This is a genomic window from Facklamia sp. P13055 (assembly GCF_050409445.1).
Lineage (GTDB): Bacteria > Bacillota > Bacilli > Lactobacillales > Aerococcaceae > Facklamia.
Genome location: NZ_JBNUPL010000009.1, coordinates 1 through 57671, shown reverse-complemented (window position 1 = coordinate 57671; position 57671 = coordinate 1). Strand labels below are relative to the sequence as shown.

The 57671-nt window shown below is 36.4% G+C and carries 53 protein-coding genes and 1 tRNA gene; 11 read left to right on the top strand and 43 right to left on the bottom strand.

Annotated elements, in window-relative coordinates; genetic code table 11:
- The first annotated feature begins 158 nt into the window (after positions 1-158).
- The 3 genes from ACQV2O_RS05070 to ACQV2O_RS05060 all read left to right on the top strand — a co-directional run bounded on the left by ACQV2O_RS05070 (position 159) and on the right by ACQV2O_RS05060 (position 2679).
- Positions 159-689 (top strand): 3H domain-containing protein, encoded by a 531-nt coding sequence (locus ACQV2O_RS05070; protein WP_428874017.1) that lies wholly within the window; start codon positions 159-161, stop codon positions 687-689.
- Between the two features lie 68 nt (positions 690-757).
- Complete coding sequence (locus ACQV2O_RS05065) at positions 758-1321, top strand: hypothetical protein (protein ID WP_428875142.1); 564 nt, start codon at positions 758-760, stop codon at positions 1319-1321.
- A gap of 95 nt (positions 1322-1416) precedes the next feature.
- The gene (locus ACQV2O_RS05060; protein ID WP_428875141.1) at positions 1417-2679 is read left to right on the top strand and encodes an NAD(P)/FAD-dependent oxidoreductase; all 1263 of its coding nucleotides are present in this window, start codon (positions 1417-1419) and stop codon (positions 2677-2679) included.
- 72 nt (positions 2680-2751) lie between these two features.
- Here ACQV2O_RS05060 and ACQV2O_RS05055 read toward each other — a convergent pair whose 3' ends face one another.
- On the bottom strand, positions 2752-4698 hold the full coding sequence (locus ACQV2O_RS05055) for a LysM peptidoglycan-binding domain-containing protein (protein ID WP_428875140.1): 1947 nt from the start codon (positions 4696-4698) through the stop codon (positions 2752-2754).
- A 288-nt stretch (positions 4699-4986) separates the two neighbouring features.
- On the opposite strand from ACQV2O_RS05055, the gene ACQV2O_RS05050 reads away from it, so the two are divergent.
- Complete coding sequence (locus ACQV2O_RS05050; protein WP_428875139.1) at positions 4987-5502, top strand: hypothetical protein; 516 nt, start codon at positions 4987-4989, stop codon at positions 5500-5502.
- 69 nt (positions 5503-5571) lie between these two features.
- On the opposite strand, the gene ACQV2O_RS05045 is transcribed toward ACQV2O_RS05050, so the two are convergent.
- The 7 genes from ACQV2O_RS05045 to ACQV2O_RS05015 form a co-directional block, all read right to left on the bottom strand.
- Positions 5572-6357 carry a tyrosine-protein phosphatase gene (locus tag ACQV2O_RS05045; protein ID WP_428875138.1) on the bottom strand — a complete coding sequence of 262 codons (786 nt, stop codon included), beginning with the start codon at positions 6355-6357 and terminating at the stop codon, positions 5572-5574.
- Between the two features lie 5 nt (positions 6358-6362).
- Positions 6363-7121 carry a CpsD/CapB family tyrosine-protein kinase gene (locus ACQV2O_RS05040; RefSeq protein ID WP_428875137.1) on the bottom strand — a complete coding sequence of 253 codons (759 nt, stop codon included), beginning with the start codon at positions 7119-7121 and terminating at the stop codon, positions 6363-6365.
- 1 nt (position 7122) lies between these two features.
- Positions 7123-7869: a YveK family protein gene (locus ACQV2O_RS05035; protein WP_428875136.1), complete on the bottom strand. Its 747-nt coding sequence runs from the start codon at positions 7867-7869 to the stop codon at positions 7123-7125.
- Position 7870: 1 nt separating this feature from the next.
- Positions 7871-9751 carry a polysaccharide biosynthesis protein gene (locus tag ACQV2O_RS05030; RefSeq protein ID WP_428875135.1) on the bottom strand — a complete coding sequence of 627 codons (1881 nt, stop codon included), beginning with the start codon at positions 9749-9751 and terminating at the stop codon, positions 7871-7873.
- Positions 9752-9988: 237 nt separating this feature from the next.
- The gene (gene groL / locus ACQV2O_RS05025) at positions 9989-11605 is read right to left on the bottom strand and encodes a chaperonin GroEL (RefSeq protein ID WP_428875134.1); all 1617 of its coding nucleotides are present in this window, start codon (positions 11603-11605) and stop codon (positions 9989-9991) included.
- 51 nt (positions 11606-11656) lie between these two features.
- The gene (locus tag ACQV2O_RS05020; protein ID WP_428874005.1) at positions 11657-11923 is read right to left on the bottom strand and encodes a co-chaperone GroES; all 267 of its coding nucleotides are present in this window, start codon (positions 11921-11923) and stop codon (positions 11657-11659) included.
- A 175-nt stretch (positions 11924-12098) separates the two neighbouring features.
- Entirely contained in the window at positions 12099-12749 is a 651-nt protein-coding gene (locus ACQV2O_RS05015) for a redox-sensing transcriptional repressor Rex (RefSeq protein ID WP_428874003.1), read from the bottom strand.
- A gap of 214 nt (positions 12750-12963) precedes the next feature.
- On the opposite strand from ACQV2O_RS05015, the gene ACQV2O_RS05010 reads away from it, so the two are divergent.
- Complete coding sequence (locus tag ACQV2O_RS05010) at positions 12964-14934, top strand: ABC-F family ATP-binding cassette domain-containing protein (protein ID WP_428874002.1); 1971 nt, start codon at positions 12964-12966, stop codon at positions 14932-14934.
- A 40-nt stretch (positions 14935-14974) separates the two neighbouring features.
- Here ACQV2O_RS05010 and tsaD read toward each other — a convergent pair whose 3' ends face one another.
- The 6 genes from tsaD to lepB form a co-directional block, all read right to left on the bottom strand.
- The gene (gene tsaD / locus ACQV2O_RS05005) at positions 14975-15997 is read right to left on the bottom strand and encodes a tRNA (adenosine(37)-N6)-threonylcarbamoyltransferase complex transferase subunit TsaD (protein ID WP_428875133.1); all 1023 of its coding nucleotides are present in this window, start codon (positions 15995-15997) and stop codon (positions 14975-14977) included.
- A 12-nt stretch (positions 15998-16009) separates the two neighbouring features.
- Complete coding sequence (rimI, locus tag ACQV2O_RS05000; protein ID WP_428875132.1) at positions 16010-16453, bottom strand: ribosomal protein S18-alanine N-acetyltransferase; 444 nt, start codon at positions 16451-16453, stop codon at positions 16010-16012.
- Positions 16454-16465: 12 nt separating this feature from the next.
- Positions 16466-17050 carry a GNAT family N-acetyltransferase gene (locus ACQV2O_RS04995; protein WP_428875131.1) on the bottom strand — a complete coding sequence of 195 codons (585 nt, stop codon included), beginning with the start codon at positions 17048-17050 and terminating at the stop codon, positions 16466-16468.
- On the bottom strand, positions 17034-17810 hold the full coding sequence (gene tsaB, locus ACQV2O_RS04990) for a tRNA (adenosine(37)-N6)-threonylcarbamoyltransferase complex dimerization subunit type 1 TsaB (protein ID WP_428875130.1): 777 nt from the start codon (positions 17808-17810) through the stop codon (positions 17034-17036). Before tsaB ends, ACQV2O_RS04995 begins: the two co-directional genes overlap by 17 nt.
- A 31-nt stretch (positions 17811-17841) precedes the next feature.
- Positions 17842-19299 carry a proline--tRNA ligase gene (gene proS, locus ACQV2O_RS04985; protein WP_428875129.1) on the bottom strand — a complete coding sequence of 486 codons (1458 nt, stop codon included), beginning with the start codon at positions 19297-19299 and terminating at the stop codon, positions 17842-17844.
- Positions 19300-19564: 265 nt separating this feature from the next.
- Positions 19565-20182, bottom strand: coding sequence for a signal peptidase I (lepB, locus tag ACQV2O_RS04980; RefSeq protein WP_428875128.1), 618 nt, complete (start codon positions 20180-20182; stop codon positions 19565-19567).
- A gap of 211 nt (positions 20183-20393) precedes the next feature.
- Between lepB and ACQV2O_RS04975 the strand changes: the two genes are divergently transcribed.
- The gene (locus ACQV2O_RS04975) at positions 20394-21149 is read left to right on the top strand and encodes a class A sortase (RefSeq protein ID WP_428875127.1); all 756 of its coding nucleotides are present in this window, start codon (positions 20394-20396) and stop codon (positions 21147-21149) included.
- A gap of 54 nt (positions 21150-21203) precedes the next feature.
- Here ACQV2O_RS04975 and ACQV2O_RS04970 read toward each other — a convergent pair whose 3' ends face one another.
- The 3 genes from ACQV2O_RS04970 to ACQV2O_RS04960 form a co-directional block, all read right to left on the bottom strand.
- Complete coding sequence (locus ACQV2O_RS04970; RefSeq protein ID WP_428875126.1) at positions 21204-21686, bottom strand: LURP-one-related/scramblase family protein; 483 nt, start codon at positions 21684-21686, stop codon at positions 21204-21206.
- A 124-nt stretch (positions 21687-21810) separates the two neighbouring features.
- Entirely contained in the window at positions 21811-22467 is a 657-nt protein-coding gene (phoU, locus tag ACQV2O_RS04965) for a phosphate signaling complex protein PhoU (protein ID WP_428873991.1), read from the bottom strand.
- A gap of 136 nt (positions 22468-22603) precedes the next feature.
- Complete coding sequence (locus ACQV2O_RS04960; protein ID WP_428875125.1) at positions 22604-23812, bottom strand: LysM peptidoglycan-binding domain-containing protein; 1209 nt, start codon at positions 23810-23812, stop codon at positions 22604-22606.
- A 217-nt stretch (positions 23813-24029) separates the two neighbouring features.
- Between ACQV2O_RS04960 and ACQV2O_RS04955 the strand changes: the two genes are divergently transcribed.
- Positions 24030-26042, top strand: a complete 2013-nt coding sequence (locus ACQV2O_RS04955; protein WP_428873989.1) for an acyltransferase family protein — start codon at positions 24030-24032, stop codon at positions 26040-26042.
- A gap of 46 nt (positions 26043-26088) precedes the next feature.
- Here ACQV2O_RS04955 and rlmH read toward each other — a convergent pair whose 3' ends face one another.
- The 11 genes from rlmH to ACQV2O_RS04900 all read right to left on the bottom strand — a co-directional run bounded on the left by rlmH (position 26089) and on the right by ACQV2O_RS04900 (position 40078).
- On the bottom strand, positions 26089-26568 hold the full coding sequence (gene rlmH, locus ACQV2O_RS04950; protein WP_428874024.1) for a 23S rRNA (pseudouridine(1915)-N(3))-methyltransferase RlmH: 480 nt from the start codon (positions 26566-26568) through the stop codon (positions 26089-26091).
- Between the two features lie 103 nt (positions 26569-26671).
- Positions 26672-27964, bottom strand: coding sequence for a S1C family serine protease (locus ACQV2O_RS04945; protein ID WP_428873988.1), 1293 nt, complete (start codon positions 27962-27964; stop codon positions 26672-26674).
- A gap of 115 nt (positions 27965-28079) precedes the next feature.
- Entirely contained in the window at positions 28080-28970 is an 891-nt protein-coding gene (locus ACQV2O_RS04940; protein WP_428875124.1) for an MBL fold metallo-hydrolase, read from the bottom strand.
- Positions 28971-29004: 34 nt separating this feature from the next.
- The gene (locus ACQV2O_RS04935; protein WP_428875123.1) at positions 29005-30924 is read right to left on the bottom strand and encodes a DUF2207 family protein; all 1920 of its coding nucleotides are present in this window, start codon (positions 30922-30924) and stop codon (positions 29005-29007) included.
- A 19-nt stretch (positions 30925-30943) separates the two neighbouring features.
- A complete protein-coding gene (locus ACQV2O_RS04930) occupies positions 30944-32740 on the bottom strand; it encodes a DUF2207 family protein (RefSeq protein ID WP_428875122.1) in 1797 nt (598 codons plus the stop codon).
- A gap of 131 nt (positions 32741-32871) precedes the next feature.
- A complete protein-coding gene (gene yycI, locus ACQV2O_RS04925; protein ID WP_428873984.1) occupies positions 32872-33759 on the bottom strand; it encodes a two-component system regulatory protein YycI in 888 nt (295 codons plus the stop codon).
- Between the two features lie 26 nt (positions 33760-33785).
- Positions 33786-35210 carry a two-component system activity regulator YycH gene (locus ACQV2O_RS04920; protein ID WP_428873982.1) on the bottom strand — a complete coding sequence of 475 codons (1425 nt, stop codon included), beginning with the start codon at positions 35208-35210 and terminating at the stop codon, positions 33786-33788.
- The gene (locus tag ACQV2O_RS04915) at positions 35210-37060 is read right to left on the bottom strand and encodes an ATP-binding protein (RefSeq protein ID WP_428873981.1); all 1851 of its coding nucleotides are present in this window, start codon (positions 37058-37060) and stop codon (positions 35210-35212) included. The genes ACQV2O_RS04920 and ACQV2O_RS04915 overlap by 1 nt, the downstream gene beginning before the upstream one ends.
- A gap of 11 nt (positions 37061-37071) precedes the next feature.
- Positions 37072-37776, bottom strand: a complete 705-nt coding sequence (yycF, locus tag ACQV2O_RS04910) for a response regulator YycF (RefSeq protein ID WP_428873980.1) — start codon at positions 37774-37776, stop codon at positions 37072-37074.
- Positions 37777-37926: 150 nt separating this feature from the next.
- Positions 37927-38610, bottom strand: a complete 684-nt coding sequence (locus ACQV2O_RS04905) for an O-methyltransferase (protein WP_428873979.1) — start codon at positions 38608-38610, stop codon at positions 37927-37929.
- A 70-nt stretch (positions 38611-38680) separates the two neighbouring features.
- On the bottom strand, positions 38681-40078 hold the full coding sequence (locus tag ACQV2O_RS04900; RefSeq protein WP_428874023.1) for a hemolysin family protein: 1398 nt from the start codon (positions 40076-40078) through the stop codon (positions 38681-38683).
- Between the two features lie 212 nt (positions 40079-40290).
- Here ACQV2O_RS04900 and cbpA point away from each other — a divergent pair, with 212 nt between their 5' ends.
- Positions 40291-40923, top strand: coding sequence for a cyclic di-AMP binding protein CbpA (cbpA, locus tag ACQV2O_RS04895; RefSeq protein ID WP_428875121.1), 633 nt, complete (start codon positions 40291-40293; stop codon positions 40921-40923).
- 54 nt (positions 40924-40977) lie between these two features.
- Here the strand turns inward: cbpA and ACQV2O_RS04890 are convergent, their stop codons facing one another.
- The 9 genes from ACQV2O_RS04890 to ACQV2O_RS04850 all read right to left on the bottom strand — a co-directional run bounded on the left by ACQV2O_RS04890 (position 40978) and on the right by ACQV2O_RS04850 (position 49593).
- Positions 40978-41607 carry an MBL fold metallo-hydrolase gene (locus ACQV2O_RS04890; RefSeq protein ID WP_428875120.1) on the bottom strand — a complete coding sequence of 210 codons (630 nt, stop codon included), beginning with the start codon at positions 41605-41607 and terminating at the stop codon, positions 40978-40980.
- Positions 41608-41616: 9 nt separating this feature from the next.
- Entirely contained in the window at positions 41617-42831 is a 1215-nt protein-coding gene (gene alr / locus ACQV2O_RS04885) for an alanine racemase (protein ID WP_428873976.1), read from the bottom strand.
- Between the two features lie 11 nt (positions 42832-42842).
- Positions 42843-43235, bottom strand: coding sequence for a holo-ACP synthase (gene acpS / locus ACQV2O_RS04880; protein WP_428873975.1), 393 nt, complete (start codon positions 43233-43235; stop codon positions 42843-42845).
- A 16-nt stretch (positions 43236-43251) separates the two neighbouring features.
- Entirely contained in the window at positions 43252-44718 is a 1467-nt protein-coding gene (locus tag ACQV2O_RS04875; RefSeq protein ID WP_428873974.1) for a DEAD/DEAH box helicase, read from the bottom strand.
- Positions 44719-44823: 105 nt separating this feature from the next.
- Positions 44824-46230: a UDP-N-acetylmuramoyl-tripeptide--D-alanyl-D-alanine ligase gene (locus ACQV2O_RS04870; RefSeq protein WP_428873972.1), complete on the bottom strand. Its 1407-nt coding sequence runs from the start codon at positions 46228-46230 to the stop codon at positions 44824-44826.
- An 11-nt stretch (positions 46231-46241) separates the two neighbouring features.
- Positions 46242-47327 (bottom strand): D-alanine--D-alanine ligase, encoded by a 1086-nt coding sequence (locus tag ACQV2O_RS04865; protein ID WP_428875119.1) that lies wholly within the window; start codon positions 47325-47327, stop codon positions 46242-46244.
- On the bottom strand, positions 47324-48106 hold the full coding sequence (locus tag ACQV2O_RS04860; protein ID WP_428875118.1) for a hypothetical protein: 783 nt from the start codon (positions 48104-48106) through the stop codon (positions 47324-47326). The genes ACQV2O_RS04865 and ACQV2O_RS04860 overlap by 4 nt, the downstream gene beginning before the upstream one ends.
- 93 nt (positions 48107-48199) lie before the next feature.
- Positions 48200-48760 carry a LemA family protein gene (locus tag ACQV2O_RS04855; RefSeq protein ID WP_428875117.1) on the bottom strand — a complete coding sequence of 187 codons (561 nt, stop codon included), beginning with the start codon at positions 48758-48760 and terminating at the stop codon, positions 48200-48202.
- A gap of 125 nt (positions 48761-48885) precedes the next feature.
- The gene (locus tag ACQV2O_RS04850) at positions 48886-49593 is read right to left on the bottom strand and encodes a glucosamine-6-phosphate deaminase (RefSeq protein WP_428875116.1); all 708 of its coding nucleotides are present in this window, start codon (positions 49591-49593) and stop codon (positions 48886-48888) included.
- A 183-nt stretch (positions 49594-49776) separates the two neighbouring features.
- Between ACQV2O_RS04850 and ACQV2O_RS04845 the strand changes: the two genes are divergently transcribed.
- Both ACQV2O_RS04845 and ACQV2O_RS04840 read left to right on the top strand, forming a co-directional pair.
- Positions 49777-50481 (top strand): hypothetical protein, encoded by a 705-nt coding sequence (locus ACQV2O_RS04845; protein ID WP_428875115.1) that lies wholly within the window; start codon positions 49777-49779, stop codon positions 50479-50481.
- Positions 50482-50830: 349 nt separating this feature from the next.
- Complete coding sequence (locus tag ACQV2O_RS04840; protein ID WP_428875114.1) at positions 50831-51643, top strand: helix-turn-helix domain-containing protein; 813 nt, start codon at positions 50831-50833, stop codon at positions 51641-51643.
- A gap of 43 nt (positions 51644-51686) precedes the next feature.
- Here the strand turns inward: ACQV2O_RS04840 and glmM are convergent, their stop codons facing one another.
- From glmM to yidD, 4 genes are all read right to left on the bottom strand, one after another.
- Positions 51687-53042 carry a phosphoglucosamine mutase gene (gene glmM / locus ACQV2O_RS04835; protein WP_428875113.1) on the bottom strand — a complete coding sequence of 452 codons (1356 nt, stop codon included), beginning with the start codon at positions 53040-53042 and terminating at the stop codon, positions 51687-51689.
- Between the two features lie 57 nt (positions 53043-53099).
- Positions 53100-54071: a CdaR family protein gene (locus tag ACQV2O_RS04830; protein ID WP_428875112.1), complete on the bottom strand. Its 972-nt coding sequence runs from the start codon at positions 54069-54071 to the stop codon at positions 53100-53102.
- Complete coding sequence (gene cdaA / locus ACQV2O_RS04825) at positions 54064-54927, bottom strand: diadenylate cyclase CdaA (RefSeq protein WP_428873962.1); 864 nt, start codon at positions 54925-54927, stop codon at positions 54064-54066. Before cdaA ends, ACQV2O_RS04830 begins: the two co-directional genes overlap by 8 nt.
- Before the next feature lie 62 nt (positions 54928-54989).
- Entirely contained in the window at positions 54990-55235 is a 246-nt protein-coding gene (yidD, locus tag ACQV2O_RS04820) for a membrane protein insertion efficiency factor YidD (RefSeq protein WP_428873961.1), read from the bottom strand.
- A 79-nt stretch (positions 55236-55314) separates the two neighbouring features.
- Here yidD and ACQV2O_RS04815 point away from each other — a divergent pair, with 79 nt between their 5' ends.
- On the top strand, positions 55315-56397 hold the full coding sequence (locus ACQV2O_RS04815) for a M24 family metallopeptidase (RefSeq protein WP_428873960.1): 1083 nt from the start codon (positions 55315-55317) through the stop codon (positions 56395-56397).
- A 48-nt stretch (positions 56398-56445) separates the two neighbouring features.
- Here ACQV2O_RS04815 and ACQV2O_RS04810 read toward each other — a convergent pair whose 3' ends face one another.
- Positions 56446-57252, bottom strand: a complete 807-nt coding sequence (locus ACQV2O_RS04810; protein ID WP_428873959.1) for a formate/nitrite transporter family protein — start codon at positions 57250-57252, stop codon at positions 56446-56448.
- Positions 57253-57519: 267 nt separating this feature from the next.
- Positions 57520-57592 (bottom strand) — tRNA-Thr (locus ACQV2O_RS04805).
- Positions 57593-57671 lie beyond the last annotated feature (79 nt).

Below are 57671 nucleotides of genomic sequence, written 5' to 3'. Positions count from 1 at the left end.
CCGGGGCTCATGTGTGGGGTAAACAATACCGTCAACTATTATATTCCTTATTAACCCCTAATGTCAAGCGATTTTCTCACACTGCTTCAAATTTATTTTGCTTTCGATCAACAGTCATTTGCCTTCATGGTATAATCATTTCAAAGGAAGTGAAATTTATGAAAGCTCAAGAAAGACGCCAAGCCATTTTAGCATTCTTAAAAGAACAAAGCGAAGCGATAACGGCCAATGAGTTAGCTAGTCGTTATCAAGTCAGTCGTCAGGTAATTGTTGGAGATATTGCTTTATTACGTGCCCATCATAAAGTAGAAATTTTAGCCACTAATCAGGGATATTTAATTCCTTCTTCCCCGATTAACAATACTGCTACTAAGGGGTATACGGGGGTGATTGTTTGTCGTCATGATGATAGTCAAATGCGGCTAGAGTTAGAAACAATATTAGCCTATCAGGGTAAAGTGCTTGATGTGCAAATAGAGCATCCGGTTTATGGTTTATTGTCTGCTGCCCTTCATATTCATTCGCAAGCTGATCTTGAAGCCTTTCTAGAACGTATGGCAACTTATGAAGGTGAAATGTTAGCATCCTTAACGGATGGTATTCATTCACATACCATACAGGTGCCTAGTCTAAAAGAATTTAAGCTAATCGAAAATGCTTTGTCACAAGAAAAAATCCTCTATGTATAGACAGGTGTCTTGACACCATTATAGATTGTTGTTAAACTGCTTTTATAGTAAATTTTTTGGAGGTTCTTATGTCTCAAACTACTCGCTTATCTAAAACACGCCAATTGACGTTCGCTAGCTTACTCACAGCAATTGGTATTATCATACCAATGGTTATGCCACTTAAAATTGTGATTCCTCCTGCTTCTTATACTTTGGCTAGTCATGTGGCAATTTTTATGGCCATGTTTATTTCGCCTTTTACAGCTGTTTTAGTAAGTTTAGGTACTAGTCTGGGATTTCAATTAGCTGGCTTTCCTATGATTATTGTTGCAAGAGCTGCTTCGCACGTTGTATTTGCTTTTGTTGGCGCTAAAATGCTTCAACAAAAACCGCAATGGTTAGCAACAAGTCGCAATAAATGGACGTTTTCTTTCATCATCAACTTAATTCATGCGGTTGCTGAAGTATTCGTCGTCTATGTGATCACCCAAGCAGGTTTTAGCCAAGCCAGTGAAAACTTCTTATATGTTTTAATTGTTCTAGTGGGTGGAGGAACTCTTATCCACGGCATGGTTGATTATTTCTTAAGTGATTATTTCGCTAAACAATTAGCAACACGAGCTAAAATTCCTGTCTATCCAATGGTATAGTAAATTCTATATACTAAAAGGCAAGTGGAAACACTTTGCCTTTTATTTTTTTCCTATGATACAATCAAAACAAATGCCTAGCGAGGAGGAAAATGATGAATCACCCTGATGTTATTGTTATTGGTGGAGGCACTAGCGGAATGATGGCAGCAATCCACGCTGGCATGAATGGCGCGCGTGTGCTGTTACTTGAAAAAAATTATAAATTAGGACGCAAATTAATTCTTACCGGAGGAGGCCGCTGTAATGTCACCAATCGTTCACCTCGTGAAGTATTCATTGACCATATTCCAGGTAATGGTAAGTTTCTTTATTCTGTATTAGAACAATTTGATTCACAAGATATAATCGATTTTTTTCAAACACGAGGTGTTCGCTTAAAAGAAGAAGATCATGGGCGGATGTTTCCCATTTCGGACTCTGCGCGCACCATTCGCGACTGTTTAATTAATGAGATGAAACATTATGCCATTGAAGTAATTGCTGGTGAACCTGTTGAAGAAGTTCTGTATAATCAAGAAACAGCTTCTGTTAGAGGTGTTCAAACCAGCAAAGCGACATATACTGCCAAAGCTGTCATCTTAGCCTCAGGCGGCAAGGCCTATCCTCGCACCGGTTCGACAGGAGATGGCTATCGATGGGCCAAAGACGCTGGTCACAGTTTGACGGATTTTTATGCCACTGAAGTCCCCTTATTATCCAACGATTCCTTTGTTCAAGACAAGTCATTACAAGGTATTTCATTGAGGGACGTTAATGTCAAAGTACTAGATAAAAAAGGGAAAACAATTGTTTCCCATCAAATGGATATGATTTTTACCCACTTTGGTTATTCAGGACCAGCTATTTTAAGATGCTCCGGCCATGTCAATTTATACCTTAAAGAAAGCCAAGAAAAAATTGCGAATCTAACCATTGATCTTATCCCATATATTTCATATGAAGAGCTCAAGAAACTGGCAGAAGAACAAAGAGAAAAGCAAGTTGATAACATTCTGCGCCAATGGTTACCTGACAAACTAAATGGCTTGATTCAAAAACAAGTAGGAATCCAAGAAAAGTCAGCTTATAAGCAAGTCAACCATTCTATTCAAGAAGCGCTGTGGAAACGAGTCAAAGCTTTTCCACTCACTGTTTATGGCAGTCAACCACTTGAAAAAGGTTTTGTAACGGGTGGAGGGGTTAACTTAAAAGAAATCACCCCTCAAACCATGGCGTCTAAATTAATGAAAGGCCTCTATTTCTGTGGTGAAATCATTGACATTAATGGATATACAGGTGGCTATAACATTACAGCTGCTTTTGCAACAGGTGCTGTTTCTGGACAACACGCAGCTTGGTTCAGTCTTTCTTCGTAAAGAGTTTATATTTTTCATTGCAATAAAAAACATCGCAGCCAAGGCTTGCGATGTTTTTGTCTTTATCTATTTTTATTCAGCACTTGTTTCTTCAGTACTCTCAGCGTCGCTATCCTTATCTTCATCTTCTAATTCAAAAGCTTTCGGATTCGATACAATTAACACGCCATTTACAACCATTGATTCAGCTGGTAAATCGTTCCATTGTCTCAATTGGTCAATACTTACTTCATACTTGTCTGCTAAAACTTCGAGTGTCTCGCCAGGAGCTACTTGATGGTAGTCTACCCATGGATTAGTGACAGCAATTTCTTCACCAATATAGACCACGTTGTCAAGTAAACCGTTCCATTCACGAAGCGCTTCAACCGAAACTTCGAATTGATTCGCTATACTTTCTAAGGAATCTTCTTCAGTCACCTTATAAATACTCGGTGCCTTTTCAGGATGGGAAAGGGTTAATTCTGTTCCTTGCTCAATTTCTTTACCTTCTTCTAATTCGCTCCATTCAATAATTTGAGCTTCTGTTACTGGGTAAACCTCTAATAAGTCTTGAATTCTTTCGTCTTCCATTAAAGTATGCTTAATTGGATAAATTTCTTCTAATGGGCGAGCTTGTTTAAAGACTGTAATCGCTTGGCTTGGATCCTTCAAGTAAAGAATATCTCCTACTTCAATCGCATCATTTAAGAGGCCGTTCCATTGGCGTAAATCATTTTCATTAATGTCATTAGCCTTTGCAATATCAGCCAATTTTTCCCCTTCAGTCACTTCATGAGTCGGCAAGTCAATACTTTCAGGATCTAGCGCCTTGGTTCTCGGATCAGTGAGTTTATCTTCATCTTTTTGTAAAGTTTTAGGTTTGCGAATATTCACTTCGCGCGGCTCCTTTTTAAGAGTCTTTGGTTTTTCATTATTAATACCTAGCCCATCGCTTTGTGGTTGAGAATCACTGGATGTATCTGGCGTGGTGGTTAATTGATTACCTGTTGAGTTATTAGAAGTTGTGTTAGTTTGACTTGGTACATAATTGGAGCCTGAGCTTGGTAAATAAATCACTTCACCAGGGTAGATCATGGTATCTGTTCGACCATTAAAAGCCATCAGTTGACGGCCAGTCATACCATAGGCTTGAGCAATAGTATCAAAGTTGTCCCCCGCCACAACCGTGTAAGCATTGGATGAGTAAGACGGTTGACTTGGACGGTTGGGATTTGTAAGATCAGTTGATCCGTTAGATGTTACTGCTAGTTTATCTCCCGGATAGATTAAATCTGAAACTAAGCCGTTCCATGCCACTAACTGATTAACAGTCACACCATATCTTAAAGCAATGGTATAAAGGCTATCACCTTTATTAACAACATACGAACCTTGATTGTTGGATCCTTGATTAGCCCCCCCAGGTGTTACAGAAGTAGTTCCTCCATCAGCTACTGCTAATAAGTCCCCTACATCAATAAAGTCGGAGGACAGCCCGTTCATAGCCTTTAACTGACTAACCGTTAAGCCGTAGGCATTAGCAATTTTATAAAGACTGTCGCCTTTTTGAACCACATAAGTGGCTGGATTTTCTTTCACTACCGGTGGCTGACTTGGTTGATCTGATGTATTTGAACCATTTAAAGCTAAACGATCACCTACATCTATATAGTTACCTGTGAGACCATTAAAAGATCGTAATTGATCGACGGATAAACCGAATTTATTTGCAATGGAATAGAGGGTATCCCCTTTTTTTACGACATAATAACCTGCCTCCTCTTGATTACTACTTTTGTCTCCTCCATCCATACTCACAATCAATTGAGTACCTATATCGATAGTTGTTCTTGATAAGCCATTTAAAGCCATTAAGTCTTGTTCAGACAAACCATATTTACGAGCTATGCTATAAATCGTATCGCCTTTTTCGACCACATGGGTGGTATTGGCTGATGCTTGAGTCAAGCCCATTAAAGTGATAACAGACAAGCAAATAGCCGATTTATTGATCAGCTGTTGAATTGTTTTCTTCATCTATGAGAACCCCCTTTTTTAATAGTTTTGTTTAGTAACTATAGTATAACATGCCCCAATAAGCAGGCAAAGTTATTCTACCGGAAATCATTTTAGATTCATACTTTTGTCATTAATTATTAACACGACAGTAAGATTATCTATTCAATTTATTATTTTTTTATATGAATCCTTATGCTATATAAAATTTTATATAAGTGGCTATTTTGGTTCGCCTTTCTATTGAAATAAGAATTACTATATGGTATTTTCAACTTGTTTGATAAATATTTTTTGGTGGTGATATTCTTGTCGTTAAATTTTAAGATAAGTATTAAAGTTGCTCCGTGTCATCGTCATTATTTTGCATTTCTTCATCAAGCGCTAAGTAAAGCTCATTACCTCCCATCTCATTATTCAATTATCCCCATACTCTTATGCGACTTAAGTTCAGCCCATATCAATGTTAATACTCTAATCATTGATAGCAACGGAGATTTTTGGTACTCCAACCAATCCTTAGAACAAATTTCACACAATATACTCCAAGACCAACACCTCTTCATACCTTTTAATAGTTGTTTAGATAGCCTTCTTTGGCTCAATTTACGCTATTGCTCCTATTTTAATACACTCGAAGATCATACTAATCGACAAACGGTTATCAAATACGGCTTCTTCTACTATCAATTAAATACTGATCGTAACTTATCTTTTATCTATCCCTTATCCATTCGATACCAAGCTTTATCTTTTAATAGCAATCGCCCTTATAACCCTCCTTCTATCTACTCTTTTAATCACTTTGTAGATTTCAGCCTATAAATAGGCATAAACTTTTTAGTTAGAAAATAAAAAAACTTGATTGTCGCTACTAAACGACAATCAAGTTTTTTAAAAGAGTCCAAAGAATCTTTTTTTCTTTTTTCTTATTGATTTTGAGTGTTTAGCTTCTAACTTATGAATGGGATCTCCGTTAAAGATATCCCGAGCATTTTGTAAGAAGTAGTCGACCTTTGCCTGACCAAAATCTTGTTCTAGTTGATTAAATGCAGCCTTCATATTAAATGGTCGAAAATCCACATGGTGGACGTCAGAAGCAATAACATGTGCTAAATTAAGTTCAATCATTTCTCTTGCTGTTTTTTGAAATTTTTCACCATATAAGCCCACATAAGAAGAAGAAGTGATTTGTGATAAACATCCCATCTGAATTAAGTCATATAAATCCTCATAATTTTCAGCTAATTGATGATTTCTTTCTGGATGCGCAATTAAAGGTGTTATTCCCATATCAATTAACTGCAATAACATTTTAGGCGCAAATTCTGGGACTTTAGCAGTTGGAAATTCAATCAAATAATATTTATCCGATCCATCTAGAGATAATAAATCACCATTATAATAATCTTCCATAAATTGCTTGGTTAAGCGTATTTCTTGACCGGGATACACTTTAACTTGTAGGCCAGCTCTTTCGTAATCAGCAGATAATTTGTCCGTAAATTTTATAACATCCTCTTTATGATTAATAAATTGACCATTACGATGGTGGGGGGTTAAAACAATATGTTGGACCCCTTCTTCTTGACCCATTTTAGCTAGGTAAATAGAATCTTCTAGCGTTTGCGCCCCATCGTCTACTCCGGGTATAAGATGTGAATGTAAATCAACAATCATTTTTATTACTCACCCTTGCTATCTTTTTCGGAATCATGTCCATAACCATAACCATAATATGAATAATAGCCTGATCCTTCTTCACGCGGAACACCATTCATAACATATCCTAAAATATTCGCATTGACATTATCTAAGATTTCTTTCGCTTGGCGTACTTCCTCACGACGAACATAGCCATAACGTAATACCATCAAAATACCATCCACACGTGTTGCTAAAATTTGTGGATCAGCCACAGCAGTAATAGGTGGCGTATCATAGATTATCAAATCAAAATATTGATTCAACTCATGCATAATGGATGTCATACGAGCTGAACCGAGTAATTCTGAAGGGTTCGGCGGAATAGGTCCACACGGCAATAAGTAAAGACCTGTTTCGGGATTATGTTGAACTACCTGATTAAATTTGACCTCAGGATTGGCAATTAAGGTTGACAGTCCTTCTTTATTATCGATTCTAAAAGTTCGATGAAGGGTTGGCTTACGCATATCCGCATCAACAATCAAAACCTTTTTCTCTGTTTGAGCCATAACAACCGCTAAGTTTGCTGAAACGGTCGACTTGCCTTCAGCCGGAATACAAGAAGAAATTAGTAAACTCTTAAGCTTCCGATCGACTTGAGCAAATTCAATATTCGTACGGATGGCACGGAATTGCTCCGCATTAATAGATTGAGGAGATGTATAAGTAATTAAAGAGATTCCAAATTCTTGATCTTTTAATAATTTGCTTTCTTTTTTCTTTCGAGTATTAAACATGCTAAACCTTCTTTCTAGTCCGTTTTTGTGATTTACTACTTGCTATACGAGAACTTTTCACTTCTTTACTTGAAAGTTGATAAATATGTCCTAAATCATTCATTCCTAGACTTGCCATAAATTCATCATCTTTGACGGTTGTGTCAGAAATTTCGGATAATAAAATAATTAAGATGGCAATCGCCAGACCCATTAGGGCCCCAATAATTGAATAAATTGGCAAACTAGGAGAAACTCGGTTTGGGTTAAAGGAAGCTGGAGAAAGAATAAAAATGTTGGTATCTTCTCCCCCATAAATATCGCTGACTGTTTCTTCAAAAACTGTAATCACATTATAAAGAACATTTTGAGCAGCTTGAGGGGACTCAAGCTGAACGGAAACATAAAAAGCTTGTGAGTTTGGTGATTGTTCCACCGTAATAGCATCTTTTAAATCTCCTACCGAATAAGCCTTATTGGCATCATCGCTCACTCGATTAAGAACACTGTCACCCGTGATAATATCGCGGTAAGTATTAATCAACTGTGAGTTAGCTTGTAATTCACTGTATTGGATAGGCGATTGTCCCATTCGCTCTTCTGATTGATTCACTAAAAGCTGAGCCGTTGAGCGGTAATTAGGTGTTACAAATAAAATCATAAAAGCAATCGCCAAAATGATCCCTAAGAGAATTAAACTAAATATTTTAAAAGCATGCTTAGTAAATAATTTCCATAAATCTTTTAAGCTAATTTCTTCTTGTTGCATGTTAACCTCCGTATTGTGTGCTATCATTAGCAAATTTTATTATCTTTTCTTTCATAATTTTAGGCTGATGAACCGCCTCTTTCAAACTTTCGACAAATTCCAAAGTCTCTTGTAGTGGAATTGGTACAACTTTTCCAACAAATATTTGATCATTTAATTGATTTTCAACAAGTTCTGATCCGGTCAATAATTCTTCATAAAGCTTCTCACCTGGTCGAATACCTGACTCTCGAATACCGATTTCTTCAACTGTATGCCCGGAAAGGAGAATCATTTTCTTGGCTAAATCAAGAATTTTAACAGGTTCCCCCATGTCAAGGATAAAAACTTCACCATCTTGGGCAAAAGTTCCAGCAAAAACAACTAATTGGCTGGCTTCTGGAATAGTCATAAAATAGCGAATCATTCTAAAATCTGTAACTAACACAGGACCTCCAGCGGCTATTTGCTTTTTAAAAGCAGGAACAACACTGCCTCGACTGCCCAGTACATTTCCAAAACGAACTGCACAATAAAGGGATGCTGACTGCTTGTTCATGCCAGTGATAATTAACTCAGCTACTCGTTTAGTCGCTCCCATAATATTAGGGGGATTGACCGCTTTATCCGTAGATATCATTACCATTTTAGACACTCTAGCTTGATCGACAGCTCGTGCGACATTGTATGTGCCCAAAATATTATTTTTATAAGCTTCGACCGGGTTAGCTTCCATTAAAGGTACGTGTTTGTGAGCAGCCGCGTGATAGATAATATCAGGTTGATATTCTTTAAATATTTCTAATAGACGGTCATAGTCTTGGATATCCGCAATAACCGGAATATATTGAATCATACGTTCGTTATAAGTTTTAATCATCTCATGATAGATAAGATAGATAGAGTTCTCCCCATGCCCTAATAAAATAACTTTTGCTGGATTATGTTTAGAAATTTGACGGGTTATTTCAGATCCGATAGACCCTCCTGCTCCCGTTATTAGAATGGTTTTCCCTTCTAATTCCTTTCTCATAGCAGTTTCGTCTAGTTCGATTTCCTGACGGCCCAAAAGGTCTGAAATCTTAATTTCACGCATGGATTCTTTTGGTTGATGGATTCCTAATAAAACGTCTTCAACTTTTGGCATATTATAAACGCGCACACCTAATTCGTTACAATAACGAAGTATTTCTTCATATTTTTCTGGTTTCAGGGAAGGAATAGCAATGACAGCTTTTACGATATTGTACTGCTTAGTTAATTCCGTAAGTTGTTCTAAGCCCCCTACTACCTCGACGCCTCCTATATTCATACCAATTTTAGAGTGGTCTTCATCTAGGATAGCAACCACTTTTTCGTTTCTTGGATGACGTTGGTAAGCATTCATAAAAAGTGATCCACCGTCTCCTGCTCCAATTAATACAATATTTTCTCTATTTTTGTTATCGATATTAGTGACTCTGTTTTTAGTGTGATAAATATATTGCCATAATATTCGTAAAGCACTGATTGCAACTCCTGCTAGACCTGCTACTATAATTAAATAGCGAAAAGAGAGCCATTTAAGCACTATAGATAAAATCAACCCAGAAATTAAATTGGCAAAAATAACAATTAAAAATAAAAGCGAAAAGTCGACCATAGTCGCATAGCGCTTTATACGTGAATCGACTTTAAAATGTTTAGAGACTGCATAATATAAACCAAAGGACAATAATAAATGTCCCACATAAAACTGCATTGGGACTTTGAATATACCTAAAAAAATGACTAAAGCAACAATTGTTGCTAGACAAAAAGCTAAAAGGTCACTGACTGCCCATATCAATCGTTTGTGGGCAAAAGGTAGGTTTTCTACCCATTGAACGAAACGAAGTGATAACGTCTCTTGGTTTCTTAACATGCTTTCATTCCTCACTATAATCTATTAGCTATATAGAACATTATCTTTCTCTAGTACGTCCTAATTTTGATAGCCATATTATCTCTATCATTTTACCGATATTATTAGGCACTTTCAATGTGTTTAAGGACAAATTTCATTAAAACTATCTAATTATAGTCAGGAAAATAAAAAAAGCAAACGATTTAAGGTTAAAACCACCTTAAATCGTTTGCCTAATCAATTTATTTAATTGACTTACATCATACCCATACCTGGTTGGGCAGGCATTTCAGGTTCGTCTTTAGGAATTTCAGCTACGACAGCTTCAGTTGTTAATAATAAAGCGGCTACTGATGCAGCATTTTGTAAGGCTGAACGAGTTACCTTAGTTGGATCAACAATACCAGATTGAATCATATCTTCAAACTGATCCGTTGTTGCATTATAGCCTGTTCCTTCTTTTGAAGAAATAATTTTATTGACGATCACTGAGCCTTCACGACCTGCATTTTCAGCAATTTGACGAACAGGTTCTTCTAAAGCACGAACCACAATCTTCACCCCAGTTGCTTCATCATCAGTTTCTGTTTCTGTGGCAGCTACTTGATCTTTAATGATTAAGTAAGCTGCTCCTCCACCCGCTACGATTCCCTCTTCAACAGCAGCGCGAGTGGCATTTAATGCATCTTCAATACGTAATTTAACTTCTTTTTGTTCGGTTTCAGTTGCTGCTCCGACTTTAATGACTGCTACACCACCAGCTAATTTGGCTAAACGTTCTTGTAATTTTTCTTTGTCGTAGCTTGAAGTAGTTTCTTCTGCTTGGTGACGAATTAAAGCTACACGTTCTTTAATAGCTTCGGATGAACCAGCACCTTCAACAATCGTTGTGTCATCTTTAGTCACAGTCACTTTTCCAGCTGAACCTAAGTGGTCGATGGTTGCATCTTTTAATTCAAAGCCTAATTCTTCAGAAATTACAGTAGCTCCAGTAAGAATCGCAACATCTTCTAACATCGCTTTACGACGGTCTCCAAATCCTGGTGCTTTAACTGCAGCTACATTTAAAGTTCCGCGTAATTTATTTAAAACTAAAGTTGGTAAAGCTTCCCCTTCAACATCTTCAGCAATAATCAATAACGGACGGCCAGATTGCATTACTGCTTCTAATACTGGAAGCGCATCTTGAATGTTAGAAATCTTGCGGTCTGTAATTAAGATATATGGATTTTCTAAATCTGAAATCATTTTTTCATTATCGGTTACCATATATTGTGATAAGTAACCACGATCGAATTGCATACCTTCTACAACTGATAATTCAGTCTCAATGGTTTGAGAATCTTCAATAGTGATTACACCATCGTTGCCGACTTTTTCCATAGCATCAGCAATCAATTCGCCAACCTTTTGGTCTCCTGATGATACAGCTGCTACTTGTGCAATCGCTTCTTTAGAAGATACAGGTTGTGATAATTCTTCTAAAGCTGCTACAGCTGTCTTAGTTGCTTTATCAATTCCACGACGAATACCAACTGGGTTAGCACCTGCTGTAACGTTCTTCATTCCTTCACGTGCAATTGCTTGAGTTAAAACAGTGGCAGTCGTTGTTCCGTCTCCAGCTATATCATTGGTTTTTGAAGCTACTTCTTGCACTAATTGAGCACCCATATTTTCATAACGGTCTTCCAATTCTATTTCACGCGCAATGGTTACCCCGTCGTTTGTAATAAGTGGAGAACCGTAAGTCTTATCTAAGACAACGTTACGTCCCTTAGGGCCCATTGTTGTTTTAACCGTATCTGCTAATAAGTCTACCCCGCGCAATAAAGCTGCACGTGCGTCTTCTGAGAATTTCAATTCTTTTGCCATTTATACCGCTCCTTTATATCTTTTTCTATTGAGTTCTTTATTAAATATCTTTTATTCAATAATTGCTAAAGCTTCTTTTAATTCGATAATAATAAATTTTTCACCTTGGTCTTCAATCTCGGTCGCTGAATAAGATTTATAGATAACTTGATCGCCAACTTTAATTCCGTCTTCTGATTCTATTTCAGGACCAACCGATACTACTTCACCAATTTGTTGTTTTTCTTGAGCAGAGCTAGGTAACACAAAGCCGCTTGCTGTTGTTTCTTCGACTTCCTTTGGTTTTAGAACAATACGTTTTGCTAAAGGTTTCAACATGAAAATCCCTCCAAATTTTATTATTTAGCACTCTGTTGATATAAGTGCTAATCACAATTAATATATTAGACCATCTTTGATTAAAAAGCAAGAAATAGATATAAAAATCTCATTATTTTTTCCTAAAACCATAAAAAAACTTCTCACTATAAATAGTAAGAAGTCCAATCATTTTCTATTCTCTTGCTAACTGATCAGCAATTTCTTCTTGGTTAATGAAATAAATCAAGGTCTGCAGTTCATTGGTTAAATCAACATTTTGTACGCGAACACTTTCAGGTACTTCAAAACGTAATGGGGTAAAGTTCAAAACTCCCTTTATACCAGCAGCTATTAATCGTTCCATTATTTCGTCTGCATATTCTTGAGGAACAGTTAAGATAGCCACATCGATTGCTTGGATTTCTAATTGCTCTTCTAACTCATCAATCGAATAGATAGGAATGCCCGAATGGACAGTTCCAATCAAATCAGGATTGACATCAAAACCGGCACCAATTCTGACATTATTAGATTTTCTAAAGTTATAGTTTAATAAGGCATTCCCTAATGATCCAACTCCGATCAAGGCAGTGGTTGTTAGACGATCTTGATTGAGTGTCTTCCCAAAAAACTGAAGCAAATATTCCACATCATAACCATAGCCTCTTTTCCCAAGGGCTCCAAAATAAGAAAAATCACGCCGAATGGTCGCACTGTCAACTTTAACAGCATCACTGAGTTCGGTTGATGAAATGCGCGTCTTACCAGCATTGTATAAGTATCGCAAATAACGATGATAAATTGGCAAACGCTTGGCCGTCGCTCGTGGGATTTCTTTCACCATTCTACTTCCTCCGTTCATCCTAACTTTCACTTGTTTGTGTGTTTTCTCACAATTTGATAAGTCTAGTATATCATCAAACGAAGATAATGCCAATCAGTAGAGAGTCTTTTTTAAAAAAAATTCACAAACTTTTTAAAAAGCCAGTTGAATCGAAACTAGTGAGAGTTTAATAAGCGTGCTATAATGGGAGAGATTGAACAAAGGGGGATGGCCCGTGATTTTACTACAAGCAAACAATATCAGTCGTCGTTTTGCCGATGTGACTTTATACGAAGACGTTAACTTTTCGATTCAAGAACGTGACCGAATTGCATTGGTCGGACGTAATGGAACGGGTAAGTCGACTCTAATTAAACAAATCATTGGTGATGAACCCATCAATGATGGTCAATTTAGTCGTGCTAAAAAGCTAAACATCGGTTACTTAGAACAACATATAGCAGTAGATTCTCTTTTAACTGTTTGGGATGAAATGCTGTCTCTTTTTTCTAAAAAATTAGTTATGAGAGACCAAGCCCAAGAAATTGCTGACAAACTAGCGAATCTAGCTGATCAAGGTGATACTCAATCTATTTTATATCAAGAGACCTTGGCCCAATATGATCAAATTCAAATGGAATTACAAGCAAAAAATGTCTATCAAATCGAATCTACTATTCGAACTGTTCTTCATGGGTTTGGTTTTTATCCGGAGGATTATGATCAACCTATTCAAAGTCTATCTGGAGGCCAAAAGACTCGTATCGCCTTAGCCAGACTCTTATTACAAGACTATGACTTATTAATTCTGGATGAGCCTACCAACCATTTAGACATGCAGACTTTAAGCTGGTTAGAAAAGTTTTTAACCACCTATCAAGGCGCACTTTTAATCGTTTCTCACGATCGCTATTTTTTAGATAAAGTCGCAACTCAAATCTATGAAATTCGCGACCACCATCTACATCATTATCAAGGTAATTATTCTTTTTATGTCCAAGAAAAAGCAGCTCGCATGGAACACGCTCAAAAACAATATCTCAAACAGCAAGCTGAGATTAATCGTTTAGAAGAATTTGTCCAAAAAAACATTGCCCGTGCTTCCACTACTAAAAGAGCCCAAAGCCGACGCAAACAGTTAGAAAAGATGGACCGCATTGAAGCACCTAAACAAGATGCTAAGGCTCCTCGTATTCAATTTTCAATTGCCAAAGAATCGGGTGAAAAAGTTATTCAGGCAGAAAATTTGAGTATTGGTTATTCTCCTACAGATGTTCTTTGTCAAAACATCAACCTTGACCTGACCAAGCAAAATGCTATCGCTATTGTTGGTCCTAATGGAATTGGGAAAACGACTCTTCTAAAAACTCTTTTAGGCTATCTTCCAGTTATCGATGGTACAATTAAGAAGGGAACCAATGTCCAAATTGGCTACTACGACCAAAACGTCAACCATCTGTCTGGCGACGTTACCGTACTCGAGACCCTTTGGCGTGCTCATGATACAACAGATGAGTGGAAAATCCGTTCCATTTTAGGCTCTTTTCTTTTTAGTGGAGAAACGGTGGAAAAGAAAGTCAGTCTGCTCAGTGGTGGTGAAAAAGCTCGTTTAGCCTTAGCTCTTTTAGCGGCTGATCACGATAATACCCTATTGTTGGATGAGCCAACCAACCACTTAGATATTGATTCGAAAGAAGTCTTAGAAGAAGCACTCATTAACTTTAACGGAACGCTGCTATTTGTTTCTCATGATCGTTACTTTATTAATCGGATTGCTACTCATGTTTTAGAAATAGCTGCTGACAAGAGCCAGCTTTATCTTGGCGATTATGATTACTATTTAGCTAAAAAAGAAGAATTTGAAGCCTTTGAAGCAGCTGAGGAAAATAAGAATGGGCAAAAAGAAGAACTTATCTCTGCTGGTCAGCTGTCTTATGAAGAAAATAAAAAAATAAAAAGTGAACTAAGAAGACTACAGAAATTAGCAGACGAAGCTTGGACTGATAACGAAGCTCTTGAAGAAATGATCGAAAAAGATAAAGAAATGATGCTTGAAGCAGCAAATGCTAACGATCATCAAGCATTAATTGCTATTGATCAGAAAATAAAAGAAAAGCAAGAAACTAGTAATCAGTTAGTTACACAATGGGAAGAATACAGTCTGGCTATTGAAGACTATCTTGAAAAATACCCCGATTTAAAATAAATTTAAAAACACACACTGAAAATTTCAGTGTGTGTGTTCTTTATAGAGTCATAGCTGGTCTGGCATTGGCTGCTAAATCCGTATATTCTTCCTTTAATAACTTTGGATAGGCAGCTGCTCCAATCATGGCTGCATTATCTCCGCATAATGCTAAAGGTGGAATTAAAAGTTCTACATTAGGGTAGTGAGCTTCGAACAGGCTTTGTATGCTTGCTCTCAATTCACTATTGGCGGCTACTCCGCCGGCTAAAACAAATTGCTTAATCTCTGGACGATTTTCCAAAGCCTTGCTAACTTTTCCCGTTAAAACATCCACACAGGCACGTTGAAAACTCGCTGCTAAATCAACTGGCTGGATGCTTTCTCCTCTTTGGTTAGCGTTGTGAACCAGGTTCATCACCGCACTCTTCATACCTGAAAATGAAAAATCTAAGTTATTCTCATTTAACATGGCACGAGGGATTGAATAAATTTCTGGGTTTCCTTCTTTAGCCATTTGATCAAGATACTTACCTGCTGGATAAGGTAAGTCTAGCAAGCGGCCTACCTTATCATAAGCCTCTCCTACCGCATCATCTTGCGTTTCACCAATGACTTGATAATTATTCGCCGACTTCATAACCACCAACTCAGTATGTCCACCACTGACAATTAAAGCCATTAATGGAAACTCTAAGTTTTTAATAAAGCGGCTGGCATAAATATGTCCAGCTAAATGGTTGACAGCAATTAAAGGCTTTTTATATAAATAGGACAATGTCTTAGCTGCAGTAACTCCAATTAATAGAGGGCCAACTAGCCCAGGACCTTGGGTCACTGCGATCGCATCTACCTGATCAATCGATTCTAGTTGGGCTTCTTCTAATGCTAACTTCAAAACTTGACTGATTTGTTCGACATGGTGACGACTAGCTACCTCAGGGACAACACCGCCAAATCGCATATGACTCTTTACCTGGGAGGCAACAATATTCGCTTTAATATGACAGCCATTTTCTATCAAGGCTACACTCGTCTCATCACAAGACGATTCAATGGCTAATATTAAATTTTCTTCTTGCATTGGCTATTCCTCCTACTCAAATGTTAACTGCATAACCCAGCCATCTTCAACCGGATCATGATAATAGTTAGGCCGTTCATCAATTATCTTAAATCCCACTGCTTGATATACGGCAATAGCCACCTGATTACTGACTCGAACTTCCAAGTTAACTTTTTCTACTTTATTTTCTTGAAATTGATCTAGAAGAGCTCTTAAAAAAGCTTTTCCCTTCCCTTTGCCTCTGTATAGAGGACCAACCCAAAAATAATTTATGTTTGCTTCTTCAAAAAGGACTTGTCCGCCACAACAAGCCACTAACTCTTGGGCGTCGGTCCAAATCCATAATCTAGCATAAGGACTCTGCCATTCTTGAATGGTGGCATCCGCTGACCAATTAAAACTTTGAGCAATGGCTAAGATTTGCTGAAGTAAAGCAGGTTCTTTATCTGCTTTTGCGATTTCTTTAAGCATCATTTCTTTATCTCCTTACAAATGACAGCGGAGAAAGAGAGCCGTTTCGCCATTATCTTCATAGTAGAAAGGTTTTTTGTTCTCAAGGACAAAGCCTTGTTGATAATAGATTTTTTGGGCATGCGTATTGCTTTCTCTTACTTCTAAAGTTACCGACTTTCTATCCAATTCACGACTGATTTGAAGCCAAATCTTTAATAAATAGGAACCCAAACCGTGTGATTGCCACTCAGGATCAATGACTAATTGGCTAATATGGGTATTATTAATTAAACACCTACCCGTAATCATTCCAATAATTTTTGACTTATCAGTTGCTAAGTCTTTTGCTTCAATAACTAAGTATAAAATCTGTGGATTTCTATGCCAATCCCTTTCAAAATCAGATAAATCCCAAGCAATATAACCTGCGTAACCTTTTTGCTCTAACTGCACTAAAGCTTGTAAGTCAGTCTTTTTGGCTAATCTTACTCTGCATTGGATGTTTTTTTGTTTTTTTTGCCTTATTAGCGCTAAAGAATCAATATAAGGGCTAATTTGAATCATTGCTTTATGTCTTACTTTAGTTTCCTCTTTAAAAGGATTAAATACTCGTTTCATTAGTTTGCTCAACATAACTTTCATTCTTTTCTTGGATTTGATTAGTTTGTTTGGCTGCCCATTCTTGTTCTGCTAAAGTCAAATGTGCATAGAAAGGCTCAAAAATATCTACATCTTCAACATGCTTTCGTTCAATGTAAGGCACTTTACCAACCTTTGGCCAAGCATATTGACCTGTTACAAATCGATGCTGAATACTTTGCTGAGAAAGACTTTCTTTAACAAAATTAGTAAGATTATTTTCATGGGCACTCAGGAATATTAACTGCTTAAGGTCTGTCTCGTTAAATTGTGGCAAGAGTTTCTCTTGAATCCAATCTTGCCAGTCAACATGATCATCTTTAATTTTATTTTTCAATAAACCATCTTGCCAGTGATAGGCCGCTGTGTAGGCTGTCCCTCTTCGCGCATCCATAATAGGAATAATCCAAGATTTCCCACCATCATCGGCCACTTGACCTGCCATAATCGCTAGACTGGAAAAACTCTCTAAATGACTTTTTTTGATGGAAGTCCAAACCTTCGCCATTGTTGCTCCAATCCTCAAGCCTGTATATGAACCAGGACCTCTCCCTAACCAAATTTGGTCAATGGTTTCCCTCTCCCACTTAACAGCAAGTAATAGCTGTTCCACCAAGGGTAGAAGGAAGGCCCCGTGTTGCTTGGAGACATTCGAATTGACTTCGATGATCAATTGATCCTCTTCAAAAAGAGCTAGAGATAAAACATCGGATGAGGTATCTAATGCTAAACTTCTCATCATGGTCTCCTTTCAACCTATTGGTTATTTTTTAATACGCTCTTGCAATCCAAACTGTTTCTTTAGCTGGCTTCCCAGATACAAGGCATTTATCTTTCTTAACCAGAGCATTTTCACCTGCAAAATAATTTTCAAACGGTAAATTACGTGTTGTAAAGCCTGTTAATTCCTTAATCTTAGCTTCTGATTCCTCACTACCATCCCAGCCAACTAATACCCAACCTGGGGTTTCATTGGCTGCCTTTTTATTTTCAATATGGTCAATCAATTCATCTAGAGTATCAATATGAGTATACATATTGGCCTGATTGCGTTGGCGAGCTTTTTCTAAAAGACGATTTTGCATTAAGGCTAAAGCTTGATGAACTTGTTCAGCCAAGCCATCCATTGAGATGGCATTTTTTTCATCTTCATCTCTGGCTTTCATAATCACTTGATTATTTTCAATGTCTCTTGGACCCACTTCTATACGAATAGCCGCTCCACGCAACTCCCACTCATTAAACTTATAACCTGCTGAGTTATCTGAATCATCAATATAAGTTCTAACACCTGCTGCTTTTAATTGAGCGTCTAAGTCTTTTACTTTTTCAAGCACTTGGTCTAATTTTTTCTTAGGTCCAACGGGAATGAAAACAACCTGCTGAGGAGCTATGGCTGGTGGTAGAACCAATCCTTGATCATCTGAGTGGGTCATAATCATTGAACCGATTAAGCGGGTCGAAACACCCCAAGAAGTGGTATGGGCATAAACGTGCTCATTATCTTTATTTAAATAACGAATATTAAAAGCTTCTGCAAATTTAGTTCCCATATAATGAGAAGTTCCTGCTTGCACAGCTTTACCATCTTGCATCATGGCTTCAACTGAAAATGTTTGCACCGCTCCGGCAAAGCGCTCCGAAGGAGTCTTCTCACCTTTGAAGACCGGTACTGCTAATAATTCTTCTAATAATTCAGCATAGATTTCTAGCATACGCATGGTTCTATGACGAGCATCTTCCTCATCAGCATGAGCAGTATGTCCTTCCTGCCATAAAAACTCAGAAGTTCTTAAAAAAGGCAAAGTGCGTTTTTCCCAACGGAAAACATTGGCCCACTGATTAATTTCATAAGGTAAATCACGGTAGGAATTAATCCAATTAGAAAACGCATCGCCTATCATGGTTTCTGAAGTCGGTCTTAAGGCCAATCTTTCTTCCAAAACTTCACCAGCTGCTTCAGTTACCCATGGCAGTTCTGGACTAAATCCTTCAATATGATCTTTTTCACGAGTAAAGAAAGACTCAGGAATAAGCATTGGGAAGTAGGCATTGCGAATACCTTCTTCTTTTAAACGCTTATTAAAATATTCTTGAATATGTTCCCAGATTTCATAACCATTTGGTTTAAAGATTATACAGCCTCTGACTGGTGAATAATCCATTAAATCTGCTTGTTGAATTGTTTGTAAATACCATTTCGAAAAATCTTCTTTACGAGTAACCATTATTTTCCTCCTATAAATAAAAAATAACTGCCTTCATCCTATCAAGGACGAAGCACAGTCAGTCTCCGCGGTACCACCTTATTTGCATCTTAAAAATGCCCACTCAAGGCGATAAAGGAGCCACCTGATTTCAATAAGATAGTAGGTTCATTTGCTGAGTGGGGAGACACTTCCATCCTCTGCCTCTTGCTGGGGACCATCTACAAATTACTAGTCTATTTTCACTTCTTATTATAAAGAATCAAGGAATAAAAACAAGCCTAAGTTATTCTAAAACAATAGCATCACCTTGAGAATTGAGATCGTAATCAGGCAATTTACCAAAATTCTTTAGTGGCCAATAAATAAAAGTAGCTTTACCAATTACCGAATCAGAGTCTATCAAGCCAAAAGTTCGTCCATCAACAGAATTTTGCCGATTATCCCCCATTACAAAAAACTTGCCTTCAGGAACTACATCTTCACCTGTATATTTATACATTTCAAAATCTTCGGTAAAGTTTCCACCACCATTCGCTTGATACTCTTGCGCCTTTTCATCTAAGTAAAACTCATCCACCCTCTGTCCATTAATTATCAGCTGATCATCTTGATAAGCAATTTTATCGCCAGGAACTCCAATCACACGCTTCACATAAAGCTTGGGTTCTTTACCGGGTAGTGGATTAGGTTGAGGGAAAATCACAACATCAAAACGCTCGATATCTGATAGTTTCCACATCCAAACCTTTTCGCCATCTTCCAAAGTATGTTCCATTGAGGAACCATCTACCGAAAAGGGTTGTGCAACATAATGATAAAAGGTAAATAATACAGCTAACCAAATAGCCATATACATTAACCAAGAAAAAATCTCTTTAAAAAATCGTTTTGTCTTCTCCATAAGTCACCTCTAAACTTTCTGTTTCTTATTTTATAACTTTTCCACCAAAAATGCATCTTGTATTGGTATTCTTGTAAAAAAATATGCTATTATGATTTTAATTCGAAAATTATGAATTAAGTGTGTTATTTGAGCTGTTTTATTTTATTTGACATTCAAAAATGTTAAAATAAGTTTAATTACTTTGTTGATAGTATTGGAGGAATAAATAATGAATCGTAAACCTAACCCTGGCCCTTCGCGTAGCCGGATGCACCAAAAAAGAAAACGTCGTTTTTCTTTTTCAACTCTTATCGGTGTTCTATTAATTATTGTGGCACTAGGGCTTTTATTAGTGAACCCCTTAAAGAACTACCTCATTCAAAATAAAACCAATGATATTCAAATTTCTAATATGACTCGTGATCAAATTCTAGCTAACCAACAAAAAGATGTCACTTTTGACTTCGAGGATATTCAACAAGTAGATCCTTTTACCGTTATTTCTAGTAGTGTGAATCCTAAGGACCTACCCGTTATTGGCGGAATTTCAATCCCTGAATTAAAGATTAACTTACCAATTAATAAAGGAACATCTAATGAAGGCATGTTCTTCGGAGCAGGAACGCTCTCGGCTGATCAAAAAATGGGTGAATCCAATTATGCCCTAGCTAGCCATCACATGTATGATCAATCTTTACTTTTTTCTCCACTTAAAGACGCAAAAAAAGGACAGAAAATTTATATGACTGATTTAGATAATATCTATGTTTATGAAATTTCTTCCATTTTAGTAGTAGACCCTTCAGCCGTTGAAGTGCTAAACCCTTCAGCTGAACCAATTGTTACCTTGGTTACTTGTACTCAGGATTTTGTTAACCGAATCATCGTGCAAGGAAAACTAAAGGAAAAAGTTCCAATTGACGATGCAAGTAATGAAATGATGAACGCTTTTAAAATTGAAAGAAAAATAGCTAACAATACTTAAGCAATAATTAAACTGCCTATTCACTTTATAAATGGAGTGAGCAGGCAGTTTTTATTAATTAGAATCTAAGTCCATTGCTAAATCGATGGCTAAAATAGTTGCTAAAACCAAAACTGTATCTACACTTTCAGCTAGGATGTCCATTTCAAAGGTATCTGACCAAGAAAGAATCTTTTTCTTTATACGAGCTATTGGCTGTCTTTTAGAGTCTTTAATCATGTAATCATGTTGAAAAATACTGCCATCAACTACCCAATCTACCCCTTTTACCACATACTGAGGCTTAAAGAAGGTAAATTTTTTATGAATTCGACAAAAGAATTTACCCTCTTGGATGACATCGACTGTCGGTAAAAGTGATAAAACTTTTTGATTAACTTCACATAAAACTTTTCCTGATTGAACATCAAGAATTTTTGTTTTTCGACCGATTGAAATAAATTTACTATCTACTCGATATATTGGGCTTTTATTTTGATCATAAATATCAAAATCTTGTTTAAATGACCACATTTTTTGTTTCATATAGAGCTTCATAAAATCCCTCCTCCTATTCTTATTTTATCACACGGACCTAGTTCTGCTCACCTAATTAGACATAATCAAAAAAACAGTAGGTCTTTTGAGACCTACTGAATCTTTCTGCTCTAAGTAAAAATAATTAATTTAAGTATACAGTTGAACCGGTTTCTAAATATAAAACATGTTCACAGATATTGGTAATATAATCACCTATACGTTCTAAACTAGATACTAAATCAATCGTAAAGATTCCTGCTGGAATACAATCTTCGTTGGTAGCCATTCTTAAAGTAACTTCTTCAAAAACAAGATCATACTGTTTGTCAATTTGGCTATCCATAAGGGCAATCTGACTAGCCTCTTGAATATCACCATTTTCGATGATACCTGCTAATGGTTCAAACATTAACTGTAAACGTTCTACCATTTGATTCACAATAATCATCACGTCTTGATAATTTGAAAAATCAGGCTTATTTCGCTTGATACGTTTAGCAATTGTAGTAGTATGTTCTGCAATACGCTTGAGTTCAACACTAGTATTTAGCAATGCAAATATATAACGAAGATCTGCTGCAACGGGTTGCTGTAAAGCGACTATAAGATAGGCATCTTTTTCTAATTCAACAGATAATTCATTAATTTTCTCATTCATTTCAAGCGTTGAAACTGCAAGCTCATTATCTGAGGCAATAACTGCTTGATGGGTGTTATCAAAAATACTTTGCGTTAAATCAAACATTTGGTTAATTTTTTTAAACAAACCTTGTAATTCTTGTATATAAATTTTTCGCATATTTTGTCCTCCCTTCTAGAATTTATTTTATCATCTACTTATTATAACAACATTGTAAGCGCTTGTCAAACTACCTAGATTGTTTTTAAAATAAAAAGTTCTCACCATTAATTATAGCGAGAACTTTAATTATCAATTAGTTATTAAATGAGACATGTACATGGTCATAATGGTTTTGTGTCACACTACCACGATCTTCCATTTGTTGCCATTGGCCGCCTGTCCAATGGCCATAGATTTGTTGTTTCCAGATAACATAAGCGATATTACTATTACCCATATTAGCTACTGCATCTGCAGCGATTTGGTCGCCTAATGCTGAACCTACGGGCACCATAAAGTCAACAGCTAATCCTTTACCATGGTCTCCGCTATCTCCAGGTCTTAGCCCGTATGCAGCAACTCCATATTGATTAGCAATTCGACTACCATAATTAGCCGCTGATTGTGATACACCAGCTAAGGTCGATGGTGTCGTATAATCATTACTTACTTCTTCAATGACTTCCTCTACAACTTTCTCAGTAACAGGCACTTCTTCTACTATTACTACTTCTTCAGTAACCTCTTGAATAGCTGTTGTTGTTTTTGTCAACTCTTCTGACGCTAGTGGTTGTTCAACTTCCTCAATAACACTTTCTATTTCAACAGCACTAGATTGTGTTGTCTCAACTTCAAGCTCTTCAGCTTCAATAACTTCCTCTTCACTTACAGGGTTTACTGTAACTTCTCCAGTAGTTGAAACTTCCTCAATAGTCCTGTCCACGACTTCGTCAGTTAAGACTTCTTCTACTAGAGGGAGCTCGTTTAATAACTCTTCAGATGATTCAGCAACTTCTTCTAATTGGACTGTTTCTTCAGCTATTGCTAACTCTTCTTCCACATCAAAATCATCTGCTTCATTGACATTTAAAATGATCTCTTCAACTACAACTTCTTCTTCAAGAACAACTGCTTGATCTTCAGTTTCAACTTCTGGAGTTAGACTGACTGGAATGTCCATTTCAAATGTTTCCCCAGCGGATGTTTCAACGTTTAACTTTTCAGCTTTATGATTAACATCATATTGAGCGACTAGTTTTGTTTTTGGGTAAATAAGGTTAACATTTTCAATTTGGTTAGCTTCAGCAAGAAAAGCTAAATCAATATCCATCGCTTCAGCAATTGCTCCAAGGGTGTCTCCATATTTAACAATGTAAGTCATTTGATTATCTTCATCTACCATTAGTTCAGCACTTATTTCTTCAACCGTGCGCGCATTCCAATTCTGAGCAGATGTAATCGCCACAGGCGTAAGCATCAGCATTAGAGAAGCACCTAAACTCACTTTCTTATTAAATTTCATTTATATACACCTCAATAGTTTATTTTCTTAAGTAATTGTAGTTTAAATCAACTACTTTTCTTAAACAAGCTTTGAACAATCAAATCAAAGAATTGATTTGGATCTGTAACCTCTCAAACATATTAGGCCGTTTTATGTAATCTGTTTGTAAAATTTCACCTTTCTTTCAAATTTTTATGCTAGAATTATTTCAACAAATCAATAAAGGAGGGTTATTATGGCTAGAATTAAATCGTTTGATGGTATTAAAGGAATTGCAATTCTTTTTATTATTCTCTATCATTTATGGCCAACTATTTTCCCCGGTGGATTTTTGGCAGTCAATCTTTTTCTCGTTTTAGGAGGTTATTTTTTAACTATAAAACTTTACCAAGATAAAAGGGTAGAGTCTTGGCAATCATTATTCTTTCTTTTCAAAAAAACAGTCCAACGCTTGTTCTTTCCGATGATGTGGTTAATTATATTAATTTTATTTTTCCTTCAAATTTTTAACCCTCTCATACTTAAGTCTATGCGCAACGAACTGTTTGCTAGTCTCCTTTTTGCCAATAATTACTTTCAAATTCTAAACGGTCGCTCTTACTTTACGGATATGGCTGTAACTTCTTATTTAACACACTTATGGTATGTAGCCGTTTATCTCCAATCCTTTTTAATAACTGGACTCTTAGTCTTCTTAAGCAAAAAAATAAAAGTACCTGCTATCTATTTAGGCCTATTTTGGCTCTTTATCTTTAGTCTATGTACTTTCTTAACTGCAAATGGTTATTCCTATCAAAAGGATCCCTCAAACATTTATTATAGTTTTCAAACGCGGTATGCTTCTTTTGCGATAGGGATAGCGACTTATTACCTTATTCTAGTAATCCAAGAAACAGTTGAAGAACTTCAAAGACGACAATTAAGGATCCATTACTTCTTTATCGTGATAATAGCTCTAATTCTATTGCTTATTCAGTTTCTTTCTCAATCCGATCAAGAAGCAGCAGGCTATTTATTAGGACTTCCTTATTCTAATTTATTTACTGCCCTATTTATTTTAGGTGCTGGGCAGAAATTCATCGTTTTTGAAAAGTTATTAGGTAACAAAATTTTCACTTGGTTAGGTAGAAGATCTTATAGTATATATCTTTGCTATTATCCTTTATTAGTTGTCACTTTTAGTTTTCAACGTTTATTTGCTAATCACATGAATATTTTAAAATTAATCGGCCTATGCTCAATTATCCTTTTTTCTTCTATTTTTTATTATATTTTTGAGTCTAATCGTTTCCATATACTCTTCTCAAACAAAATCAGCCTAAGAAGGAAGCTCTACTGGGTTAAAAGATATTTACATTTCCCAAATAGCAACAAAAAAGATTTTGCCTTTGCAACAAGCTATCTTTTTTTAATAATTTCTAGTTTGATTGGCCTGCTTCGAAGTGATAATCATATACCACTAGCTTTATTTGATCTCCAATATGGAATCTACGCTACCAATCCCAATCCATTTAGTCCTTATTATAAAGTGGATCAGTCATTTAAAAAATCTCAAAAACGTTTAAATGATTTTGATCAACTAGCAGCTAGTAATTTTTCATATTCCATCAACCAAACAACACTAGCGGATAAAGTCATACAATCTATCCAAAAAGACTCTATCTTAAATCAGATTGCCAGTCTTTCTCAAGAAAAAAGACAAAGATTCGAAGAAATTCAACAGCAATTTCCTAAGCTGGCAACTATCCTCAGCCCGCAAGAAATACTCTATGCTAATGACCTTCCAGTCACATTATTCGGTGATTCAGTGGCTCAATTTATTGGAGCTAATATTAACACATTTTTTGATCAGGCTAATGCATTTGGTTATGTTAGTTTAAACATTTGGACATCTTACGATAAATTCCAAGCGCTTATAGACCAGGGTTTAGTGAAGGAAAACTTAGTCGTTAACTTAGGAACTAACGGGGGGTTGGATGTTCCGGCCGTTGAAAAATTGATAAAGATGGCTGGTGAGCGAGAAATATACTTAGTTAACTCAAACTCTGACATCGAATTTTTAGATCAAATTGATCAAGTGATTCAAACACTTACTCAAAAATACTCTAATGTTCATTTAGTTGATTGGCGAGCTATCTCAACAGGTCATCCGGAATATTTTCGAGAAGACGCTATTCACCCAAGTGTGGAAGGTGCGGAGTTTTATCTTTTAGAATTGGCTAAAACAGTCTATCAAAATCGTCTTTAATACATTCAACCTCAGATGGAAACTAGCCATCTGAGGTTTTTTGTACTTATTTATGATAGGCATGATTGTTTAAAATGCGGAAAGCTCGATAGATTTGTTCAATTAAAACTAGTCGTATCAACTGATGAGGAAGCGTTATTCTACCAAATGAGATAGCTTTATCACTTGTTTTTTTTAATCGTTCAGCCAATCCTAAAGACCCGCCAATAATAAAACTAATGTGCGAGTGTCCATAAGTAGCAAATTGATTGATTGATTCAGCTAAATCCTCTGATGATATTAAGTCTCCCTCAATAGCTAAAACAAAAACTTTACTTTGTTTATTTAATTTCTTCTCTATGCGCTCAGCCTCTTGTTCTAAAAGCTGTTCAACCTCCGTGTCAGTCATTTGCTCTTTAGTTGATTCATCGGCTACTTCATGAATTGAAACCTTTGCATAAGCTGACAATCTTTTGAGATATTCAGACATTCCTGCTTTAATGTATTTTTCTTTGACTTTGCCCACACAGATTATATCAACACGTATCATTCCTTACTCCTTTCATTAGGTGGATAACTGTTAATAAAACAAAGACTTATCCACAGTTTATTTTAAATGCTGTGGATAAGCCTGTATGTTTGTGGATAAACTAGTAAGGAACTGCACTATTCGATTCTTCAGACTCTTCTTCGGATGGGAAAGGCTGAATTTCTGTCGGGTTTTCAACCGCTGCTTCTAAAGTGATTTCTATCTCCATGTCTTCTTTAGCACGGCGGATAGATAATTTCACTTTATCGCCAACTTTATATTCATAAAGGAATTTTTTCAAGTCATTAATCGTCTCTATTTCCTTGCCATCAATAGCACGTATCAAGTCGTACTCTTTAAGACCAGCTTTAGCAGCAGACCCTTCAGGTTCTACTTCACGGATAAAGGCCCCCTTTACATCTTCATCATTCAAGCCCATTACTTGGGTGCGATAATCTGGATGGACTAATCTCAAGCTAGTATAACGGATGCCCAATACAGGTCTAACGACTTCGCCGTTTTTCTCAAGTTGGCCAATAATATCCACTACATCTGAAGATGGAATGGCAAAGCCCATTCCTTCGACATCGGTCGCTGATAGTTTGCTTGAATTAATTCCAATTAATTGGCCGGCAGAATTTAAGAGGGCTCCTCCTGAATTACCAGGGTTGATGGCCGCATCCGTTTGCAGTAAACTCATATCCCAGTCTGGTACACCATCGCCATTTAAATCCACTGGCACAGATCGATCTAAACCAGAAACAATCCCTTTAGTTACTGATGTTGCAAACTCACTACCTAAGGGTGAACCAATTGCAATAGCGACTTGTCCAACTTGAACATTATCAGAATCAGCAAATTCTAAGGATTTACTTGCTGCAGAAGCATCAATTGTTATTACAGCTAAATCACTTAAGGCATCACTTCCAATAATTTCTGCTTTGACAGTTTCACCATTTTTTAAACGAACTTCTAAAGCATCTGCTCCTTCAATTACATGATGATTGGTAACAATGTATGCTTTATCGCCATCTATGCGATAGACAACTCCTGACCCTTCTCCAATCACTTGCAAATCTTGATCTTCTTCATCTGGTATGAAGTATTGGTTATATTGATATTCCCAAAAAGGATCTAATCCTTGATAACTTTTTTGCATGTTTGCAATGGACACCACTGCCTCACTTGCCTGATCCACTGTGTCTACCATATTCTGTTCATTTTCTGGTAGTTGAACAGAGTCGGCAGTTTTAATGGTGCTTTCCACCTGAGAGGGTTCTTGTGAAAAGGCCGAAAAATCATTATTAAAACTCAAACTACCTGCCAATAATAATGATAGAGTCATGCCTGAAAGACCCACAAATATTTTACGCCAACGTTTTGTGCCATCATTTTGATTATATTCTTCTCTCATTTTACTATACGTCCTTTCTATTATACTTACAGAATGAACTATAACACTGTTTTTTTAAGAAAGTATGAATTATCATCGTTAATTTTAAAGTGAATTGTAGAAATTTGAGATCTGTTTATATTTTTTTAATAGGTGTGGCCTTAATTGGATCTGTCATATGAAGTTTTAAACCCCTTACAGTATCCACATCATAAGCTTGTAAAGTGTCTTCCATCGTTAACATAGCTAATTCTTTGGTATTATTATCCTGACTTAAATGTCCGAGGTAGATATCTTTGGTTTTGGATCCCATTAAGTCTCGGATAGCTAGTGCTCCATCTTGATTAGATAAATGACCTTTATCACTAAGAATACGTTGTTTTACAGACCAAGGATAAGGACCATATCTCAAAAGTTCAATTTCATGATTAGCCTCTATTAAATAGGCATCCGCATTCCTAAGTTGACTGCGCAATCGATCGGAAACATAACCTGTATCCGTCAACATTACAAATTGTTTATTGCCTTTTTGAAAGGCATAAAACTGTGGTTGGGCTGCATCGTGACTCACATTATAACTCACAATATCAATATCACCCAATTGTAACATGGTCTCCGGTTCAATATACTGTTTGTTTTCTGGAGCAATCTCACCAATCATTCGATCCATGGCCTTCCAAGTTTCTCTATTAGCATATATAGGAAGATTGTACCGTCGAGAAAGAACTCCCACCCCATGAATATGATCTTTGTGCTCATGAGTGACGAAGATAGCATCGATTAGATTAATGTCTCGATCGATTTGTTTAAATAAAGCCTCAATTTTTTTCCCACTTAAGCCTGCATCAACTAGAAATCTTTTTTGGCCCGATTCAATATAAGTGCAATTGCCAGTTGAGCCACTTGCTAAAATTGAGAAGCTTAAATCAGTCCGTTGAGCTGAAATATCTTCTATCTTTTCTTTAGCCGTTTGACTTTGATAGTTGGTATATAATTGTTGCTCAAATTTTAACTTTGCTTCTTTCATTTGCGTTCACTCCTGTTCCGTTCTACACACTTACCTAAAATCCTCCAGAGAAAGTTCCACCGCCGGAGCCACCCATCGATCCACCAGAGAAACCACCTCCGAATCCACCCTTATTATTCCCTGCAAAACCACCTTGAGCTGTTGTTTGAGGGGAAACAGAATGAATAGTTTGAGTCACTTGATTGCGGAATAAAGACCCATAGAGGTATGGGTGCGCCAATGTATAGGGCCTGTGCTCTTGGGCATGAATTTCACTCGGCTTAAACTCCATTTCAATCGCTTTAACAACCCTGTCCGCTACTCCTAAACTAGTTGCAAAGACCAAATATTCTTCCCAAAGAGGTAAAGAGGCAATTTCTCTAACATTAAAACGCCCAATATCTTTTAACATCTTGCTGAAAGCACGCCATTTATCCCTCATTTCTTGTTGTTCGGTGGTCATAAGTGGTCGTTTTTTCATGATTATTCGCATATAGATGTATAGTCCAACTGATAAGACTGTTCCAATTCCGATAATCACCCCGATAAGTTTCATTGGTAATAACCGAGCGATATCCAAACTATATAGAAAGAGTAAATTAATAATAATTCCAGCAATTATTAAAATAAGAGCTGTATTATTGGCCATTTCAATCTTTCGTGTTTCAGCTAAGGCTTGGCCTAAAAATTGTTCACCTTCTACTGCTAATTTATTTTTAAATCGTAACCAATAACGATATTGTTTCTTACGAAATGAAGGATTATCTTCAGCTAACTGGTCTAATTGTGCTAAAGTAACACCCGCTCCTTCATTTGCTTGAGTAAAGTAATCCCAAACAAATTTCTCATGCTCTAATATACCCTCAGGATAATCCGGACCCCAGTAAAGAGGAATAATCTTTACAGTCTCAGCAGACTGTTTCTTACCTGGTAGGGCCTCTATTTTCAACCAACCTTTTTGAACTAAGTGTAAAAGGGTCGCAACAAAGTCATCTTCATTTGGCCATTCACGAAGATATTTAGTTGCCATCTGACCAGGTGTGGTAGCTTCAGGTAGATCATAAAAATAATCTGGTACATAAACGGGGTGAGGATTTAACTGCTTCGATTGATGACGATATTTCATTAAACTAATTAAAAGCAATAAAGTCGGTCCGACTGACCCAAGTATAGCCATTATATAGGCAATCATTTTCATTTGATTTACATTTTGAGCATCTTTTTCGACTTGAGCTTGGGCAGCTGCTAAGAGTTGGTCTAATCGCTTTTCATCGATCTTATTCGAGTTAAGGGAGGTCCACTCCTTAGGAAACACAATCTGTCCTTCAACAAACTGACTGGCAGTGCGCTGAGGAACGTCTAGATAGACAACTGTTTTTTGGTCTTCTTCAACAATTTTCACTTCCCCTTGAGGAGCCCCATAACCCCATGCACGAACCTCTTCTTTAGTTTCAGCTTTTTGTGGCAGTTCAATGCGAATTTGAACATCTGTTGTAAAATCTGAGCGTCCAAATTTTCTAAGGAACTCTGCAGTGTCCTGATAATTGGTGACTAATTGTTCGAGGGTATATTGAAAAACAAAATACCTGCCTTCTTTTTCTAAGGGATAAAAGATCTTACTTGTAAGTCTACCGTTTTCTTCATGCATTTGATAGGTCCCTTTATTTTCATTGTCTGCTATGTCTAAAATCTCAATAGAGCTTTCTCTATCCTCACTAACGCCAACCGAAAAGTTTGAAAGTTGATAGCCCTCATGATCTAAATCAAATAAGACACCGTTCATAAAATTTGCATCATAATATTGATAATCTGTAAATTCAACGCTTCCATCTTCCATTACCTTGGCATTAATGAATTGCTCAGTAATTGAAAAATCAACTTCTTGTGCACTTATTATTGGGTTTAATGGACAAGCGAAAATACAAAACGGTGTGACTACAAAAACCAAGATTTTTTGAAGGAAATGCTTAAACATTAAAATACCTCCCCTTTTACTAGTCACCTTCTGAAAAGCGACGTAACCAGTTGCCTTTAGGATCAATTAATTCAATCCATTCTTTAATAGCTGGTTGTAATATATTCGCAACGGACCCTCGGACACGATAAAAATCAGCATTTTGACTTCTACTAACTTTCTCTAAGTCTGCCATATCAAAGTGATGGGTAAAGGCTTGTTGAATGGTTGTTGTTTCATCTAAACAGACAGCATAGATCACTATTTTCTCCCACTGATCAATAGTTGAAAATCGCCTTAAATCAATTTGATTGATGTTACGTAAGTCTTGCTTAAATAAATTCCAAACGAGTCTTTGTTGATTATTTGATTTTTGATGTTTTTTTTGCTTGCTTAATAAGAAAAGAAAGACCAATTGAATAATGAGCATACTTGCAAGCGCTAATAAAATCCAAACTAACCATTGACTTCTTTGCTGATTAAACATGTCGTAAGAAATTCCTATAGCAAAGAGGACTGTCAAAACATTACTGGCAATGGCTAAAAGAGGTGAAAAATTTTTGTGTTTATTTTTTAAATGATCCGCTGAAACACTTTTCACTTCAATGGCATCAGTATATTTTTTCCACAAATCTTGATATTTCTTCTTTATTTGTTTTTGTTGGCGAATTTTTACAATAATTTCTTCTAAAGTTATGACTGCTCCTTCCTTCATACTTAAGCTAATTAACTCTAATGCATAGCGTTCATGGCTCGGAAGGTGGGTGTATCTTGATCGGTCTTCTAACAATTGAAAAGCCAGAGTGTAACCGCTTCTTATTCGACTGTGACTCCTATTTTTCATTCTAACCGGAAGAATCTTCAAATACCCTTTTCTTCCTAATTCTAACAGACTAGCCGCTAACTCATTAGACCCAGGGGCTTGATCATAAACAACCGCATTAATCAAACAAACATCCATCGGTTCAGGTATCATTCCTAATCTAGTCTTCTCAACCATGGGAATTGTGTCGTTCTTTTTATTTAATTGGTAGCTACGATAAAGAAAGAGGGTCGCAATAAGAGGAATAAGAATGGCTAAGAAGGTTCTTAATAATAATTGATACTCCTTTTGTTTAACTTGATCAGCGATATCTTTTTGAATTTGAGCTTCTCTAATTTCAATCGATTGTTTCCCTTTAATATCGATTATATTGGTATTATTGGGAGTAACCGATTTAGGGAAAAACATATGAAGAGAAAGAAGGTCATTATTCTCTGTAGGGTGATTGATGAAAAGATTCAAAGTAAAAGTGGTTTGACCTTCTTGATTAAGCATTTCGCTGTTTTCTACTTTTCCTCCTTGTAACCAATAAGAAAGTGCTTCCTCCTCAATCAAGCCAGCAAAAGACATCATCAACTTCAGTTGGCTTTTTCTTTCTTTGGCTGTATCGACTAAAGGAATCCAGCTTCCTTCAAAATAAGCACCATCTTGGTAGTTAGTCACTGATTGCTCCAAATCATATTCAATAATATACTCCACTGTATCATTGACAACCGGATAGCTTATAATCAGCCTTGCTTCTTGTGGGGTTTGAGTCATTTGATAGCTTCCTGCTACTCCACTAGAAGTTTCAGCAAGATAATTAATGGATTGATCTTTTTCGATCATTCCCATTCGATAAGACGATAAATTCTGATTTTCAGTAGGAATACTTAATTCTAATTGATTCAGATACTCAGCCTGGATTTGATAATATAGACGTACTTGGGTCCTACCTTTAGCATCTATTGTCGCTTCAATGCTTTGTTCTTTGACTTCATAGGCATTTTCTTGAGCAATTACTGTATGATGCAAAACTCCTCCAATTAGAAAAACAGAAAGAATGATGCTATAAATTATGTGTTTTCGTAATGTCTGCAAACAAAAATAAGTCTTCATATCTCACACCTTTACTCTTTCACTACTAATTTTTAAAAAGTTATCTTTTAATTTTTGGGTTTTTTGTTAACAACATTACCCTTAATAGCATCCACTAATACTGAGATCGTCTGACCACTCTCTTTACGATAGTAGATTAATTCCCAAGCGGGTAAATATAAATTAAATTGCTTGGTTTCAACTGAACGAAAATAGCCTAAAGTCATTGAAACTATTTCAGCATCGTTGGGCAAGGTGGTATCAATTCGGTTTTCTACAACAGCAATTACCTCATTGGTTGAGATTAATTGTCTTTGATCTTCTAAACGTACAAAAGGCTCTTGATAGGTCTGCATATAAGAAATCATGTCATAATTTTCATCTAATAAAATACGAATCTCTGCTGTTCCATCAGAAATTGGTACTGCCGATTTCATGGAAGAATCTTCTAAACTTCCCCCTTTTTTAGTCACCATCCGAATGATAATCATTCGCTCTTGCGGAGAATACCAATGATTTAAATAAAATTCTCCATTAATAAAGTAAGTAGGGTCTTTTAAGATATTTTCATGAATCCATGCAAAATCTTCATTAGTTAAACTGTATGTTTCCTCTCCAAGAGAAATGTCTAATTCGACCGGACTTGAGAATTCACTAACCAAGACGCCATCTGGATCAAGTGAAACAATTTGATTTTGTAATTGTTGTCTTTTACTCCACAATTCATTGTTAGGGGTGTTTTTTAACACTGCCAATTCAGGAGCATTATCGTTCAATTCAACAGCATCCTTGAATTTAATTCCCCGATCTTTCATTTCCTGAACGGGATTAATTTGAGCTGTCGGGTCTTGAAAGTTGAGACCAAATGCTCCGCGCTCTACTAGGAGATAGGCTAAAAACATATCAAAAATTACAAAGAAAACAAGCAATATAATTTGTATCCTTTTGAAATCCATTTTTTCTCCCTTCTATCCTCAGTCAGCTAAGCATTGGTCCTGGCGTCTCTTTGCTGCAGCATAATGCGTAGACTGCCATCTTTTAATTGATCAATCGAATAGACTTGAGTCCCTACTACAAAAAACCACTTTGGTACCAAATTCACTTTCTTGAAGTTTTCCATATCTTTTTGCCATTCGAAGCCTAAAATAATTTGATTAAATTTTGAGAATTTGAGATTCTGTTCTTCTAAAAGCTCAGCAATTTCTGCTCCTGATTCAACAAGCTGAGGTGAAGATAAATCTGAAATGTTTACACCTAAAATCACTAAAGACATTTGTAACTTTTCTAATTTTAATTGACTGCGTTGCGAAGTGAATCTCAATTTGCTTGCTCCATAATCCGGTAAAGTAGGATCTGAAAAGATAGGCATCCCTGCTAAAAAGCGACGCAAAATCAACTGGTTATTTTGCTCAGAAAAGACTCTTACATCTTCCCCCCAATAATTAAACCGCTCAGCTAATTCTAAGCTTTTTTGCAATAAATCCTTTTGCGTTACTAAATCCTTTTGCGTTACTAAATCCTCTTCACTCCTTAAAAGACCGTTAATTTGATTATTATGATGGTTTACAGTCATAATATTGGTGTCATCATCAATCATCAAACTACTATTATAAGTATGATAAGAACGCACATTATTTAAGTCGGGTTGAGTAATATCAAAGTTAGCTCCTTCAAATACTGGATCAATAAAATAATTTTCAGGTACTTTTTCAAGAGAATACACTTGACTTGGAGAAGCTAAGGATTCTTTAGGCAGATACACTGTGTCTCGATTAATCTCATATTCAGCCATTTCAATTCGATCAGCAGATCCTGTAGCAATAGCGGCAAACAATTGCTCAATATCTATCGATCGTCTAATTCTCCCTTCCAAGAAGGATTTATTGACAGAATCTACAAAATAAACTTTTCCTGGCTTTTCAACGGGAAGGATGACACGGTTGACCTTGAATTGAGTAGATGCACCCTCAGGTATTTCGACCATATCTTCTAATAAAAGTAGCGAAATTTTTGTCAAATAGATAAATTGGATATGATCTTCGCCCATGATCTCATCCAATTGAATCGGATCAATTTGTGGTTGATTATCCACTAGCACAGTGATGGGCTCATCAGTTAATTTATGAACTTCTTGAAGAACTTGAGATTGATAAGCATGATAGTACTTACCTTCATTTTTAATAATAAGTTGGTAAGGGGCGACCAAGTCGGTAAGTTCTAACTGATGCGTTTGAAAATAGGGTTGATCAATCGTTACCTCACCTATCTGCATATCTGACTTAGGTAAATCAGCATATTTTTGATAAAGCATTTTAAAAGCTTGATTATTAATTAGAAAATAAGAAAAAACAATATTTATGAGAATAGCCACTATTAAAGAAACTGAAATCCAAATTCGTTTTTTCATTAGGCATCCTCCCAATCATCTTCGAACTCAAGCTCAGTATATGGAAGAGAGAAAAGGAATATTGAACCTTTATTCTCTTCACTTTTAACCCAAATTTTACCGCCATGAAGTTCAATTACTTCTTTAGAAATGGCTAACCCCAATCCAGTACCTCCCTGTTGGCGCGAACGTGCTTTGTCTACTCGGTAAAAACGATCAAACAGATAGGGAAGATCTTTTTGCGGAATTCCTAGGCCTGAGTCTTTCACACTAAATACAACATGGTCACGATAATCCGCCAAGGTTACAATTATCTTACTACCATCAGGGGAGTATTTCATCGCATTATTCATTAAGTTATCAATCACTTGAGTAATACGGTCTTGATCTATTTCTACATAAATTTCTTTTGAGGTTAAATGACGAACAATTTGGTACTTAGGTTTATCTTCACTTTCTAAGGTAAACTCTGCCCGGTCTAGGATATAGTTAACTAAACGCTTAAAATCAATATATTCAAAGTTTGGCTTCACTTGACCGCCATCTAGCTTAGACAAATCTAGCAAATTACCAATCATCCGAATCATGCGATTAGATTCTGATTGTATAACCTCAAGAAACTCCGGAGCAAGCATTTCATCTTTCCAAGCTCCATCCACTAGGGCTTCCGAATAAGACTTGATACTTGTCAGCGGGGTCCTTAATTCATGAGAAACATTGGAAACAAAGTCACGACGTTCTTGTTCATTTTTCTCTTGTTCAGTAACGTCTTGAATCACACAAACTAGGCCCGTTACAAAGCCTGTTTCTCGCCTGATCACTGAAAACTCACATTTTAAAACCGTCTTCATCCCATCGACGAAGCGATTAACTAAAACCTCATGATCCCCTTTTAAAAACTTAGCTAAGGTATAATTTTCATTAATGCCTAGAGTTTCTAAAATCGGCTGACCTACAGCTTCGTTTTGATACATGTCTAATAAGAGTAAGGCTCGATCATTTACTAAGAGAATATTTCCTCGACGATCGGTACCAATTACGCCATCAGTCATATGTCTTAAAACACCATCTAAGCGTTGCTTTTCCGATTCAGTCGATTCTTGCGCATCTCTAACTTTTACAGCCAGGTCATTAATGGTTACAGCAAGGTCTCCTATTTCATCATGTCCAAAGACTTCAGCCGGAAAATCATATATTCCTTCCGAAATGCGTAAAGCTTGTTGCCGCATATTTTCAATCGGGGTAGTAATCCCTTGCGAAAGCACAAAGGCTAAAATAAAACCAGCTAAAATGGCAATTAAAATGGCTCTTAAAAAGAGATCTGTTACCTTCTCTCTTTGTTCATTTATCCGGTCCATTTCTGTTTGCACAGCAATAGCCCCTAGCATGACGGTTCGATCTCCCTTGTTCGAAAGAATCGGCTTCACCACATGATAAGGTTGTTGAAAACGAATGAAATAATCATCCTCTAAGGGACGTTGGTTAATTAAAACATTACGGACTAATTCATCATTCGTGCGAGTTCCAATCGAAGAACGCTCAGCCAAGTCATTAGTAGCTAATAGATAGTCTTGTGAATTAACAATTTGAATTTTAGTGGAATAGGTTGAACTGAAAGAATCCAGCGCCTGTTCTAGGCGCTGGTTACGGTCTTCAGTCGTCAATTGTTGATCTTCTAAAATGGGGACAACATTATTGGTAAGAAAATCGATTTGCGTATTTATCTGTTCCTTCATTGCAGTAACGGTCTGTGTTTCCAACTGATCAATAAAATAGATACTGACAAACTGAAAAACGATTACTAAAATCACTACAAATAGCAAGGGAATTTTCACATAAATCGATTGTATCCATAAAAACGAACGATTCATTAAACTGCTCCCTACTCTTGATCTGGGTTCTTAAGAAAATAGCCAACCCCTCTTCTGGTGATAATATAGGTCGGATGACTTGGTAAATCTTCAATTTTTTCACGTAAACGTCTTACAGTAACATCCACTGTTCGAACATCACCAAAGTAATCATAGCCCCAAACAGTTTCTAATAAATGTTCACGCGTCATCACTTGGCCAATATGTAAAGAAAGGTAATGTAACAATTCAAATTCTCGGTGAGTTAGCTCGATTTCAACTCCATTTTTTGAAACAATATAGGCATCTTGATGAATAATCAAGTCTCCCACTTCGATGTCATTATTTTGAGCAGCTTCTAGTTCTTCTTCTCTTACAGTATTTCGACGTAAATTAGCTTTAACACGAGCAACCAACTCACGGTTTGAAAAAGGTTTTGTCACATAATCATCTGCACCTAACTCTAGGCCTAAAACCTTATCGATTTCAGAGTCTTTAGCGGTTAACATAATAATTGGCACAGAACTGGTTTTTCGAATCTCACGGCACACCTCGAGTCCCTCAATTTTAGGGAGCATTAGATCTAACAAAATGAGATCAGGTGATTTTTCAGCAAACTTTTCAAGAGCTTCTTCACCATCATAAGCTGTCTCTACTTCAAATCCTTCATTTTTTAAATTAAATGTAATGATGTCTGAGATTGGTTTCTCATCGTCCACAACAAGAATTAATTTCACGCTGTTTCACTCCTTATCTCCTTCTCATAAAAAAATTAACGAGGAAGGGTTTATTATTGAGCTTGCGACTCCTTTTTTCTTCTATGCATATTATACCTTTATCATGTAAATAGTCAAAATACGACACTTTTAATTGCTTTGTTTTTGGCTTTAAAAATCAATCTTATCTGATTCTTTACGAATCATTAGCAAACCATCTCCTAAAGGAATTAAACAAGAACGGTGTTCTTTGGAAGTTAAAACTACTTGATGCAACTCATTGAGTTTACGATGAATTTTACGAACCCGTTTGGGAATCTCTTTTTCGTCGTGTAAAATGGTTCCTCCTTGAAAAACATCGTCAATAATCAAGATCCCTCCAAGTCGCAAAAGACGCATACACTCAGGTAAAAATTCGATATATTTTGCCTTGGCGGAATCCATAAATATAAGATCATAAGCCTCATCTAGCTGGGGCAATAAGTCTGCTGCATCTCCTTCAAGAAGTTCAATACGATTATTTAGCCCTTGTTTAGCAAAATTTTCTTTTGCCCTTTCATACATATCAGGGTAGCGGTCAATGGTGGTTAAGTGTCCATCATTTCGTAAGTGCTGAGCCATTAAACTAGCAGAAAAACCAATAGCTGTTCCGATTTCTAAAATGCGCTGGGGTTGAAGACTTGCACATAAAAAATCAATAAACTTTGCTGTTTCATGAGGAATGACGGGTATTCCTCTCTCGTTAGCATAGGCTTCTATCTCTGCAACTTGTCCTTCAAAAGGCAATTGACCCTCTCGCATAAATTGAACGATGGATTCCATCACTACCGGTCGATGCATCATTTCATTTAACATACTTTCATCTCCTAATAAATAAAGAGTGAACGAGAAGGTCTTTTGACTCACTCGTTCACTGCGGTTTGTTTTATTTTTTTTCAGTATCTAAACCATAGTCATTATCCCGACGATCGCTATCGTGCTCAAATTCATAGAGACTATAATCTGTTTCTAAAGCATAGGCTGAATCATGAGTGACTTGAATACCACGGATTCTTCCATTTTCAACATTACTGGTCGTTAAGACATAGTCATTCATTCTGACTGATGTACGCTCGTCATCATCTGGTACATAGCCAATCACTTGAATCATCAAACCAGCGATAGTATCTACTTCCTCTGAGTCTAAGTGCTCATCAAAATAATGATTGAACTTTTCTAAGGTCATAACGCCATTAATGTAATAATTCATATCATCGATCTTGCGAACGACAGAAGCGGTAATATCGGACTCATCATTGATATCACCTACTATTTCTTCAATTAAATCTTCAAGAGTAACGATTCCCTCGACACCACCATACTCATCTCGTAAGATAGCCATATGGGTCTCTTCTCGACGGAATTCCAACAGCAAGTCATCAATATAGGCCGTAGAAGGGACAAATAGAGGATCGTTAGCAATTTCTAAAAAATCAATCTGATCAAAGCCTTGTTGACTGGCCGTTTTTAATAATTGCTTAACATGGAGCACACCAATGACATTATCTTTACTTTCTTCATAAATAGGCAAACGTGAAAAAGGACTATTTAAAATAGTTGTGAGAATTTCATCGTACTCATCTTCTATATCAACCATTTGTGTGTCGGTCCGTGGAACCATGACCTCTCTTGCAAGCTTAGAGTCAAGCGACAGGACTCCTTCAAGCATTGAATACTCCGCTAAATCGATTGTTCCTTCTTGTTGGCTTTGGGTTAGAATAGCCACCATTTCTTCACGGGTAAACTGGTCATTATCAGCATTGAAATCAATAGGTGTTAACCGTTTTAAAAAGCCAGTAGAAACCGATAATAAGGCAACAAATGGAGTGAATAGTTTTTGAACCCATTCAACAATGGCGCTAGTAGCCATAGCTACTTTGTCAGGCATTTGTAAAGCGATTTGTTTAGGGTAAAGCTCACCCAAGACCAAGGTCACATAAGAAAGCAAGACCGTTACTATCACTATTGAAAGTGACTTCGCACCCGGAAAAAATGGTATCCATCTTACTATATAATCTGCAAAACTTGTTGCAGCTGACGCAGATGAAAGGAAACCTGCCAAAGTAATTGCTACTTGGATGGTCGCTAAAAAATCATCTGCATTATCGATTAATCTCAGCACTCGTTGTGCTTTTTTGTTCTGCTCTTCTTCCGCTAACGTTCTCATTCTCGATTGGTTAATTGAAACAAAAGCAATTTCTGCTGCAGCGAAAAAAGCGTTAATTGCGGTTAAACATAAAATTAAGACTAATTGCGCTATCAGTGAATTCTCCGAAGAGTCCATAGTTAAGTTCATTTCTCCTTTATGCATCTAAAAATTTCGACTACTTTTATAATAGGTAATTTCAATATAAAAAGCAACACTTTATCTGGATAGAAACTAGCAAATTATTAAAAAACTATGAGAGAACGATTGCGCATTTTAATTACTATGATAAAATAGGAGAGTAGATGCCAACTTTTACCTAAATAATTAGTAAAGAATTGGAGAAACTAATGATTGAAGACTTAATGACACCCAAAAATGCCCTTCTCACTCTACCGGAAACATGCACTTGTCTAGAAGCTATTGAATTATTAGAAAAAAATAATCTTCGTTGCGCCCCGGTGGTAGATGATAGCCAATCCATTTTCCGTGGTAACATTTACCGCTTCCATATTTATCAATATAAATTTCATCATCCTGACGCTGATCTTAGTTCTTTACCCGTGACCCGCTTTTTAAAAAACACCACCAAAATTATCCGTATTCACCATTCAATTTTGGAATTGTTTTTTGCTATAAAAGACCTACCCTATGTTGCTGTCTTAAGTAAGGAACATACCTTTTTAGGGATTGTGGAACACACAAACTTTCTGAGCTTTTTAAATCAAGCTTGGGATATGCCGGTCGTAGGCTATATATTAAAAGTAGAAGCCCTCGGTAAAAAGGGCAATCTCACTAAGATTGCCCGTCTAGTTAACCGTTATTGCGATATTTCTTCCTCAATGACCATTGATAAGACCGATTTTAACAACCGTTCCTATATCCTCTTTCAAATCCACCAAGATACTAGCCGTCTTACCTTTCAAAACCTCGTTCAAGATTTGCAACGCCGTAAATACACGGTTGAATTCTGGTACATTTAAAATATTTATCCCCGCTAACCTCTAATCGAAGAAGAGTTAACGGGGATTTTATAATTATTTAGGAAAATAAGGATTGTTCTGGCGCTCTTGGGCTACAAACGTTGGGTTGCCATGTCCAGGGTACAACTGATAATTATCACTCAAAGGTAAAATTTCGCGTTGAATACTTTCCATTAATTGTTGATGACTAGCATTCGGTAAATCCGTACGTCCAACACTGCCTGCAAAAACAAGGTCACCAGATATCACAAATTCATCCTCATCAAATAGATAAATCACATGACCTGGACTGTGTCCGGGTGTATGCTTCACTTCAAACTTAAAAGAAGCGATTGAAACTTCCCCCATACTTTCCCAAAGATGATCAGCTTTACGCTGAATAATCGGTTGAGTAAGCATTGTAGACAAGTTTAAGGCTGGATCACCGAGGAAATCAGCTTCTAATGTATGTACATAGACTGGAACGTGATAATAATCTCTCAATTGGTCTAAACCACCAATATGATCAAAATGGCAATGGGTTTGAAGAATAGCTTTCGGTTTCCAGCCTTGACCATCAATCCATTCAATCAATTTATCCGCTTCTGCACCCGGATCAAAAAGGATGACCTCTTGATTGGGATGAATCACTACATAAGTATTTTCCTGCATAGGACCCACTGTTTTCATAGCTACTTCTAACATATTATCCTCCTATATATAAATTCGAGGAACTCTTTCACTAATACATGATAATATTTCATAGGAAATAGTTCCTGCCATATGTGCCAACAAAGAGGGGTGATTATAATATTTACCATCTTGACCGATTATTGTCACTTCCGTTCCCACAGGGAATTCCTTGGGTAAACGAATCATTAATTGATCCATATTAATCACACCTAAAACAGGGCATGCATATCCTTCTACCAAAATAGGAATTTTAGCATAAGCGCGAAGCCAACCATCGGCATAGCCAATCGGAATAGTACCAATCCATTCATCCTCTGGACTTTCATAGCTTGCTCCATAAGAAATACGCGTTCCTTTTTCAACTTTCTTCACATAGGACAATTCAGACAACAATTGAAATGCTGGCTTCAAATTAAGTTCATTTGTAGAATTTTTACTGCGTAAACCCTCTTTATCTAAATGATAATCAGTAATTTGCTGGTCCGTCACTAAATCTTCAGGGACACAGTCTCTACTATTGAGACCATACATGGAAATACCTAAGCGTATAATATCTGATCGGTCGCCAATTGCAGGATAAAGTCCCATGGCTGAATTATCAAAGTGTCTTAAAGACACAAAATCAGGAATATAAGAAATTAAAGCTTGCCAACGCTCCCATTGATAGTCAATATAACTTAAGGGGCCACCACCAGCCGTTGCAAAATGAGTGAAAACCCCTTGCCAATTTAGCCACGAATAAGCTTTAACGCCTTCAACAAAGGCTAGTACTTCTTCTTTGGTCCTTAACCCCACTCGTGACATCCCCGTATCCAGCTTCAAATGAAATTTTAATGGATTCTCTTTCAACAGATTCTCTTGCTGATTCTTTTTAAGCTGGTGGAAAGACTGGTCAAAAAAGCTTAAATCTGAAACAGTAATCGTTAAATCATAATATAAAATCTCGGCTATTCCATAGGGTAATGTTAAGCCCATTACTAAAATTGGTATTTTAGTCAGACCCAGCTTGCGGAGTTGGATGGCTTCATCTACTGTGGCAACGCACAATCCATTCACACCTGCTTCAATGGCTGCCTTAGCAATTGGAATTGCTCCATGTCCATAAGCGTTGGCTTTAACTACTGCATATATTTGTTGATGTGAAGCTTTCTTATCTTGGTATAGCTTGATATTATGTTTAATGTTTTCTAAACTAATGACTGCTTGCGTTGGGCGGTGCTCACTTGCTCGATACATTTTTTGACTCCTTACGACTTGTTTATAAATTTTTGATAGGCTTGGTCAATTGTTTGCTGATCACAGTCCATTACAACCATAGCCGTTGCGTAATCTTGACCATGACTAATCGATACTTTGGCATGTTTTATTATTGGACCTGCTGTAATCTTAGGTCGTCCTCTCTCGTCATTGATAATTGAAATATCAGAAAACTTCAAGTGTCCAATCCCTGTACCCATAGCTTTAACATAAGCCTCTTTAGCACAAAAGCGGCCAGCCAAATAAATGAGCTGCCGCTGAGAGGAATATTTATCAAATACTCGTAGTTCTTGATCTGATAATATTTTATTTGGAAAAGCTTTGTGTCTAGCTAGGGCCTTAGCAATCCGATCAATTTCTACAATATCAATTCCTATCTCCATTATAATACCTCAAATATTAACGCTCTTTTTTCTTCATCTTAAAATTTTTCTTGTTAGACTTTGAATAGTTGCCTTTATTACCACCGGAATATTTATTGCGGTTTGATTTGCCAGACTTTTTGCGATAGTTGTCACGATTATTCCGTTTTTTGCGGTCTGCATTTGGTAATGGTTTTTGCGGTGAAATCGAAACAGCAATTTCACGGCTTTCTGAAACAATTTGTCCTAAAAGGGCTGCTACTAAATCTTCCGCTTCATAGTTAGCTAAAAGTAGTTTAGCATTTTGCCGACTATGATTCACCTGGTCGCCTTCTAATTGCTCATTAATCTGTTCGATAATTTGGTGGATTTGTCCTTGTTGTGCTTCTTGAATGGTTGGTGGTTTCATCGGTTGCATTTGTTTACCGACTAATTTTTCGATGGTTCTTAAATAAGGCATTTCAGTCGGTAAGACAAAGGTTAATGACAAACCTTCATTGCCTGCACGCCCTGTACGCCCGATACGGTGAACATAAGACTCAGGATCTTGCGTAATATCATAGTTATAGACGTGAGTAACGCCTGTAATATCTAATCCTCTGGCGGCAACATCAGTTGCGACTAAGAGTTCTACATTGCCTTTTTTGAAGGCGTTAATCACGCTAGACCGTTTCTGTTGAGTAATATCACCATGGATCACTTCTGCATTGTAACCTCTTAGGTTTAGACCACGGCCGACTTCATCGACACGCTTTTTAGTCCGACAGAAGATAATCGCTTGCTTAGGCATTTGAACGTCAAGAAAACGTGATAAGGCATCAAATTTCTCATCGTCACGGCACTTAGCATAAAATTGCTCAATCAAGTCTGCTGTTACATGTTTTGTTTCAATATGTACATGAGCTGGTGATTTAAGAAATTGATCTGCTAAGTTTCGAATTGCTGGTGGCATAGTCGCTGAGAAGAGTAACGTTTGTCTTGCTTGAGGTGTTTTAGAAACAATCGACTTAATATCTTCAATAAAACCCATATTTAGCATTTCGTCGGCTTCATCTAAAACCAAAGTTTGTACATGCTCTAATTTCAAAACTTTTCGATTGATTAAGTCTAATAATCGTCCTGGAGTCCCCACAATAACTTGTGGTTTATTACGTTTAATACGCTCAATTTGCTTACCGATTGGTGAGCCACCATAGACCACATAAATACGCGAACGAACGCCTTTTCCTAAACGAAATAACTCTTCCTGAACTTGGATAGCGAGTTCTCTTGTTGGAGCTACCACTAAACTTTGAATATTATCATGGTTGGTTTCCAGTTTATTTAATAAAGGCAGACCAAAGGCTGCTGTTTTTCCTGTTCCTGTTTGCGCTTGACCGATTAAGTCACGGCCCTCCAGTGCTACAGGTATTGCTTTTTGCTGGATGGGAGTTGGCTCTTCAAAACCTAACTCATCAAGTGTTTTAACTAATCGTTCATCTAATTGTAAATCTTTAAATTTCAAATAATTCTTCCTTTTCTTCTATTGATAAGAATTTCAACAAGGGACTGGGTATTTACCCCAGCCCCACTATCATCTGTTTATAAAGTTTTTAAACCTTATGGTTGATCATTGTGTTTTGATTCCAGTTAACGCCGTCACAACGCTCAGTAAGTCAACACCGAAGCTAGACTTAACTAGGATGACATCTTCATTTGATGTCTCTATACTAAGAGCGTCTATCAAACGTTGATGATCTGCTTTTTCATAAAACAACTGTTCCTTTGCAAAAGTTTTTTGCAATTCATCGTATAAATAAGCCATCTGGTCGCCAAACAAGTATACCTTATCTAACACGCTTACGTCCAGTGAATCTTTTAAACTACGATGATATTCTTCACTTTTGGCTCCTAACTCCCTAATATCACCCAAAACAGCAATTTTACGGCCCGCACCTTCTACTTCAACATCAGCCAAAGTATTTAAAACAGCTCGCATGGAAGTTGGACTGGCATTGTAAGCATCATTTAAAAGTCTAGCGCCATTTTTAGTGGTTAACCATTGTACCCGATTGGCTGTCAGTTTAAATTGTGATAATTGGAAAATAGCTTGTTCGGTAGGAACTTCTAATAGTTTAGCAATGCTAAGAGCAATTAAAGCATTAGTAACATTATAGGCTCCAATGATTGGGATCGAACATAACACATTTTCATCAATATTCGTGCGGAAAAAAGTTTTATTATATTCTTGATTAATAGCGTAAGCATAAAAATCGTCACTTTTTTCAAAACCAAAGCAGTAACTTTTAATTTTAACCTGTTTTTTTTGCAACTCTGCTTCAATTAAAGGCTCATTGCCAGGGTATAAGAAAATACCATTGGAAGTGAGACCATCTAATATTTCTAATTTTGCTTGTGTAATGCCTTGCCGACTCCCTAAAAATTCTAAGTGGCTCTCTCCGATAATAGTCACTACAGCAATATCAGGCTCAGCGATTTTACTTAATCGACTAATTTCTCCAAAGTCACTCATCCCCATCTCTAAGACACATACCTGCGTATCTTCAGGCATTTGCAATAGTGTATAAGGCATACCAATTTCGTTATTATAATTCCCTTGGGTTTTATGGACACTATATTTTGAAGTTAAACTCATGGCTGTCATGTCTTTAGCAGTTGTTTTACCATTACTCCCTGTGATACCTATCACAATAGGCTGAATAAGATGACGATAATAATTTGCTAATTGATGAAAGGCCGCTAATGTATCTTCAACCTTGATAACAATTAATTGTTCAGAGGGTGCTTCTTCTATAGGACGTGACCAAAAACAAGCGATGGCACCATTATCTATTGCATTTTGAATATAGTCATGACCATCCGTAGTACCCCCTACTAATGGGACAAAAAGACTAGCCTTTTTGACCTTACGTGAGTCAAACTCTACACTGGTAATTTCTTGACCTAAGACTGGCTGATAATTAAACGGATTTAGTTTTAAAGTCTTGATGATTTCGTTAATTTGAATTGCTTTCAAAGACTCGCTCCCTAACTTTTATAACTTTTCATTTGAGACTTTGTTTTATGTCGGCTCAACCCTAATTGAATGAGTTCTTCAATTAAGTCCCGATATTCTAAGCCTGTTGCTTTCCAAAGACTTGGATACATCGAGTATTGGGTGAATCCTGGCATGGTATTTAGCTCATTAATGTAAATATCATGGTTAGCAGTGACAAAAAAGTCGGCCCTTGCTAATCCAGAACCATCAATCACCCGATAAGCTTTTTTCGCATAGTTTTGAATTTCTTCAGATAGACTCTCAGGTAAATCAGCTGGAATTTCCATTTCAACCGTATTATTAATATATTTTTCGGAATAATCGTAGAAATCTTGGGTTTTTATCAATCGTCCCACACAAGACACGTGAATATCTTCATTACCTAAAACGGCTACTTCACACTCATCAGCACTAATTCCTTGCTCAACCACAATGCGACGGTCATACTTCAAAGCTTCATTAACTGCTTCAATTAGCTGATATTTATCTTGAGCCTTAGAAATCCCAACACTCGATCCCATATTAGCTGGCTTGACAAACATTGGGTACAGTAATGTTCCTTCAGCTTTAATAATTAAGTTTTCTTGCTGATTTTTCCACTCTACATCATCAAAGGAAACATAAGGAACTTGAGGAATGCCTGCTTGGGTAAATAAAGATTTAGAAATGATTTTATCCATACCATTTGCTGAAGCGGTAATCCCTGCTCCAACATATGGCATATCTAAAACTTCTACAAAGCCTTGAATAGTGCCATCTTCACCATTAGGACCGTGTAAAACAGGAAAGACTATGGCATCCTCCTCTTGAATCTCTCCCGGTTTTATAACCACTCCTTTTGAAGGTGTGTTTGTGGTTGACCACTTTGCATGATCTGATTCATTAAATATTAATTGCTGATCACCTAAAGAAGGTTCATTCATTTCCGGCCCTTGAATCCATTGCCCATCTTTGGTGATATAAATCGGCTGCACTGTATATAAATTGTACATAATTGCTTGCGAAATATTATGAGCTGAAATAATAGAGATCTCATGCTCAGCACTTTGCCCACCATATAGTAATATTATTTTCATTGAGTTCCCTCCGTCTTGTCTTCCAACTGTTGGCTTAAGTCTTCGATGCGCCATTGACTGGTTGATTCTTGGTAAATTATCTGTCCAACAGCATCTTTACGATCGAAATTACGTGTTAAATAAGTTAATTCATCCTCAATTATATATAGAGGGATACTCCAAGTATCATTTTCTTTAATGGCTTGTTTTAAATCAATTTTTAACCCATTCATAAATAGGGGGCTTAATTCCTCTACTAGTCTAACGGGCATTGGTGCTATTGCTTTTTTCCGTCTTGTAAACCACCCAACATTTTCATTGATTATGTTAGACAGATGTTCACTTAGAGCCCGAGCAAAGCGCCCATAAAAGTGAGACATATGCCGATAATATGTTTTATTTAGGCCATTTGACATGGTTAAATAAACATAGTTATTTTGCAACTTATAAAAGAAAGGTGATCTCAAGGCTTTATTAGCGTGAAAAAGGTAGAGTAGTTCTGAAATTTCAACGGGGGTTAATTGGTGCATCAATTCCATACTATCGAAATCAATCCAATTAGACATTCGACGCCCTTCTTTTTGACAAAGTTCAAAATAGTCTAAAACTTCTGTCTGATTGCGTAGAATTTTAAAATCCGTTTGAACGTCAAAACGACCGAATTCTTCCGGTGCATTCGCTAAAATAATATTTTGTGGTAAATATTGACGATTGAAATCCATTATTTTTAGGCTTATTCCTCGCGTCATAAAATAATTAGTAACGGCATCATAATGCACATAAAGATTAATCCGATTCATTCTCTACCTCCTTTCTTTTAAAGATCGGTAACTCACATTCTACTCTCTTTGATTTCCAATGCAAAGCCTAATTTTAAAGAAGGCATAAAATTATTAGTCAAAAGAGACTTGAGGTGCTTGACGAGCAGATTCTGGAGCTTCTAAATAAGTTTTCTCGCCAAATCCATGGACTCCCGCTACCACATTGTTAGGAAAAACTTGAACCTTCTCATTATAGGTTTGTACACTTGAATTATAAAGTTGGCGAGAAACTGCAATCTTGTTTTCTGTATCTTCAAGTGATCTTTGTAATTCTTGAAAATTAGCGTTCGCTTTTAGATCAGGATATTGTTCCGCTACGACAAGCAAACGTGATAATGCTGAAGTTAAGCTGTTAGATTTGCTATTGATCATTTCTGGACTTGCATCAGCAGGTAGATTAACTAACTGCTGACGCGCTTTGGTCACATTTTCTAGTGTTTGGCGTTCGTGCTCAGCATATCCTTTAACTGTTTCAACCACATTCGGTATCAGATCGTTTCTTCTTTGAAGTTGAACGTCAATTTGACTAAAAGAACCTTCTACCCCGTTACGAGCTTTAATTAAATTGTTATAAACACCTACCCAAAAAAGAGCGATTATACCTATTACACCTAACAAAATATACATAAACATATCCTTAGCACTTCCTTTCATATAAATCTATTATAAGCGATTGCAATAAAAGAGTGAATATAAAGCTATTATCTTTAACACCTTAATATCAGCGAAGATGAAGCACCATTATTTATTCTTAGACTTTAACGAGTCAATGAGGATGCCGCTTCTCTATCTAAGAGTACGTAAACATTCCGATGCTTTTGTAAAACACTAGCCGGTAAGTCTGATGTAATAGGGCCTTCAATCATACCTCGTACAGCTTGAGCCTTTTGACTACCAAAGGCCATAATTATTATTTTTTTAGCTTTTATAATAGCTCCCACACCCATCGTAATTGCTTTGGTAGGCGTTTCTTCTTTAGAACCAAAAAAACGTTGATTATCATCAATTGTAGATTGCGTCAGACTCACTAGGGATGTGCCAGCTTCTAAATCGGACCCAGGTTCGTTAAACCCTATGTGGCCATTCGAACCCAAGCCTAATAGTTGCAAATCAACCGGATTGTCTTTAATTACTTGATCGTATCGAGCTAACTCAGCATCGATATCTTTAGCCTGTCCATTCGGAATAAAAGAGCCTTTAAAGGGTTTGTTTTTGAAGAGATGGTCATTCATATAGAAAGCATAACTTTGAGGATTCTCGTCATCTAATCCAACGTATTCATCCAAATTAATTGCAACAGCCTGACTGAAGTCCATATCCGACTGACTTAAAAGCTCATATAATCTTTCCGGGGTCGATCCAGTCGCCATACCATATACATCAGCCCCCTCTTGCTGACTAAGCTTGAATATTTCTAAAGCTCTTAATGATGCCTCTTCTGAACTGTTATAGATTTCAACTCTCATAATAAATCCTCCTTAAGTATTAGGCTTTTTTCTTTTAAATAGTTTATCATTAAATATATATTTAACAAAGCAACATTAAATGACATTCTTCTCAAGCTGGCAACATTCAGGTAACAAACCACATAAATTAAATAATTAATGATAAACTAGTATTAACAAATCATTAGGGAGGAGAGCATAAAAGTGTGTGAGAAAAACAAGCTAAAATTAAACCATTCAAAGACTATTCTATGCTTTATAATGTTGATGTGTTTTTTTATCATCAGCATCAAATCTCCCTATATTGAAACGCAAGCTTCAGGCTTCCACAGGCTATCCAGTCCAGTTGAGACTAATCCCGTTAAAAACCCAAGCAACAAACAAACCACCAGCGTTGAAAAACCCGAGGATGAATCAACAACTACCACCCAGGAAGTGATTGCTCCTACTCCACCGATTACTTTCGATCCGAATGAAAGTACTCAAACAAGTCGTCAAGCTAGTAAAGATGAGTCAACAATCACAAGCAATCAATTAACAACCGTCACTAACGATCAAGAAGATAATGATAATCATAATCAAGAAAAAATAACGACAACTCAGGAAAAATCCGAAACCTCTGAGCTGTCCGAGCAAACTACCACTTCTAAAGAAGTGGCCTTCGAAGCTGGTAAATTAACAGTTATTAAAAAAGATACCGTCCCATTGGCGTATATTCTCACTGAATTCGCCACCACTCTTTATGAAAATTCCGATTTTATTCAATCAATCTATTATCAAGGGGCCTTTCTAATTCGCCATCTATTAATTATTCCCGATGCAGACATCTTGACATTATTTGATCATAAAATTATTCGCTGGCTCAATCTTTATGCAGAGTATTTTATGCAAAATAAAACGACTCCATAATCCTTGAAGCGCTACTAAATAAAAGAATATTTTTTCTTTTAACAGTTGATTTTAAAGGATTTTATTAGTATCTTATTTCTATTTTAAATAACCCTTATTGTCCATCTATTCCATTTTTTTGATTATATAAGATTTTCTTATTGTTTTAATAAGTTTTTCAAATGATTTCTCATTAAGTTTAAAAAAATTTATATCACAAAGCTTAATCTTATATGGTTAAGCTTCTTTTTATTAATAAAATATCATATAAAATTTTTAATACTCTAACTATACCAATCGGAATAAAATTAGTGTATAATATTGTTAAAATGATATATTGTAGGGAAGATATAAAATAAGGAGGGTCGCTATGTATATTTCTAATATTAATTCAGCTTCTGTTAAACTAGACAGTATTCAATCCGAAAAAATCACATCCAGTCAAAGATTCACAGTCCAATCTTCAGATAAATTGGTTTTAATTTATGTTCATAAAGGGGCAGCTGATTTCATCTCTGAAGAGAAAATAGGTGGTTTTAAGAAACGTGATATCATCATCCTAAATCCTAACCATTCGATTGAAATCCAACCAATCCGTAAATTAGAATGGTTTCGTGTTGAAATTTCCGGAATTTTGTTTACTTCATCTGCTGAAATTGAATCAATGGATAATATTTTTATCGTTTGCGATCAATCGCAGACCATTAAAAATTACTTAGATCTTGCCCTTATCGAATATAAACAACCCTTTAGAGGGTCTGAACTTGTTTTAAGAAAACTAATTGAGTGTGTCATGGTTCATGTGCTGAGGCACCATGAACTGTCCATTAAAGACTCCTCTATTCAAGTGCGTCACCAAGAAATCGAAATAATCAAAAACTATATTCGTGAACATTTTTCTGAAAAAGTAACTCTTGAACAGCTTTCTGATATTGTTGATATCAATAAATACTATATGATTAGACTGTTTAAACAACAAACAGGACTTTCTCCCATTGATTATTTAATTCATGTGCGACTGTCTGAAGCAGAAAAACTGTTAGCTCAAACGTCTATTACGATTTCAAAAATTTCTGATATAGTTGGCTTTCATTCTCCTTCACACTTTTCAAAAACATTTAAGGAAAGTAATCATATGACCCCTTCAGCTTATCGACGAAAGTTTTCTAGTTTAGCTCAATAAAACAAAGCGCTCCATGAAAATTCTATTTCATGAAGCGCTTATTTTATTCAATCCCTCTAACTTGGCGAATAACATCTGCAATTTTATGCACATACTTATCCACTAATTCGTCGGTCGGAGCTTCGGCCATTACTCGCAGTAATGGTTCCGTTCCACTTGGGCGAACTAAAATTCTTCCTTCACCGGCCATTTCTTTTTCAACCGATTCAATGACTTGTTGAACTTTTGCTTCTTCTAAAACAGTATGTTTATCTCTAACTCGAACATTGACTAACTTTTGCGGATAGATGATGACCTCTTCTGCTAATTCCGATAGTTTCTTCCCCGTTTCACTCATAACAGCCATTAATTGTACGGCTGTTAATAGACCGTCTCCTGTTGTGTTTAAATTTAAGAAGACGATATGTCCAGATTGTTCACCACCTAAGGTATAACCACCTTCACGCATAGCTTCTACAACATAGCGATCTCCAACATTCGTTTTTATTGCAACCATTTCATTGGCTTCTAAAGCTTTATGGAAACCTATATTACTCATAACCGTTGAGACAATCGTATTATCATTTAATCGTCCTTTTTGCTTCAGATGATTTCCACAAATAAAGAGTATCTTATCTCCATCAACTAGATTTCCCTTTTCATCAACTGCAATTAAACGATCTCCATCACCGTCAAAGGCTAATCCTAGATCCACTTCTTTTTCCTTAACTAGCTCTTGCAAAGCTTTTGGATGAGTTGATCCAACCTGATCATTAATGTTTATCCCATTAGGTCGATCACCCATGGTGTAAAAATCAGTGTCTAAATCAGCAAATAATTGATTGATTAAGGGTGAAGTGGCTCCATTTGCCGCATCAATAGCGACACTCAATCCACTTAATTCAACTGAAATAGTTGATTGTAAAAAGTTCAGGTATTTTATAGTTCCTTCATGGAATTCGTCTATTAAGCCTAAGCCTTCAGCGGCTGGTCGAGGCAAATTATCTTCTTCTGAATCTAGTAGTTCTTCTATTTCTTCTTCTTGCTGATCAGATAATTTAAAACCATCGGTACCGAAAAATTTAATCCCATTATCTTCTGCAGGATTATGTGAAGCAGAAATCATGATCCCCGCTACAGCATTTTGCGTTTTAGTTAAATAGGCTACGGCTGGAGTGGGTACAATACCCAATTGCATCACTTCAATCCCAACTGACAAAAGACCTGCGGTTAAAGCAGCTTCTAGCATTTGTCCAGAAACACGTGTATCTCTTGCAACTAAGACTCTTGGTGTTTCAACAGATTCAGCGTGCTGTAAAAGAACATATCCTCCATATCGACCTAATTTGAATGCTAGTTCTGGACTTAATTCCTGATTAGCAACTCCTCTAACACCATCCGTTCCAAAAAATTTTCCCATTTTCTTCTCCTTTTTAAATCTTATAAGTGAGCTTTCTTAAATCTTTTCATTACGTTACTATTGACTTAATTTCACTGGCTCGATTATAACTTCTACTTTAGCCTCATTGATACTCGCGCTCGAAATACCACTCGGTAAATTCAGTAACCCTATAACTTGACCTGATTCTGTCTGTTCGGAAACATCTACAACAAGTTCTACTTCTTTAATCGGATTAAGGATTTTCTGACTACCAAATAATGTGACTTTATCTTGACCAACAATGGAATAACGATAATTATTTTTTGTATTATCTTCTCCTATAGCAGTAATTTTCAAAGGAAATTCTTTCGAGTTTTGGACAATGTTCACTTGTGCTTTAATATCCATTGTTTCTGAGTTCACATCGAGAGGCTTTCCATCTTTGTCTAAAATTTGTAAGCGATAATTACCTGCAAAGGATTCTGCAACCGGTTGGTTAGAGCGAATACTAATGCCCACAAAATCAATGGCATTAATGGCTCTTTGACTGCCTACTAATTTAACTTCTTTTGGATCAATATTAACAGACTCTACCTTAAAATCTGATTCTAATTGAAGATCATCAAGTGAAACTTCAACAGCAACCGTCACAACTTTACGCTGTTGGACCTCTACTTTTACTTTAGAAGGCGAGATGGTATAAGTGATTTCATCGGGTAAGCCGTCTATTAATAATAATAGTTCTCGATCACCAATTTGACCTTTAGAAATTTTCTCAGTTTGAACCATAATGTTTTCGCGTGTCACTTGGTTCAAAATATTTTTAGGGCCATCAAGACGAACGGTCACACTTTCTTTAAGATCACTAACGTAAATATCATCGGGATGATCGCCTAAATATAATGGCACATTATACAAAGTCTCCGATGTATTAAAACTAGAAGCTAATTGAGAATTCACGGCTGCATTACGGGCATTGTTTTCGTTAGTAACAAAAGTATAAATAAATAGAGCAAAAATTAATGAAATAATTCCCACAGCCCAGTTTTTTTCAAATATCTTATTCATTATTTTTGCCTCCTTTACTTGAGCGCATCCTGTTAAAGAGGGTTTTAAACATATTAGAATCTTGACTTTTTGAGTCTTTTTTTTCTATCTCTGTATAAAGATATTTGTTAAGCAAATCATGTAGTTCTTCTTTATCTAGATCACGATGTAAAAAATCATTCTTTACAATACTAATTGCGCCCGTTTCTTCGGATACTATTAATGTCAAAGCATCTGTTTTCTCTCCCAGTCCAATTGCCGCCCGGTGCCTTGTTCCTAATTCCTTAGGAATTAATTTACTTTCCGAAAGCGGTAAATAACAAGAGGCAGACGCAATTCTAAAGTCATTGATAATGACTGCTCCATCATGCAAAGGCGTGTTGGGAATAAAGATATTGATTAATAATTGACTAGAAATTTCAGAATCTAATGTTGTCCCAGTACTAATATATTCTTCTAAAGAATCTTCACCTTCAATAGAAATGAGCGCTCCAATTTTACGCTTTGACATATAGAGTAAGGATTTTTTTAAATCCTCAATTAACTCTTCACTCGGATTTCTTGAAGATTGTCTATTTCTAAAAAGGATTTTCCCTAAACTTTCTAACGCTTTTCGCAATTCAGCTTGGAATAAAATAATAAGGGCGACTACTCCCCATGAAATAACTTGCCCCAATAGCCAATCGATTGTTTGTAAACCAATTCCTTGACTTACAAATTTGGCAAAAATAATTAAGCCTATTCCTTGCAAAAGATTCATTGCCCGAGATTGTTTAGCATAGCCTATTAATCGATAAATAATGAACCAGACAATGAAAATATCCAGTAAACTCACAAATGGATGGTTGCCTAGGAACTGATTGAGCCACTCTAGCATCCTTTCACCTACTTTCAACTTAATTACTATTTTACCATAGTCTCATTAACCCATGGTAAAATTTATTTATTGACCCGCTGCCTTCTTAAAGTAAAATGATCCGGTATAGGATCTAATCCTCCTTCTCGGAAGGGGTGACATCTTAAAATACGTGCTAAACCCATTAAAGAACCTTTAAGTGCTCCAAACCGCTCAATCGCTTGAATGGTATAACTTGAACAAGTTGGTGAATAGCGACACGAAGGAGGCGTTAAGGGGGAGATGTATTTTTGGTAGAATCTTATCATTCTAATAAATATCTTTTGCATTTTTACCTCCAATCATTACAATAACCATTTTCTTCTATTATAATAGTTTATGTAGAAGTTACCAAGTAGGAGGAAAAATATGAACAAATTAGCTACAAAAAAACTACTAGACGCTATGCAGAAAAAAGATATCTCACAATTTTTAATATCTGACCCCTCTACAATTGATTATTTAGTAGGATACCATACAGATCCTGGTGAAAGACTTTTATTATTATCAATTAAGCGTAATGGACAAATGCAACTGATTCTTAACCAATTATTCCCTACTTTTAAGGAAAAAGATAATCTAGCTATTAAATATTATAATGATGGAGAACCCATTATTAGAGAATTAGCTGAAGGTTTAGAGGCTGGTAATATCGGTATTGATAAAAACTGGCCAAGTCATTTTTTAATTAACTTGATGAAACAACATCCTAATGCTGAATATATAAATGGAAGTCCCTTAGTGGATAAAATTCGTGCTATCAAATCAAAAGAAGAAATTGATATCATGCGGGAAGCATCACATCGGAACGATCAAGTCATGCAAGCACTGATTAAAAAGATAGATGCAACCACTAGTGAAAATGAAATAAAAGAACAACTAGCTTCATTATATAAAGAGTACGAATGCGACGGCTTTTCATTTGAACCGATTATTGCCTATGGACCCCATGGTGCTGACCCCCATCATAGTACCGATGATAGTTTACCTCAAGTGGGACAAAGTATCATCATTGATATTGGATCAAGTTATAAAGGATATTGTTCAGATATGACTCGAACTGTCTTTTTTGGCGAAGTGTCCGATAAGCATAAAGAAATCTATCAAACTGTTTTAAAAGCGAACGAAGAGGCTATCAAACAGGTAAAACCAGGGGTGTCATTTGCATCCATTGACTTAACCGCAAGAAAAATCATCGAAGATGCGGGCTATGGTGAATACTTCACTCACCGCACCGGACATTTTATTGGTAGAGACGTCCATGAATATGGGGATGTTAGCCAACATAATCATAATAAAGTAGAAGTGGGAAATGTTTTTTCAATTGAGCCCGGTATCTATCTTCCAGGTGAAATGGGCGTACGCATAGAAGACCTAGTTGTCGTTACAGAAACAGGCTGTGAAGTCATCAACTTAGCGAATAAAGAACTAACCATTCTGCCTAACAAATAAAAAATAACCCTTGTGGCTAATGTAAGCTGCAAGGGTTTCTTAATTTTTTTAATCATGAAGTGCCAGTCCAGCATCATTTAACCATGCATAGACGAGACCAATAACAAGTCCGCCACCAATAAAGTTTGCAACCCAAGCAACAGTCCAAGCTAAAAGAACAGGCACTAACTGAAGAGCTTCTGCTTGATAATTACTAAAAGCAACTAAACTAAATGATCCAAAGTTAGCCACCACATGTTCATAACCTAAAAACACAAACATGAAAATAGCGCCGAAAACAATAACTATCTTAGCAATTTCTTCTTTGGCCAATAAATAACCAACAATTGCTATGTTTACAAAGGTGTTGGCTAAAATCCCTTCGATGAAGATCAAAGCTAAATCTTTACCTAACTTTCCATTTACAGTAGTAACAATAAAGCTTTCAGCAGTCAATTGACTGAAAGCGCCTGTTTGGGCAACGATAAAGGCCGCTACAAAAGCTCCAACTAGATTACCAAGGGTACAAAATAGAAGAATCTGAACGGTCTTGTTAGGACTTATAAACTTGTGATAAGTACCTGCCGTTAAATACATCATATTTGAAGTAACTAATTCTTGATGTAGGAATAAAATAAATAAAAGACCAAAAGCAAATAGGATTGAATAAACGAACTTGCCAATATGAGGAGCTCCAACATTAATATAATCCGCAGCATAAACGCCAATAGCTGTAGCTAATACTAACATAGCTCCTGCATACATAGAACGTACAAAATAACGCGCTTTACTCTGTTCGAACAATCCAACCTTCTTATTTACAGAAGACTCAATGATCTTAACAAACTGTGACTCATTTACAATATTTTCTCTCATTCTTTAACTCCTTTAAAGTTATTTAACAACATTCTATAGTTTAGAGGTTTATTACTTTATTATCAAGTTAAAATAATAGAAATTATAGCAAGAATAATGAAAGTTTAAAGACAGTGAGTGGATATAAGTTTTGAAATTATAACTTAACTAGTATTACAGGGAAATCTTTCTTCAAAAATAAATTGAAGAAAAGAAAAAGCTTTATTAGAAGAAGTTAAAGAGAAATTCTTCGTAATAAAACTTAAAATTGTTTATTTATTTTATAAAAGCCACCTGCCGGGATTGAACCGGCGACCTCTTCCTTACCATGGAAGCGCTCTACCTGCTGAGCTAAGGCGGCAAAAAGAAATCTATAAAAAAAAAGACTCCGCCAGTAGGGCTCGAACCTACGACATCATGATTAACAGTCATGCGCTCTG

Excerpts from the sequence above, each read along its gene's own strand:
- ACQV2O_RS05020 (WP_428874005.1), bottom strand. The coding sequence starts at position 11,923 with ATGTTGAAACCTTTAGCAAAACGTATTGTTCTAAAACCAAAGGAAGTC.
- alr (WP_428873976.1), bottom strand. The coding sequence starts at position 42,831 with ATGTATCGAGCAAGTGAGCACCGCCCAACGCAAGCAGTCATTAGTTTA.
- ACQV2O_RS05040 (WP_428875137.1), bottom strand. The coding sequence starts at position 7,121 with ATGTTTAATACTCGAAAGAAAAAAGAAAGCAAATTATTAAAAGATCAA.
- ACQV2O_RS04945 (WP_428873988.1), bottom strand. The coding sequence starts at position 27,964 with ATGAGAGAAGAATATAATCAAAATGATGGCACAAAACGTTGGCGTAAA.
- ACQV2O_RS04840 (WP_428875114.1), top strand. The coding sequence starts at position 50,831 with ATGTATATTTCTAATATTAATTCAGCTTCTGTTAAACTAGACAGTATT.
- ACQV2O_RS04850 (WP_428875116.1), bottom strand. The coding sequence starts at position 49,593 with ATGAGAGTTGAAATCTATAACAGTTCAGAAGAGGCATCATTAAGAGCT.
- ACQV2O_RS04975 (WP_428875127.1), top strand. The coding sequence starts at position 20,394 with ATGAATCGTAAACCTAACCCTGGCCCTTCGCGTAGCCGGATGCACCAA.
- proS (WP_428875129.1), bottom strand. The coding sequence starts at position 19,299 with ATGGTTACTCGTAAAGAAGATTTTTCGAAATGGTATTTACAAACAATT.
- ACQV2O_RS04995 (WP_428875131.1), bottom strand. The coding sequence starts at position 17,050 with ATGAAACGAGTATTTAATCCTTTTAAAGAGGAAACTAAAGTAAGACAT.
- yidD (WP_428873961.1), bottom strand. The coding sequence starts at position 55,235 with ATGCAAAAGATATTTATTAGAATGATAAGATTCTACCAAAAATACATC.
- ACQV2O_RS05055 (WP_428875140.1), bottom strand. The coding sequence starts at position 4,698 with ATGAAGAAAACAATTCAACAGCTGATCAATAAATCGGCTATTTGCTTG.
- ACQV2O_RS05015 (WP_428874003.1), bottom strand. The coding sequence starts at position 12,749 with ATGGTGAAAGAAATCCCACGAGCGACGGCCAAGCGTTTGCCAATTTAT.
- ACQV2O_RS05070 (WP_428874017.1), top strand. The coding sequence starts at position 159 with ATGAAAGCTCAAGAAAGACGCCAAGCCATTTTAGCATTCTTAAAAGAA.
- ACQV2O_RS04955 (WP_428873989.1), top strand. The coding sequence starts at position 24,030 with ATGGCTAGAATTAAATCGTTTGATGGTATTAAAGGAATTGCAATTCTT.
- ACQV2O_RS04855 (WP_428875117.1), bottom strand. The coding sequence starts at position 48,760 with ATGTTTATGTATATTTTGTTAGGTGTAATAGGTATAATCGCTCTTTTT.
- ACQV2O_RS04935 (WP_428875123.1), bottom strand. The coding sequence starts at position 30,924 with ATGTTTAAGCATTTCCTTCAAAAAATCTTGGTTTTTGTAGTCACACCG.
- ACQV2O_RS05060 (WP_428875141.1), top strand. The coding sequence starts at position 1,417 with ATGAATCACCCTGATGTTATTGTTATTGGTGGAGGCACTAGCGGAATG.
- ACQV2O_RS04810 (WP_428873959.1), bottom strand. The coding sequence starts at position 57,252 with ATGAGAGAAAATATTGTAAATGAGTCACAGTTTGTTAAGATCATTGAG.
- cdaA (WP_428873962.1), bottom strand. The coding sequence starts at position 54,927 with ATGCTAGAGTGGCTCAATCAGTTCCTAGGCAACCATCCATTTGTGAGT.
- ACQV2O_RS04865 (WP_428875119.1), bottom strand. The coding sequence starts at position 47,327 with ATGAAAATAATATTACTATATGGTGGGCAAAGTGCTGAGCATGAGATC.
- ACQV2O_RS04970 (WP_428875126.1), bottom strand. The coding sequence starts at position 21,686 with ATGAAGCTCTATATGAAACAAAAAATGTGGTCATTTAAACAAGATTTT.
- acpS (WP_428873975.1), bottom strand. The coding sequence starts at position 43,235 with ATGGAGATAGGAATTGATATTGTAGAAATTGATCGGATTGCTAAGGCC.
- lepB (WP_428875128.1), bottom strand. The coding sequence starts at position 20,182 with ATGGAGAAGACAAAACGATTTTTTAAAGAGATTTTTTCTTGGTTAATG.
- cbpA (WP_428875121.1), top strand. The coding sequence starts at position 40,291 with ATGATTGAAGACTTAATGACACCCAAAAATGCCCTTCTCACTCTACCG.
- glmM (WP_428875113.1), bottom strand. The coding sequence starts at position 53,042 with ATGGGAAAATTTTTTGGAACGGATGGTGTTAGAGGAGTTGCTAATCAG.
- ACQV2O_RS05030 (WP_428875135.1), bottom strand. The coding sequence starts at position 9,751 with ATGTTAAGAAACCAAGAGACGTTATCACTTCGTTTCGTTCAATGGGTA.
- ACQV2O_RS04890 (WP_428875120.1), bottom strand. The coding sequence starts at position 41,607 with ATGTTAGAAGTAGCTATGAAAACAGTGGGTCCTATGCAGGAAAATACT.
- ACQV2O_RS04815 (WP_428873960.1), top strand. The coding sequence starts at position 55,315 with ATGAACAAATTAGCTACAAAAAAACTACTAGACGCTATGCAGAAAAAA.
- groL (WP_428875134.1), bottom strand. The coding sequence starts at position 11,605 with ATGGCAAAAGAATTGAAATTCTCAGAAGACGCACGTGCAGCTTTATTG.
- ACQV2O_RS04960 (WP_428875125.1), bottom strand. The coding sequence starts at position 23,812 with ATGAAATTTAATAAGAAAGTGAGTTTAGGTGCTTCTCTAATGCTGATG.
- ACQV2O_RS04940 (WP_428875124.1), bottom strand. The coding sequence starts at position 28,970 with ATGAAAGAAGCAAAGTTAAAATTTGAGCAACAATTATATACCAACTAT.
- tsaB (WP_428875130.1), bottom strand. The coding sequence starts at position 17,810 with ATGAGAAGTTTAGCATTAGATACCTCATCCGATGTTTTATCTCTAGCT.
- ACQV2O_RS04920 (WP_428873982.1), bottom strand. The coding sequence starts at position 35,210 with ATGAAAAAACGAATTTGGATTTCAGTTTCTTTAATAGTGGCTATTCTC.
- ACQV2O_RS04915 (WP_428873981.1), bottom strand. The coding sequence starts at position 37,060 with ATGAATCGTTCGTTTTTATGGATACAATCGATTTATGTGAAAATTCCC.
- ACQV2O_RS04905 (WP_428873979.1), bottom strand. The coding sequence starts at position 38,610 with ATGTTAAATGAAATGATGCATCGACCGGTAGTGATGGAATCCATCGTT.
- ACQV2O_RS04900 (WP_428874023.1), bottom strand. The coding sequence starts at position 40,078 with ATGGACTCTTCGGAGAATTCACTGATAGCGCAATTAGTCTTAATTTTA.
- tsaD (WP_428875133.1), bottom strand. The coding sequence starts at position 15,997 with ATGCAAGAAGAAAATTTAATATTAGCCATTGAATCGTCTTGTGATGAG.
- ACQV2O_RS05065 (WP_428875142.1), top strand. The coding sequence starts at position 758 with ATGTCTCAAACTACTCGCTTATCTAAAACACGCCAATTGACGTTCGCT.
- yycI (WP_428873984.1), bottom strand. The coding sequence starts at position 33,759 with ATGGATTTCAAAAGGATACAAATTATATTGCTTGTTTTCTTTGTAATT.
- ACQV2O_RS05045 (WP_428875138.1), bottom strand. The coding sequence starts at position 6,357 with ATGATTGTTGATTTACATTCACATCTTATACCCGGAGTAGACGATGGG.
- rimI (WP_428875132.1), bottom strand. The coding sequence starts at position 16,453 with ATGATGCTTAAAGAAATCGCAAAAGCAGATAAAGAACCTGCTTTACTT.
- phoU (WP_428873991.1), bottom strand. The coding sequence starts at position 22,467 with ATGCGAAAAATTTATATACAAGAATTACAAGGTTTGTTTAAAAAAATT.
- ACQV2O_RS05035 (WP_428875136.1), bottom strand. The coding sequence starts at position 7,869 with ATGCAACAAGAAGAAATTAGCTTAAAAGATTTATGGAAATTATTTACT.
- ACQV2O_RS04860 (WP_428875118.1), bottom strand. The coding sequence starts at position 48,106 with ATGAATCGGATTAATCTTTATGTGCATTATGATGCCGTTACTAATTAT.
- ACQV2O_RS04830 (WP_428875112.1), bottom strand. The coding sequence starts at position 54,071 with ATGAATAAGATATTTGAAAAAAACTGGGCTGTGGGAATTATTTCATTA.